The organism is Nocardia sp. NPDC088792, assembly GCF_044750615.1.
Taxonomy (GTDB): Bacteria; Actinomycetota; Actinomycetes; order Mycobacteriales; family Mycobacteriaceae; genus Nocardia.
The window spans coordinates 57,672-115,342 of the sequence record NZ_JBIVKC010000005.1; the positions used below are offsets into that span (position 1 = coordinate 57,672).

General features: G+C 67.3%; 49 protein-coding genes and 3 tRNA genes (2 of these 52 cut by a window edge). 24 read left to right on the plus strand and 28 right to left on the minus strand.

Annotation, left to right across the window (positions count from 1 at the left end):
* The 7 genes from ACIP5Y_RS32465 to ACIP5Y_RS32495 form a co-directional block, all read left to right on the plus strand.
* Positions 1-530: the 3' portion of a DUF721 family protein gene (locus ACIP5Y_RS32465; protein WP_400355977.1), read on the plus strand. It extends 37 nt beyond the left edge of the window; only the last 530 of its 567 coding nucleotides appear in the window; its start codon lies beyond the left edge, outside the window; the stop codon is at positions 528-530.
* A 374-nt stretch (positions 531-904) separates the two neighbouring features.
* Entirely contained in the window at positions 905-2,944 is a 2,040-nt protein-coding gene (gene gyrB / locus ACIP5Y_RS32470) for a DNA topoisomerase (ATP-hydrolyzing) subunit B (RefSeq protein WP_400355979.1), read from the plus strand.
* A 100-nt stretch (positions 2,945-3,044) separates the two neighbouring features.
* Entirely contained in the window at positions 3,045-5,558 is a 2,514-nt protein-coding gene (gene gyrA, locus ACIP5Y_RS32475; RefSeq protein ID WP_400355981.1) for a DNA gyrase subunit A, read from the plus strand.
* Positions 5,559-5,737: 179 nt separating this feature from the next.
* Positions 5,738-6,565, plus strand: a complete 828-nt coding sequence (locus ACIP5Y_RS32480) for a DUF3566 domain-containing protein (RefSeq protein ID WP_400355983.1) — start codon at positions 5,738-5,740, stop codon at positions 6,563-6,565.
* 129 nt (positions 6,566-6,694) lie between these two features.
* Positions 6,695-6,768 (plus strand) — tRNA-Ile (locus ACIP5Y_RS32485).
* A 29-nt stretch (positions 6,769-6,797) separates the two neighbouring features.
* Positions 6,798-6,905, plus strand: coding sequence for a DLW-39 family protein (locus tag ACIP5Y_RS32490; RefSeq protein ID WP_355125342.1), 108 nt, complete (start codon positions 6,798-6,800; stop codon positions 6,903-6,905).
* A 30-nt stretch (positions 6,906-6,935) separates the two neighbouring features.
* A tRNA-Ala gene (locus tag ACIP5Y_RS32495) sits at positions 6,936-7,008 on the plus strand.
* An 85-nt stretch (positions 7,009-7,093) separates the two neighbouring features.
* Here the strand turns inward: ACIP5Y_RS32495 and ACIP5Y_RS32500 are convergent.
* From ACIP5Y_RS32500 to ACIP5Y_RS32510, 3 genes are all read right to left on the minus strand, one after another.
* On the minus strand, positions 7,094-7,897 hold the full coding sequence (locus ACIP5Y_RS32500; protein ID WP_400355985.1) for a hypothetical protein: 804 nt from the start codon (positions 7,895-7,897) through the stop codon (positions 7,094-7,096).
* A 75-nt stretch (positions 7,898-7,972) separates the two neighbouring features.
* Entirely contained in the window at positions 7,973-8,263 is a 291-nt protein-coding gene (locus ACIP5Y_RS32505) for a helix-turn-helix domain-containing protein (RefSeq protein ID WP_400355987.1), read from the minus strand.
* 435 nt (positions 8,264-8,698) lie between these two features.
* Positions 8,699-8,959 carry a helix-turn-helix domain-containing protein gene (locus ACIP5Y_RS32510; protein ID WP_400355989.1) on the minus strand — a complete coding sequence of 87 codons (261 nt, stop codon included), beginning with the start codon at positions 8,957-8,959 and terminating at the stop codon, positions 8,699-8,701.
* Positions 8,960-9,108: 149 nt separating this feature from the next.
* Here ACIP5Y_RS32510 and ACIP5Y_RS32515 point away from each other — a divergent pair, with 149 nt between their 5' ends.
* The 4 genes from ACIP5Y_RS32515 (at position 9,109) to ACIP5Y_RS32530 (ending at position 13,116) form a co-directional block, all read left to right on the plus strand.
* The gene (locus tag ACIP5Y_RS32515; protein ID WP_400355991.1) at positions 9,109-9,822 is read left to right on the plus strand and encodes a hypothetical protein; all 714 of its coding nucleotides are present in this window, start codon (positions 9,109-9,111) and stop codon (positions 9,820-9,822) included.
* 133 nt (positions 9,823-9,955) lie between these two features.
* Positions 9,956-10,984, plus strand: a complete 1,029-nt coding sequence (locus ACIP5Y_RS32520; RefSeq protein WP_400356916.1) for an adenylate/guanylate cyclase domain-containing protein — start codon at positions 9,956-9,958, stop codon at positions 10,982-10,984.
* 297 nt (positions 10,985-11,281) lie between these two features.
* Positions 11,282-12,277: an ATP-binding cassette domain-containing protein gene (locus ACIP5Y_RS32525; protein ID WP_400355993.1), complete on the plus strand. Its 996-nt coding sequence runs from the start codon at positions 11,282-11,284 to the stop codon at positions 12,275-12,277.
* Entirely contained in the window at positions 12,274-13,116 is an 843-nt protein-coding gene (locus tag ACIP5Y_RS32530) for an ABC transporter permease (protein WP_400355995.1), read from the plus strand. The genes ACIP5Y_RS32525 and ACIP5Y_RS32530 overlap by 4 nt, the downstream gene beginning before the upstream one ends.
* Here ACIP5Y_RS32530 and ACIP5Y_RS32535 read toward each other — a convergent pair.
* The 3 genes from ACIP5Y_RS32535 to ACIP5Y_RS32545 are packed head-to-tail and all read right to left on the minus strand — an operon-like array spanning position 13,102 to position 15,464.
* Entirely contained in the window at positions 13,102-13,284 is a 183-nt protein-coding gene (locus ACIP5Y_RS32535; RefSeq protein ID WP_400355997.1) for a hypothetical protein, read from the minus strand. The two genes, ACIP5Y_RS32530 and ACIP5Y_RS32535, sit on opposite strands and share 15 nt — an antisense overlap.
* Positions 13,285-13,339: 55 nt before the next feature.
* The gene (gene glmS / locus ACIP5Y_RS32540; RefSeq protein WP_400355999.1) at positions 13,340-15,178 is read right to left on the minus strand and encodes a glutamine--fructose-6-phosphate transaminase (isomerizing); all 1,839 of its coding nucleotides are present in this window, start codon (positions 15,176-15,178) and stop codon (positions 13,340-13,342) included.
* Positions 15,179-15,194: 16 nt separating this feature from the next.
* The gene (locus ACIP5Y_RS32545; RefSeq protein ID WP_397007973.1) at positions 15,195-15,464 is read right to left on the minus strand and encodes a hypothetical protein; all 270 of its coding nucleotides are present in this window, start codon (positions 15,462-15,464) and stop codon (positions 15,195-15,197) included.
* 142 nt (positions 15,465-15,606) lie between these two features.
* Between ACIP5Y_RS32545 and ACIP5Y_RS32550 the strand changes: the two genes are divergently transcribed.
* Entirely contained in the window at positions 15,607-16,134 is a 528-nt protein-coding gene (locus ACIP5Y_RS32550; RefSeq protein WP_400356001.1) for a peptidylprolyl isomerase, read from the plus strand.
* Positions 16,135-16,269: 135 nt separating this feature from the next.
* On the plus strand, positions 16,270-17,046 hold the full coding sequence (locus ACIP5Y_RS32555) for a rhomboid family intramembrane serine protease (protein WP_400356002.1): 777 nt from the start codon (positions 16,270-16,272) through the stop codon (positions 17,044-17,046).
* Here the strand turns inward: ACIP5Y_RS32555 and ACIP5Y_RS32560 are convergent.
* A complete protein-coding gene (locus ACIP5Y_RS32560) occupies positions 17,043-17,486 on the minus strand; it encodes a PH domain-containing protein (RefSeq protein ID WP_400356004.1) in 444 nt (147 codons plus the stop codon). The genes ACIP5Y_RS32555 and ACIP5Y_RS32560 overlap by 4 nt on opposite strands.
* Before the next feature lie 73 nt (positions 17,487-17,559).
* Complete coding sequence (gene crgA / locus ACIP5Y_RS32565; protein ID WP_397007981.1) at positions 17,560-17,826, minus strand: cell division protein CrgA; 267 nt, start codon at positions 17,824-17,826, stop codon at positions 17,560-17,562.
* Positions 17,827-17,986: 160 nt separating this feature from the next.
* Here crgA and ACIP5Y_RS32570 point away from each other — a divergent pair, with 160 nt between their 5' ends.
* Genes ACIP5Y_RS32570 through ACIP5Y_RS32580 form a run of 3 tightly spaced genes read left to right on the plus strand, consistent with a single transcriptional unit; the run spans position 17,987 to position 19,785 of the window.
* Positions 17,987-18,625, plus strand: a complete 639-nt coding sequence (locus tag ACIP5Y_RS32570; protein WP_400356006.1) for an aminodeoxychorismate/anthranilate synthase component II — start codon at positions 17,987-17,989, stop codon at positions 18,623-18,625.
* Between the two features lie 19 nt (positions 18,626-18,644).
* Entirely contained in the window at positions 18,645-19,334 is a 690-nt protein-coding gene (locus ACIP5Y_RS32575; protein ID WP_400356008.1) for a RibD family protein, read from the plus strand.
* Positions 19,324-19,785, plus strand: a complete 462-nt coding sequence (locus ACIP5Y_RS32580; protein ID WP_400356010.1) for a deaminase — start codon at positions 19,324-19,326, stop codon at positions 19,783-19,785. The genes ACIP5Y_RS32575 and ACIP5Y_RS32580 overlap by 11 nt, the downstream gene beginning before the upstream one ends.
* A gap of 68 nt (positions 19,786-19,853) precedes the next feature.
* Here the strand turns inward: ACIP5Y_RS32580 and pknB are convergent, their stop codons facing one another.
* The 7 genes from pknB to ACIP5Y_RS32615 all read right to left on the minus strand — a co-directional run bounded on the left by pknB (position 19,854) and on the right by ACIP5Y_RS32615 (position 29,904).
* On the minus strand, positions 19,854-21,764 hold the full coding sequence (gene pknB / locus ACIP5Y_RS32585; RefSeq protein ID WP_400356012.1) for a Stk1 family PASTA domain-containing Ser/Thr kinase: 1,911 nt from the start codon (positions 21,762-21,764) through the stop codon (positions 19,854-19,856).
* Positions 21,761-23,329, minus strand: a complete 1,569-nt coding sequence (locus tag ACIP5Y_RS32590) for a protein kinase (protein ID WP_400356014.1) — start codon at positions 23,327-23,329, stop codon at positions 21,761-21,763. The genes pknB and ACIP5Y_RS32590 overlap by 4 nt, the downstream gene beginning before the upstream one ends.
* Before the next feature lie 34 nt (positions 23,330-23,363).
* Entirely contained in the window at positions 23,364-24,845 is a 1,482-nt protein-coding gene (locus ACIP5Y_RS32595; RefSeq protein WP_400356015.1) for a peptidoglycan D,D-transpeptidase FtsI family protein, read from the minus strand.
* Positions 24,842-26,371, minus strand: a complete 1,530-nt coding sequence (locus tag ACIP5Y_RS32600; protein ID WP_400356017.1) for an FtsW/RodA/SpoVE family cell cycle protein — start codon at positions 26,369-26,371, stop codon at positions 24,842-24,844. The genes ACIP5Y_RS32595 and ACIP5Y_RS32600 overlap by 4 nt, the downstream gene beginning before the upstream one ends.
* Positions 26,371-27,840, minus strand: a complete 1,470-nt coding sequence (locus ACIP5Y_RS32605; protein WP_400356019.1) for a protein phosphatase 2C domain-containing protein — start codon at positions 27,838-27,840, stop codon at positions 26,371-26,373. The genes ACIP5Y_RS32600 and ACIP5Y_RS32605 overlap by 1 nt, the downstream gene beginning before the upstream one ends.
* The gene (locus tag ACIP5Y_RS32610; protein WP_040862589.1) at positions 27,837-28,304 is read right to left on the minus strand and encodes an FHA domain-containing protein; all 468 of its coding nucleotides are present in this window, start codon (positions 28,302-28,304) and stop codon (positions 27,837-27,839) included. The genes ACIP5Y_RS32605 and ACIP5Y_RS32610 overlap by 4 nt, the downstream gene beginning before the upstream one ends.
* Before the next feature lie 190 nt (positions 28,305-28,494).
* The gene (locus ACIP5Y_RS32615; protein WP_400356021.1) at positions 28,495-29,904 is read right to left on the minus strand and encodes an FhaA domain-containing protein; all 1,410 of its coding nucleotides are present in this window, start codon (positions 29,902-29,904) and stop codon (positions 28,495-28,497) included.
* A 280-nt stretch (positions 29,905-30,184) separates the two neighbouring features.
* Here ACIP5Y_RS32615 and ACIP5Y_RS32620 point away from each other — a divergent pair.
* Positions 30,185-30,270, plus strand: a tRNA-Leu gene (locus ACIP5Y_RS32620).
* Between the two features lie 693 nt (positions 30,271-30,963).
* On the opposite strand, the gene ACIP5Y_RS32625 is transcribed toward ACIP5Y_RS32620, so the two are convergent.
* A complete protein-coding gene (locus ACIP5Y_RS32625; RefSeq protein WP_400356023.1) occupies positions 30,964-32,007 on the minus strand; it encodes a stage II sporulation protein M in 1,044 nt (347 codons plus the stop codon).
* 158 nt (positions 32,008-32,165) lie between these two features.
* Between ACIP5Y_RS32625 and ACIP5Y_RS32630 the strand changes: the two genes are divergently transcribed.
* Complete coding sequence (locus ACIP5Y_RS32630) at positions 32,166-32,972, plus strand: RDD family protein (RefSeq protein WP_400356025.1); 807 nt, start codon at positions 32,166-32,168, stop codon at positions 32,970-32,972.
* Here the strand turns inward: ACIP5Y_RS32630 and ACIP5Y_RS32635 are convergent.
* From ACIP5Y_RS32635 to ACIP5Y_RS32655, 5 genes are all read right to left on the minus strand, one after another.
* Positions 32,950-34,245: a DUF58 domain-containing protein gene (locus ACIP5Y_RS32635; protein ID WP_400356027.1), complete on the minus strand. Its 1,296-nt coding sequence runs from the start codon at positions 34,243-34,245 to the stop codon at positions 32,950-32,952. The genes ACIP5Y_RS32630 and ACIP5Y_RS32635 overlap by 23 nt on opposite strands.
* A 2-nt stretch (positions 34,246-34,247) precedes the next feature.
* Positions 34,248-35,267 carry an AAA family ATPase gene (locus ACIP5Y_RS32640; RefSeq protein WP_400356028.1) on the minus strand — a complete coding sequence of 340 codons (1,020 nt, stop codon included), beginning with the start codon at positions 35,265-35,267 and terminating at the stop codon, positions 34,248-34,250.
* Positions 35,243-36,412: a DUF4129 domain-containing protein gene (locus ACIP5Y_RS32645; RefSeq protein WP_400356030.1), complete on the minus strand. Its 1,170-nt coding sequence runs from the start codon at positions 36,410-36,412 to the stop codon at positions 35,243-35,245. The genes ACIP5Y_RS32640 and ACIP5Y_RS32645 overlap by 25 nt, the downstream gene beginning before the upstream one ends.
* A complete protein-coding gene (locus ACIP5Y_RS32650; protein ID WP_400356031.1) occupies positions 36,409-37,284 on the minus strand; it encodes a hypothetical protein in 876 nt (291 codons plus the stop codon). Before ACIP5Y_RS32650 ends, ACIP5Y_RS32645 begins: the two co-directional genes overlap by 4 nt.
* A 165-nt stretch (positions 37,285-37,449) precedes the next feature.
* Positions 37,450-38,022: a TetR/AcrR family transcriptional regulator gene (locus ACIP5Y_RS32655; protein WP_400356033.1), complete on the minus strand. Its 573-nt coding sequence runs from the start codon at positions 38,020-38,022 to the stop codon at positions 37,450-37,452.
* An 80-nt stretch (positions 38,023-38,102) separates the two neighbouring features.
* Between ACIP5Y_RS32655 and ACIP5Y_RS32660 the strand changes: the two genes are divergently transcribed.
* Positions 38,103-39,683 (plus strand): MFS transporter, encoded by a 1,581-nt coding sequence (locus ACIP5Y_RS32660; protein WP_400356035.1) that lies wholly within the window; start codon positions 38,103-38,105, stop codon positions 39,681-39,683.
* Between the two features lie 164 nt (positions 39,684-39,847).
* Here the strand turns inward: ACIP5Y_RS32660 and ACIP5Y_RS32665 are convergent, their stop codons facing one another.
* On the minus strand, positions 39,848-41,734 hold the full coding sequence (locus tag ACIP5Y_RS32665; protein ID WP_400356037.1) for a DUF4407 domain-containing protein: 1,887 nt from the start codon (positions 41,732-41,734) through the stop codon (positions 39,848-39,850).
* Positions 41,735-42,615: 881 nt separating this feature from the next.
* On the opposite strand from ACIP5Y_RS32665, the gene gltB reads away from it, so the two are divergent.
* The 3 genes from gltB to ACIP5Y_RS32680 all read left to right on the plus strand — a co-directional run bounded on the left by gltB (position 42,616) and on the right by ACIP5Y_RS32680 (position 50,259).
* On the plus strand, positions 42,616-47,289 hold the full coding sequence (gene gltB / locus ACIP5Y_RS32670) for a glutamate synthase large subunit (protein WP_400356039.1): 4,674 nt from the start codon (positions 42,616-42,618) through the stop codon (positions 47,287-47,289).
* A gap of 146 nt (positions 47,290-47,435) precedes the next feature.
* Complete coding sequence (locus tag ACIP5Y_RS32675; protein ID WP_400356041.1) at positions 47,436-48,905, plus strand: glutamate synthase subunit beta; 1,470 nt, start codon at positions 47,436-47,438, stop codon at positions 48,903-48,905.
* 451 nt (positions 48,906-49,356) lie between these two features.
* A complete protein-coding gene (locus tag ACIP5Y_RS32680; RefSeq protein ID WP_400356043.1) occupies positions 49,357-50,259 on the plus strand; it encodes a cutinase family protein in 903 nt (300 codons plus the stop codon).
* A 72-nt stretch (positions 50,260-50,331) separates the two neighbouring features.
* Here ACIP5Y_RS32680 and ACIP5Y_RS32685 read toward each other — a convergent pair whose 3' ends face one another.
* From ACIP5Y_RS32685 to lysX, 4 genes are all read right to left on the minus strand, one after another.
* The gene (locus ACIP5Y_RS32685; RefSeq protein ID WP_400356045.1) at positions 50,332-50,658 is read right to left on the minus strand and encodes a hypothetical protein; all 327 of its coding nucleotides are present in this window, start codon (positions 50,656-50,658) and stop codon (positions 50,332-50,334) included.
* A 102-nt stretch (positions 50,659-50,760) separates the two neighbouring features.
* Entirely contained in the window at positions 50,761-51,390 is a 630-nt protein-coding gene (locus ACIP5Y_RS32690; protein ID WP_400356047.1) for a histidine phosphatase family protein, read from the minus strand.
* Between the two features lie 15 nt (positions 51,391-51,405).
* On the minus strand, positions 51,406-51,618 hold the full coding sequence (locus ACIP5Y_RS32695; RefSeq protein WP_400356049.1) for a hypothetical protein: 213 nt from the start codon (positions 51,616-51,618) through the stop codon (positions 51,406-51,408).
* Positions 51,619-51,753: 135 nt separating this feature from the next.
* Entirely contained in the window at positions 51,754-55,089 is a 3,336-nt protein-coding gene (gene lysX, locus ACIP5Y_RS32700; protein ID WP_400356051.1) for a bifunctional lysylphosphatidylglycerol synthetase/lysine--tRNA ligase LysX, read from the minus strand.
* 130 nt (positions 55,090-55,219) lie between these two features.
* Here lysX and ACIP5Y_RS32705 point away from each other — a divergent pair, with 130 nt between their 5' ends.
* Positions 55,220-55,441: an RNA-binding S4 domain-containing protein gene (locus ACIP5Y_RS32705; protein ID WP_397008033.1), complete on the plus strand. Its 222-nt coding sequence runs from the start codon at positions 55,220-55,222 to the stop codon at positions 55,439-55,441.
* Positions 55,442-55,616: 175 nt separating this feature from the next.
* On the opposite strand, the gene rraA is transcribed toward ACIP5Y_RS32705, so the two are convergent.
* Both rraA and ACIP5Y_RS32715 read right to left on the minus strand, forming a co-directional pair.
* On the minus strand, positions 55,617-56,105 hold the full coding sequence (gene rraA, locus ACIP5Y_RS32710; protein WP_400356053.1) for a ribonuclease E activity regulator RraA: 489 nt from the start codon (positions 56,103-56,105) through the stop codon (positions 55,617-55,619).
* Between the two features lie 4 nt (positions 56,106-56,109).
* Positions 56,110-56,616, minus strand: a complete 507-nt coding sequence (locus ACIP5Y_RS32715) for a nitroreductase/quinone reductase family protein (RefSeq protein ID WP_400356054.1) — start codon at positions 56,614-56,616, stop codon at positions 56,110-56,112.
* Positions 56,617-56,731: 115 nt separating this feature from the next.
* Here ACIP5Y_RS32715 and ACIP5Y_RS32720 point away from each other — a divergent pair, with 115 nt between their 5' ends.
* Positions 56,732-57,671 carry the 5' portion of a serine/threonine-protein kinase gene (locus ACIP5Y_RS32720; RefSeq protein WP_400356056.1) on the plus strand. The gene runs 953 nt beyond the window's last position, so only the first 940 of its 1,893 coding nucleotides appear in the window; the start codon lies at positions 56,732-56,734; the stop codon falls past the right edge of the window.

The following is a 57,671-nucleotide window of genomic DNA, read 5'->3' on the forward strand; positions in this document are numbered from 1 at the left end:
CGGGCCCGGAGCCCGAACTGCGCGGGGTGGATCTCGCGCGGCGAGCTCTCGAGGAGGCGCGGGCCGCGGCCCGCGCGGCCGGGAAGTCCGTCGGCCAGGGCCGGGCCTCGCCGCGCAAGGGCGGAGTGCGGGCGCTGCGCCGGCGCAGTGGCTGGTCCGGTGCGGGTCCGGACGAACGTGATCCGCAGCTGTTGTCGTCGCTGGCCATGTCGCTGGCGAAGGGCCGCGGCTGGTCGGGGAAAGTAGCCGAGGGCACGGTGTTCGGCCGCTGGTCGGACGTGGTCGGTGAGGACATCGCCTCGCATGCGCAGCCGGTCTCGCTGGAGAACGGCGTGCTGAGCATTCAGGCCGAGTCGACGGCCTGGGCGACGCAGCTACGCATGTTCCAGTCGCAGATTCTGGCCAAGATCGCGGCGGCGGTGGGCAACAACGTGGTGACCCAGTTGCGCATCAATGGCCCGACGGCGCCCAGCTGGCGCAAGGGTGAGCGGCACATCAAGGGCAGAGGTCCGCGCGACACTTACGGGTAGCCCGTCGATGCTGGTCGGCCGACCTGTTTCACGTGGAACCACGATGATCGCCGCGAACCCTGTCGCTATCGGTTTCCGGCGACCCGCGTGAGTGCCCGCTGAAGCTACCGGGACCCCCCGCGCCTATGGCCGGACACGTTGATGGTCGATTTCACTCCCGTACGGGTCGCTCAGGGGTGTCATAGGTGCATTCTGTGCGGGTCGTACCAGTAGGATGGTGGAGTAACTAGCGGCGATACCTCCCGGCGCGTTCCGCAGCGCCCGCGCGTGGGGCCCCGTAACTCTCGAGCAGACATGCCAAGAGGGCCCGACGTGTGCCGTTCACTGTGCCGGGAGGATCAGCAAGTAAGGAGAGCTACCGACCAGTGGCTGCCATGGACTCCAATGCAGACGGCTCGACCCAGCCCACGCAAGGCAAGCAGACGTACGGTGCCGACTCCATCACCGTCCTCGAGGGTCTCGAAGCGGTGCGCAAGCGCCCCGGTATGTACATCGGTTCCACGGGTGAGCGCGGTCTGCACCACCTGATCTGGGAGGTCGTCGACAACTCGGTCGACGAGGCGATGGCCGGGTACGCCTCGCGCGTCGATGTCACCATGCTCGCCGACGGCGGTGTCGAGGTCGTCGACGACGGCCGCGGTATCCCGGTCGCCATGCACGCGCAGGGCGTGCCCACCATCGAGGTGGTCATGACCCAGCTGCACGCCGGCGGTAAGTTCGACGGCGAATCCTATGCCGTCTCCGGCGGTCTGCACGGCGTCGGCATCTCGGTGGTGAACGCGCTGTCCTCCCGCCTCGAGGCGGAGGTCGACACCGACGGCTCCCACTGGACCCAGGAGTACAAGGACTCCAAGCCCGGCAAGCTGATCCAGGGTCAGCCCACCAAGCGCACCGGCACCACCATCCGGTTCTGGCCGGATCCGGAGATCTTCGAGACCACCACCTTCAGCTTCGAGACGGTGGCGCGGCGCCTGCAGGAGATGGCGTTCCTGAACAAGGGACTCACCATCACGCTGACCGATCAGCGCATCAGCGATACCGACATCACCGACGAGGTGGTCAGCGAGACCGCCGAGGCGCCCAAGCACGCCGACGAGACCGCGCGGGCCGCCACGCCGAAGGTGAAGACCCGCACCTACCACTACCCGGGCGGGCTCGAGGACTTCGTCAAGCACATCAACCGCACCAAGCAGCCGATCCACAACTCGATCATGTCCTTCACCGGCAAGGGCACCGGTCACGAGGTCGAGGTCGCGATGCAGTGGAACTCGGGCTACTCCGAGTCGGTGCACACCTTCGCCAACACCATCAACACCCACGAGGGCGGCACGCACGAGGAAGGCTTCCGCGCGGCGCTCACCACCGTGGTGAACAAGTACGCGAAGGACAAGAAGCTTCTCAAGGAGAAGGACGCGAACCTCACCGGTGACGACATCCGCGAGGGCCTGGCCGCCATCGTGAGCGTGAAGATCGCCGATCCGCAGTTCGAGGGGCAGACCAAGACCAAGCTCGGCAATACCGAGGTGAAGTCGTTCGTCCAGCGCACCTGCAACGAGCACATCTCGCACTGGTTCGAGGCCAATCCGGCCGATGCGAAGACCATTGTGCAGAAGGCGGTTTCGTCGGCGCAGGCCCGTGTCGCGGCGCGTAAGGCGCGAGAGCTGGTGCGGCGCAAGTCCGCTACCGATATCGGTGGCCTGCCGGGCAAGCTCGCCGACTGCCGCTCCAAGGATCCGAGCAAGTCCGAGATCTACATCGTCGAGGGCGACTCCGCCGGTGGTTCGGCCAAGTCCGGCCGCGACTCGATGTACCAGGCGATCCTGCCGCTGCGCGGCAAGATCATCAATGTGGAGAAGTCGCGGATCGACCGCGTCCTCAAGAACAACGAGGTCCAGTCGATCATCACGGCCTTCGGCACCGGTATCCACGACGAGTTCGATATCGCCAAGCTGCGGTATCACAAGATCGTGCTGATGGCCGACGCCGACGTCGACGGCCAGCACATCTCGACGCTGCTGCTGACCCTGCTGTTCCGTTTCATGCGGCCGCTGGTCGAGCAGGGGCACGTGTATCTCGCGCAGCCGCCGCTGTACAAGCTGAAGTGGCAGCGCAGCGAGCCCGAGTTCGCCTACTCGGACCGCGAGCGCGACGGACTGATGGAGCGCGGCCTGGCCGCCGGCAAGAAGATCAACAAGGACGACGGCGTCCAGCGCTACAAGGGTCTCGGCGAGATGAATGCCAAGGAGCTGTGGGAGACCACCATGGACCCGGCCGTCCGGGTGCTGCGCCTGGTCACCCTCGACGACGCCGCGGCCGCCGACGAGCTCTTCTCCATCCTCATGGGTGAGGACGTGGAGGCGCGGCGCAGCTTCATCACTCGCAATGCCAAGGACGTGCGGTTCCTCGACGTGTAGCGGAGCCGAGTGGGGGCTAGGGGAATCGAACCCCTGACCCCCACCTCGCTGCCCAGCCGCGTCATCGGACCACCAAAAGACTTCCTACGGAGACCAATTCATGACTGAGACCGAACTTCCGCCGTCGGGCGGCGACCGCATCGAGCCGGTCGATATCCAGCAGGAGATGCAGAACTCCTACATCGACTACGCCATGAGCGTGATCGTGGGACGAGCGCTGCCCGAGGTGCGGGACGGCATGAAGCCGGTGCACCGCCGGATCCTGTACGCGATGTACGACAACGGTTATCGGCCCGACCGCGGTTACGTGAAGTCCGCGCGCCCGGTCGCCGACACCATGGGTAACTACCACCCGCACGGCGATACGGCCATCTACGACACCCTGGTGCGTATGGCGCAGCCGTGGTCGCTGCGGTATCCGCTGGTCGACGGCCAGGGCAACTTCGGTTCGCGCGGTAATGACGGTGCGGCCGCCATGCGTTACACCGAGTGCCGGCTGACGCCGCTGGCCATGGAGATGCTGCGCGAAATCGACCACGAGACGGTCGATTTCGTCCCGAACTACGACGGTAAGACGCAGGAACCGGTCGTGCTGCCGGCGCGGGTGCCCGCGCTGCTCATGAACGGCTCCAACGGTATTGCCGTCGGTATGGCGACGAACATTCCGCCGCACAACCTCACCGAGCTGGCCGAGGCCATCTACTGGGCCCTCGACAATTACGAGGCCGATGAGGAAGCCACCCTCGCGGCGTGCATGGAACGCGTGAAGGGCCCGGACTTCCCGACCTCCGGCCTGATCGTCGGCACCCAGGGCATCCACGACGCCTACACCACCGGCCGCGGTTCCATCCGCATGCGCGGTGTGGTGGAGATCGAGGAGGACAACCGGGGCCGGACGACGATCGTCATCACCGAGCTGCCGTACCAGGTCAACACCGACAACTTCATCAATGCGATCGCGGAGCAGGTGAAGGACGGCAAGATCGCCGGCATCTCCGATATCCACGACGAGTCCTCGGACCGTGCGGGCATGCGCATCGTGGTGACGGTGAAGCGGGACGCCATCGCGAAGGTGGTGCTGAACAACCTCTACAAGCACACCCAGCTGCAGACGTCGTTCGGCGCGAACATGCTGTCGATCGTCGACGGGGTGCCGCGGACGCTGCGCCTGGATCAGATGATCCGGCTGTACGTCACCCACCAGTTGGAAGTGATCGTCCGGCGGACCAGGTACCTGCTGCGTAAGGCCGAGGAGCGGGCCCACATCCTGCGCGGCTTGGTGAAGGCGCTCGATCAGCTGGACGCCGTGATCGCGTTGATCCGCCGTTCGGCCGATACCGAGACCGCGCGCACCGGCCTGATGCAGTTGCTGGAGATCGACGAGATCCAGGCGACCGCGATCCTCGATATGCAGCTGCGTCGCCTCTCCGCGCTGGAGCGGCAGAAGATCCTCGACGAGTTGGCGAAGATCGAGGCCGAGATCGCGGACCTGAAGGACATTCTCGCGAAGCCGGAGCGGCAGCGTTCGATCGTGCGGGACGAGCTGCAGGAGATCGTCGACAAGCACGGTGACGATCGCCGCACCCGGATCATCGCGGCGGACGGCGACGTCCAGGACGAGGATCTGATCGCCCGCGAGGACGTGGTCGTCACCATCACCGAGACCGGTTACGCCAAGCGCACCAAGACCGACCTCTACCGTTCGCAGAAGCGTGGCGGTAAGGGCGTGCAGGGCGCGGGTCTCAAGCAGGACGACATCGTCAGCCACTTCTTCATCACGTCCACGCACGATTGGCTGTTGTTCTTCACCAACCTGGGTCGCGTGTACCGGGCCAAGGCGTACGAGCTGCCGGAGGCGAACCGTACGGCGCGCGGTCAGCATGTGGCGAACCTGCTGGCCTTCCAGCCGGACGAGAAGATCGCCCAGGTCATTCAGCTGACGTCGTACGAGGATGCGCCGTATCTGGTGCTGGCGACCCGCAACGGCCTGGTGAAGAAGTCGAAGCTCACCGACTTCGATTCGAACCGGACGGGCGGCATCGTGGCGGTCAATCTGCGCGATGGTGACGAATTGGTCGGCGCGGCACTGTGTTCCGCGGAGGACGACCTGCTGCTCGTCTCGGCGCACGGCCAGTCCATCCGCTTCTCCGCCAATGACGAGGTGCTGCGCCCGATGGGCCGCGCCACCTCCGGCGTGCAGGGCATGCGTTTCAATGCCGACGATCAGCTGTTGTCGCTCAATGTCGTTCGCGATGAAGAGGGCATCTATCTGCTTGTCGCGACGGCGGGTGGGTACTCCAAGCGCACCGCGATCGGTGAGTACACGGCGCAGGGTCGCGGCGGCAAGGGTGTCCTGACGATTCAGTACGACGAGAAGCGTGGCAGTCTGGTCGGTGCGCTCATCGTCAACGACGAGGATGAGCTGTACGCGATCACGTCCGGCGGCGGGGTCATTCGCACCGCGGCCAACCAGGTTCGAAAAGCCGGGCGCCAAACCAAGGGTGTGCGGTTGATGAACCTGGGCGGGGACGATACGTTGCTCGCGATCGCTCGGAACGCGGATGAGCCCGACCAGGTTGCCGAAGATGACACCAGCGGTTCGGCGAAGCAGTAGTTTCACCACAGCAGCGGCGGCACAACGGATCGAAGGATTCACCATTGACCACGAATCAGCCGAATGACCAGCGCGGTCATGCCAATGGCGTGACCGAGAGAATTGCTCCGTCTCCGATCCCGCCGCGGCCGATTCCGCGCACGGGTTCGGGCGAGGGCAGTGCACCGCAATCGCCCGAAATGTCGGACCAGTCCGGCGATTTCGCCGACGCGCAGGCGCACGAGGTCACGGCAGCCGAGTCGGGTGACGAGCAGCAGAGTGGTTCGCCCTATCAGGAAGGGGGCTGGTCGCAGCTGCCGCAGCGGGAACCCCAGTCCAACCTGTACCGGCCCGGCCAAGCCCCGACCACCGGCCGCCCCGGCGGCGGTCTGAGCAGCGGAGGAGGCGGCGGCGGTCTGAACGCCGGCGTCTCCAATGCCCGGACGACCGCCGACCTGGCGGCCAAGGCCGCGCGCAAGGAAGCGGCCATGGTGAAGTCCGTCGGCATCGACGGACCCACCCGCAGCATCGCCCGCCCCGAATTGGTCAAGGATCTGCCGGATCTGTCCGAGATGCGGCATCCGCTGCCGCCGCCGGAGCCGATCCCGCCGGCCGGACCGGTCTCGCCGTCCGCCCCCTCGGCGGTCGCGCAGGCCGCCGCCACCGGTGAGCCGCTGCGGGCCACCGTGCAGCTGCGCCACATCGATCCGTGGTCCACGCTGAAGGTCTCGCTGGTGATCAGCGTGGCGCTGTTCTTCGTGTGGATGCTGGCCGTCGGCCTGCTGTACCTCGTGCTCGAGGGCATGGGTGTGTGGGAGCGACTGAACTCCACCTTCACCGACATGGTGTCGTCGGACAGTTCCTCGTCGTCACTCATCGACGCGGGCACGGTGTTCGGCTACGCCGGCATCATCGGCCTCATCAATGTCGTGTTGTTGACGGCCCTCTCCACAGTGGGCGTTTTCGTCTACAACCAGTGCACCGATCTGGTCGGCGGCATCCAGGTCACGCTGGCCGATCCCGACTAGAAAACAGCATCCGGAACGGCCGGTCGGAGACTGCGTTTGCAGGCCTCTGACCGGCCGTTTTGGTTATCTTCGGTGCGGTACGGTAATCTTCTGCCTCGGTTCGAGTGACACACTCGGAGCCGAAGATGAGGGCCTATAGCTCAGGCGGTTAGAGCGCTTCGCTGATAACGAAGAGGTCGGAGGTTCAAGTCCTCCTAGGCCCACTCCCGAACATCACAGTAGGGTGGGATTCATGAAATTTCTCCTCACGATCGGCATTGTCGCCGCGGTGATCTTCGGAATCAGCAAGTTGCGCCAGCGCAGCGACGCGGACCTCTGGCACGAGGTCACCACCCGCTGATCAAAGCTCAGGGATTCACGAATCCCGTTCGGGGCCTTAGCTCAATTGGCAGAGCACTGCCTTTGCAAGGCAGGGGTTAGGGGTTCGATTCCCCTAGGCTCCACTCTTTTACTCATCCTGTGCCCGAAACCGCCCTCCGGGGCGGTTTTTCGCATTTCTGCCCCTCGGTTCGCCGGCGGGCCGATGCCCTAGTCGGCGACCCTGGATGTCGCGGTGCCGCGTGCCTTGGCGACGATGGCGGCCGTTCCCCCTATCGACAGCAGGATCATGCCGGGGATGGCCCAGATCTCCATCACGGTCTCTCTGTGTGCCTGGAGGAGGGGTGTACCGCCCATCGCAGCGAGGCCCAGGGCTGTCGCGGCGTATCCGATGCCGCAGCAGCCTATTCCGAGCGTCACCCAGAGTGCGGGGCGTGGGGCACGGACGGATCGCAACCCGATGAGCGAGCCGGTCACGACGAGGATCCCTCCGACGAAAGCCCACGCGCTATAGAGCACAGCCACCGCGCGTGAACTCGGATCGTGCAGATCGAGCATGTCGTCCACCGGGATTCGCGATAGGTCGCTCGAAAACCACAGCACCAGAACCACCGCCGCGGTCACGGCGTTCGAGATGTTCCACCACCACATGACGGTGTTCGTGAAGGCCGATGCGCTGCGCCGGGTGCGGTCGAGGACGCCACGCAACCAATCCGGGATGTCTTGTTCGCGTTTGAAGACCTTCAACGCACTCCGCCCGAGTGCGCACCATGCTGCAAGCGTGAGCAGGATGTGCCCCAGGTGTGCCACGTTCACCAAATGGAGGGGAGCGTCCGCTAACTGCCGGTCGACGACGCGATTGACCCCCGGCAGGTAGAGCACGAATGCGACCGCCACCGCGCATAGGCCGCCAGTGAGGAGCGAGTAGTCCTGACGAAGGTACAGCACCCGAACCGCGCAAATCGTGAGCAGCAACCACACGAGGGCGGACAGCACGGACAGTGCGGAAAGCATAGCGGCATCGTACGATTCATCAGTGACAGATTGCGACTAATTCAGTGACCCACTGCGCCGAATTGGACAAATCGCTCACAATCCTAGGATTTCACGCCATTCATCGCCTGCGGACGGATTTGGATACGCACCAGTCTGCCATCGCTTCTTGGTGGCAGCGAAAATCGTTGTGGGGGAGATGTTCAGGATCTCGGCAACATCGAAGACATCGGCCAGCGTCACGTCCCGTTCGCCGGACTCGGTGCGCCGGTACGTGTTACGACGCCATCGCAGTCGTGTCCACATCTGCTCGGCCGTCATCCCAGCAAGTTTTCTGCGATCTCGTAGCTCCTGTCCGAACGCTCGGTTGAGGCTGCCCCGATCCATGGCGTGAGGTTATCCCGTCTCCTTATTGCAGTGCCCAAATATGGGTACTACTGTTTGCGGTGTTGACCTAGCTTCCGGGAGGTCGGCAGGTCAATTCGGCGTACCGGCCCAAGTCGGGGGGCTTGGCGCGTCGACATGGTTCTCGGGTGCGGAGGAGCGTTGAATCACGTGATTTCGGAAGGGAATTCGAACACGCCCCCTCGAAAGGAGTTGCCTCCGTTGGCCCGCGGTGTGTTTCGGGGCTCATCGAGTCGATTTCCGCCGGGGGCGACGAGGTGGATACAGGGCACGTCGGCGACTGCGGCACTGACCAGTGGGCTGGGTGGCCGTGATCGTGCTGAGGTCGAGCGATCACTCGGGCTGTCCGCCAAAGGACTACGGGCCCGTCTGGACCGCAGGGTCGCGTTCGATGCGTCCGAACTGCTGGTCGCTGCGTCACTCGCCGGCCTGCGCGCTGGTGACCTGCTCGATTTCAGCCTGGGCGGCATTGAGGAAGTCGCCGGCATTGACGCCCAGGGCCTTGCATAGCTCGAGGAGGACATCGACGGGGGCGGCTCGGAGGCCACCCTCGATTCGCCTGATTGTGATCACCGGTACTCCGGACAGGTCGTGCAACTTTTCGCGACTGTAGCCGCGCTTCCCGCGCAGGCCGCGCAGGTTCGCGCCGATGACGGCGTTCGCCTGTTTGTTGTCCATGTGGATCAGTATCTGTTCTATTCCGGCTAGCATGCAACCCCTTCAGATCAATTTGTGATCCAAATGGGACAGATCGATCGATTGTCAGTGATCCATTGGATGACTAATCTGATCTGTATGGATCAGATCCGAGCGATGTTCGGCGTCGCATGAGGCCCAAGACCGCCGAGTTCGAGACGTTCTCCCTCGATCAGGTCTGCGAGTACACCGGCGCGCCGTCGACTGCCTGGCTCTGCCGCCGCATTGTCGCTGGGGAAGTCACAGCCGTTCGTGCGGGCAAGCAATGGCGTATGACGCGCTCGGACATGTGCAACGTCGTCGCCTACATGCGCGGCGCCGGTGTCGAAGAGATGGCGGCGCGCGATGCCGTCCGAGAGACCGTGCCACGGCCTGCTCCCAGCATCGACGCACTACAGGCCAGGCAGTACCTGGATCACATCGAATCCGCCAAACGGCAAAGCGGAATCTACTTTTGGGCGTATCTGACATCCGGCGTACTCGGAATCGGTGTACTCCTTACCGCGGCCGCCCTTGCCATCTTCGGTAGCCGGGACACCGCGATCTTCACGGCAATCAGTGACGTTCTCCCTTCCGGGATCACCGCGCTGTTCTACAAACGAGCCGGTGATCTCGAAAGGGTTGTCCAGGACAACCTCGGTCGCCTGGATCGGGCCGTCGAGAACTCCAAGCGGACGGCGGCAGCGAAGGACGCGGCGTCGAAGTTGCCACCGGGGCAGGACCGCGAGCTCCTGTTGAGCTTGCTTGCGATACATCACCTGCTCCCCGACGCGTCACCGGAAGCGATCGCAGCTCTGCTGGCGGGGGCCCGGCCGAGGGCTCGGGTGCGCGGCCGGGCTGCGTGAGATTGCAGCGTGGTTTCACGTGAATCGTGCAGTGAAACCGGCGGTGGCTCGATCCTTTGTGACATGCGACAGCGCTGGCCTGTGACACGGGACAAGGGGCGGATTTCCGGTGCGGCGCGGACGTAAGGTGGCGATCATGGCTTCCGCTGAGATCTCCGAACTGGTGCAGTCCGTGGTGGAGCCGTACCTGCTCGACGGACCGCGCAAATACAACCGGCGTGAGGTGGAGAAGCTGAGCGGGCTGCCCAATTCGGCGACCCGCCGGCTGTGGGTGTCACTGGGTTTCCCGGCCGATCCCGATGATGCCGCGGTCGAGTACACCGACGCGGACATCCAGGCCGCCAAGGGATTCAGCCGCTTGAATGTGCTCGCCAGCGCGGACATTCACCGGCAGACCACGGCGGCGCGGACGCTGGGCCGGTCCATGGCGCGGCTGGCGGAGTGGCAGGTGGATCTGGTGACCGAGGAGATCCTGGCCCGGATCGCCGCCCGCACCCAGGAGGATCCGACCGCCGATCCGAAGGAGCTGGCCCGGGTCGCGACCGAAGAGGTCATCACCGAGTTCGAGGCCTTGCAGCGGTACGCCTTCCGCCGGCATCTGGACGCGGCGCTGGCCCGGTCACTGGACGAGGGCGCGGTCGCCGGGGACACCATGCGGGTGCTCGCCATCGGGTTCGCCGACATGGTCGGCTACACCCGGCTCACCCGCCACCTGGAGCCGGAGGAATTGTCATCGCTGCTGGAGGCGTTCGAGACGGCGACCAGCAATGCGATCGTGGCCCATGGCGGCTGGGTCATCAAGAACGTGGGTGACGAGGTCATGTTCGCCGCCACCACCGCCACCGAGGGCGCGCGGATCGCGCTGGCGGTGCAGGAGGCCGCGACGGCCTCGCACGGCGTGACGCAGGAACTGCGGGTGGGTCTGGCCTACGGCGAAGTGCTGCAGCGGTTCGGTGATCTCTACGGTTCGGTGGTGAATGTGGCGGCGCGGCTCACGGGTGTGGCGCGGCCGGGAACGGTCTTGATCGACGACGGTGCGGCCATGGCGATCGAGGACGATCCGGAATTCTCACTGCGTAATCTGGCGACCGTGCGCGTGAAGGGAATCAACCGCCTGCACGGGCATGTGCTGCGCCGCAATGTGATTCGCCCCTTGGTGTGAACCTACCCGGGACATGGGGGCGGGCCTCGGCGAAGGGGGGGAGTTAGCCGAGGCCCGCGTAAGGTCGGCCCGGGGGGGAGGGGCCGACTGAACCGATCCTACGCGACAACACGGTTTTGTGTGGCTATCGGGTCGCCGAGTTCGAAGATTTTTTGAGGAAAAAGTGTCGTACCCCGGTGCGAACATGTGTTCGTAGCACTGGAATTCGGATGACCAGGACCAATCGGTCGGTGAATACTGGTCAGCGAAGTCCGGTCTTGTCCGCCAGCTGCGCCTACACGAGACATCAGGAGAGTCATGCCCGACGCAATAGTCGCCGAGGGACTGGTCAAGCGGTACGGCAAAGTCGCCGCACTGGATGGACTCGACCTCTCGGTCCCCGAAGGAACGGTCACCGCCCTGCTCGGCCCCAACGGCGCCGGGAAGACGACCGCGGTCCGTGTTTTCACCACCTTGCTCGTTCCCGACGGCGGCCGCGCCACGGTCGCCGGCGTGGACGTCCTGAACGATCCGCAGTTACTGCGCTCCCGCATCGGCGCCTCCGGTCAGTACGCCGCCGTCGACGAATACCTCACCGGTTTCGAGAACCTGGAAATGGTCGGGCGGCTGTATCACATGGGGACGCAGCGGAGTAAGGATCGCGCCCGCGAACTATTGGACCGCTTCCGCCTCGCCGATGCCGCGGATCGGCCGGTGAAGGGTTATTCCGGCGGTATGCGCCGGCGGCTGGACCTGGCGGGCGCGCTGGTCGCGAATCCGCCGGTGCTGTTCCTGGACGAACCCACCACGGGCCTGGATCCCCGTGCGCGCCTCGATCTCTGGGATGTCATCGAAGAATTGGTGGCGGGCGGCACCACGCTGCTGCTGACCACCCAGTACATGGAGGAGGCCGACCGGCTGGCCGATTCCATCGCCGTCATCGACCACGGCAGGGTCATCGCCGAAGGCACCTCCGATGAGCTGAAGGCCCTGGTCGGCGGCGACCGCATCGAACTCGTCGTCGATCATGTGGACAGTCTCGCGCTCGCACAGCGGGCGCTGGAAGGCTTGGCGCAGGGGGAGATTCGGCTGGAGCCGGGGCTGCGCCGGATCATCGTCCCGGTCGCGGACGGCTCGCAGGCGCTGGTGGACGCGATCGGGCTGCTCGCCGAACATGAAGTGACGATTCATGATGTCGGGCTGCGCCGGCCATCACTGGACGATGTGTTCCTATCGCTCACCGGCCACGAGGCCGACGAGCTGGTCAACGGCGCCAAGGCCGCCGAGCAGCCGGTGGGCGGTGCGACCCGATGAGCGCCACCCTCGCGGTCGCCGAAAAGCCTTCGCCCGCACAGCGCTTCGCCATGCTGGTGAGTGACAGCCTGACCATCACCAAGCGGAATGTCATCAAGATCCGGCGCGTACCGGATGTGCTGGTCTTCTCGACGCTCTCGCCGATCATGTTCGTGCTGCTGTTCGCCTATGTCTTCGGATCGGCGATCAAGCTGCAGGGCACCTCGTACCGCGAATTCCTGATCGCCGGAATCTTCGCCCAGACCGTGGTTTTCGGCGCCACCTATACGGGCCTGAGCCTGGCCGAGGATATGCAGAAGGGCATCATCGACCGCTTCCGCTCACTGCCCATGGCGCCGGCGGCGGTGCTCATCGGGCGCACCGTGGCCGACATGGTGATGAATGTGGTGAGCCTGGTGGTCATGTCGCTGACCGGACTGGCGGTGGGCTGGCGCATTCGCGGATCGTTCTTCGACGCCGTGCTCGCCTACATCCTGCTGCTGTTGTTCGCCTATGCGGTGTCGTGGATCCTGGCGGTGATCGGGCTGCTGGTGCGGACGCCCGAGCTCTACAACAATGCCAACTTCATGGTGATCTTCCCGCTCACCTTCATCGCCAATACCTTCGTGCCGGCCTCGGAACTGCCGACGGTGCTACGGGTTATCGCGGAATGGAATCCGGTATCGGCGGTCACGCAGGCCACCCGGAATCTGTTCGGCAACACCAGTCCGCTCGGGCCGAGCGCGGATGTCTGGTCCATGCAGCATCCGGTGGCGACGACGTTCATCTGGATCGCGGTGATCCTGGTGATCTTCGTGCCGTTGGCGGTGCGGCAGTACCAGCGGTCAGTGAGCCGCTGACAGATCCCGCTCCGGTGCGGAGCCGTTGCGCGAGTAACCCAGGCGCGGCGGCTCCGGGGCCGGTGCGGGCAGCTGTGGGCGCTTGCTCACCAGCACGGTGATGATGCCGCCGACAACCGCGAGCAAGGCGGCGATGATGACCTTGTTTCGAATGCTCCCCAGCTCCATTCGACCACTGTGGCACAGCAACCGGTTTCGTGCACCAAAGGGTGCGTGAATCCTGTTACTCGACGGTCACGCTCTTGGCGAGGTTGCGGGGCTTGTCCACATCCCGGTCCAGTGCGACGGCCGTGTGATAGGCCAGCAATTGCAGGGGAATCGTGAGAATGATGGGGTCCAGTTCCGGCGCGACCTCCGGGACCCGAATCACGGCGTCCGCCAAGCCGTCCGGAAGGTCCGTATTCGTGACGGCGATGACCGGGCCGCCACGGGCCTTGATCTGCTCGATGGTGGTGATGTTCTTGGCCAGGAGTTCGTCCTTGGGAACCAGCACCACGCTCGGCATTTCCGGGTCGATCAGGGCCAGCGGGCCGTGCTTGAGTTCGGAGCCCTGGTACGCCTCGGCGTGGATGTAGCTGATCTCCTTCAGCTTCTGCGCGCCTTCCCGGGCCACCGGCCAGGCGCGGACCCGGCCGACGAAGAACATGCTGCGCGCCTTGGCATATCGGGCGGCGACATCGGCGATCTGGTCGTCGGCTTCGAGGACCGATTCGATGGCCTCCGGCAGCGCGCGCAGTCCGGACACGATGCGCTCGCCCGCCGCGGCGGACAGGTCCCGCACCCGGCCCAGCACCAGCCCGAGCATGGCGAAGGACACGGTCATATTGGTGAGCGCCTTCGTCGACGCCACCGATACCTCCGGCCCGGCGTGCAGGAAGACGCCGGCGCCGCATTCGCGGGCGATGGCGCTGCCCACCACGTTCACCGCGCCGATGACCCGGCCGCCCTTGCGCTGCAATTCCTGAACGGCCGCAAGGGTATCCAGGGTTTCGCCGGACTGACTGATGGCGATGTACAGGGCATCCGGATCGACGACCGGATTGCGGTAGCGGAATTCCGAGGCGGGTTCCGCGGTGGCGGGAATGCGCGCGAGTTCCTCGACCAGCTGGGCGCCGATCTGGCCCGCGTAATAGGCGGAGCCGCAACCCAGGAACACGACCTTGCGGATGCCGCGCAGTTCCCGCGCGTCCATATTGAGGCCGCCGAGGACCGCGGTGGAGAAGCGTTCGTCGAGCCGGCCGCGCAGGGCGCGGCGCACCGCGTCGGGCTGTTCGGCCATTTCCTTGCGCATGAAGTCGGGATAGCCGCCGAGGGCGTAGTCCTCGGCCGCCATATCGATGGTGGTCGGCGTCTTGTCGGTGTGCTGTGCGTCGAGTCCGAGTGTGCTGGTGCGGAATTCGCCGGCGCGCACGGTGGCCAGTTCGCCGTCGTCGAGGAACACCACGCGCTGGGTGTGGTGCACGAGGGCGGCCACATCGGAGGCGACGAACATTTCGCCGTCGCCGACGCCGAGCACGATGGGGCTGCCGTTGCGGGCCACCACCAGTTCGTCGGGCCGCCGCGCGTCCAGGACGAGCAGCCCGTAGGTGCCCTCGACCCGGTGCAGGGCGGCGCGGACCGCGTCCTCCAGGGTGCCGGCGTCGTCGAGGGCGGCGGCGATGAGGTGGGCGATGGCTTCGGTATCGGTGTCGGACACGAACCGCACGCCGTCCGCGGTGAGTGCGGCGCGCAGTTGCTCGGCGTTCTCGACGATGCCGTTGTGCACCACGGCGATCCGGCCGGAGCCGTCGGTGTGCGGGTGCGCGTTCACATCGCTGGGTTCACCGTGGGTGGCCCAGCGGGTGTGGGCGATGCCGACGGTGCCGCGCAGTCGCGCGCCCTCGGCGTCGACCCGGTTGCGCAGGTCTTGTACCCGGCCCTGGGTCTTGGTGATGCGCAGCCGGCCGCGGTGCGGTACGGCCAGGCCGGCGGAGTCGTAGCCCCGGTATTCCAGCCGGTGCAGACCTTCCACCAGAACCGGCACGGCATCCCGATGCCCGATATATCCGACGATTCCACACATTGCGCGGCGGACTCCTCTACCCGTAGACGATGCGGCGCAGTTGCCGTTCGGTGAAGTCGGGGGCCGCGACCGGCCGGGCCGCCAGTTCGGCGGCGAGCTGCTGCCAGATATCGGCATTGCGCAGCTGCCGGCGTTGCAGTTCGGCATGCCTGCGGCGCACGAACTGTTCGGCGGTCTCGTCGAAGTAGCCCACGACGTCGGCGACCACGCGGGCCGCGACGGCGGGTGGCAGGCCCGTGGAGGCTGCCACGTGCCGCACCAGCTCGACCGGGACCCCGTCATTCACTCGTCCGAACCTGCCATGCCGGGAGCCTTTACGCCAACATTTGTGCCCGAATTCGGGCAGAATCTCACAGATATCCGGTCGCTGTGTAGTCACGGAGGCGTCGCTGAACAGTAACGGGGTGGTCAGCACATATCCTGGGCGCGTGACCTCACCGAATCAGACCGCCGTCGCCACTCTGCACACCAACCAGGGCGACATCAAGATCTCGCTTTTCGGTAACCACGCCCCGGCCACGGTGCGCAACTTCATCGGCCTGGCCGACGGTTCCGCGCCCTACACCACGAAGAACGCCCAGGGCACCGACTCCGGCCCGTTCTACGACGGCGCCGTCTTCCACCGCGTGATCGACGGCTTCATGATTCAGGGCGGCGACCCGACCGGCACCGGGCGTGGCGGCCCCGGCTACGAGTTCAAGGACGAATTCCACCCGGACCTGCGCTTCGACCGCGGCTACCTGCTGGCCATGGCGAATGCCGGGCCGGCCACCAACGGCTCCCAGTTCTTCATCACCGTCGGCGCGCAGTCGCATCTGAACCGCCGCCACACCATCTTCGGTGAAGTGGTGGATCCGGATTCGCGCAAGGTGGTCGACGCCATCGCCACCACCGCGACCGACCGCAACGACCGTCCCAAGGACGAGGTCGTGATCGACAGCATCACCATCTCCTGACCGGCACTCCCGAAAACCGGCATCTCCGAAAAGAATTCGCATGAACCCGCAACCGCCCGCACCGACCTGCTTCCGTCACCCCGACCGGGCCACCGGTCTGGGCTGCACCCGGTGCGGGCGGCCCGCCTGCCCGGAATGCCTCACCCCGCCGCCGTCGGCCAGCACTGTGTGGAGTGTGTCCAGCAGGGCCGCAAGGACACTCGCGCCGCCCGCACGGTGGCCGGCGCCACCCAGACTTCGCAGGTGCCGCGGCCGCTGGTGACCTATGCGCTCATCGGGATCAATGTGCTGGTGTTCGCGGCGACCGCGTTCCAGGCGCACAGCGTCATGAACAACAAGTACTCCAGCCTGTTCCTGGATTGGGTGCTGGTGCCGGCCGCGGTCGGTAATGGCGACTGGGTGCGGGTGATCGGTTCCGGTTTCCTGCACATCGGGCCGATTCACCTGCTGGCCAATATGTTCGCGCTGTACGTGATCGGCCCCTACTGTGAGGCGGCCTTCGGGCGCGCCCGCTATCTGAGCCTGTACCTGGCCGCCCTGCTGGGTGGTTCGGCGGCGGTGACCGCCCTGTCGGCGCCGATGACGGCGTCGGCGGGTGCGTCGGGTGCGATCTTCGGATTGTTCGGTGCGGTCGCGATCGTCATGCTGCGGACGCGGCAGAACCTGACGCAGATCCTGGTGCTGCTGGTGATCAACCTGATCATCACGTTCTCGGTGCCGGGCATCTCGGTGTGGGCGCATCTGGGCGGTCTGCTGGCCGGCACGGTCGCGGCGGTCGGGTTCATCTACCTGCCGCGCTGGTTGGGTGCGCGCAGCCAGAAGACGGCCTACGGGATCGGCTGGGGTGCGGTGGCCGCCGTAGCGATCGCGGCGGTGCTGGTCACGGCGCTGGCCGCGCCGACCTACTACTAGCGCGCGAGGTGGATGCGCAGCACTTCGAGGACATCCTCGGGGTGCGCGCCGAGATCCCAGCGGCCGAAGATGATGAGCTTCTCGTCGCCGTGGTGATCCACATCCATCTCCAGCATGGGCATGCGGCGACCCAGTCGCCGATAGCCGACCACGCGGACGCGCAGGATCTGCGCGGGGGAGTAGCGCTGCGGCCCGGCCAGCCCGCGCACCACGACGTGCACCGGATCACCGGGTTCGATCTCCAGGCGGGGACGCTGCCGCACTCCCATGAAACACAGGAACAGCAGGCCCAGCGCGGCGAGCCCGATGAGCAGGCGCGCGGCATTGTCGTTCGACAGGAACGCGGCCCCGGCCAGCACGACGCCGCCGAGCCCGCAGACGGCGAGCGCGGCGGGCGGGGTGGACCAGGCGAGTCGGGAGGAGGGATCGGCGGTCGTCACTGTCCCCACTCCCTCCTCGAGTTGTCCACAAGGTCATCCACAGATGTGTATGAATAACACCTGTGTAAGGAGCTCATCGCCAGCGCATGGTCATGATCAGGCCGACGACCATGAGGCCGAACCCGATCAGGAAGTTCCAGGCTCCGAGATCGCTCATCCAGCCGATCTGCTCGTTGGCCAGGTAGTAGACCAGCAGCCAGGCCAGGCCGGCGAGCATGAAGCCCAGCATGATGGCGACGTACCAGACCGGTGACGGGCCCGCGCTCTTGACGCGCACAGGCGTGCGGCTGGCAGGGTTGATCGTGTAATCGGTCTTCTTACGGACCTTCGACTTGGGCATGACGTCCTCGGTTTCGGGGTGCTGTCTGCTAGAGATTATCCCAGGGAATATCCGGGCCGTCCGCTGGCAACAGCCGTTGCACAGCCTGTGGATAGATCCGGGTGGATAGGCGGCGGTATTGCGTGCGACGTGAGCGCTCGCGCCCACTACGCTCGGTGTCATGCGTGTTCTGGTCGTCGACAACTACGACAGCTTCGTGTTCAACCTGGTCCAGTATCTGGGTCAGCTGGGTGCGGAGGCCGTCGTCCGGCGCAATGACGATCCACAGCTGGAAGATGTGGACCCGGTTGTGCAGAACTTCGACGGAGTGTTGATCAGCCCCGGTCCCGGCACCCCCGAACGGGCCGGGAAGAGCATAGAGCTCGTGCACGCCGCCGCGCGGCACGCCACCCCGCTGCTCGGCGTATGCCTCGGGCATCAGGCCATCGGTTCGGCCTTCGGCGCGACCGTGACCCGCGCCCCGGAACTGCTGCACGGCAAGACGTCGGACGTGTTCCATATCGGCGCGGGTGTGCTGGCCGGGCTGCCGGATCCGTTCACCGCCACCCGCTACCACTCGCTGACCGTGGTGGAGGACACCATGCCGCCGGAGCTGGAGGTGCTTGGCCGCACCGAATCCGGCATCGTCATGGCCTTGCGGCATCGCGAACTGCCCATTCACGGGGTGCAGTTCCATCCCGAATCGGTGCTCACCCAGGGCGGGCACCGCATGCTCGCCAACTGGCTCGGCGTGTGCGGTGAGCGGCCCGCCGAGGGCCTGGTGAAAACCCTCGAGGCAGAGGTCGCGGCACTCGTATGAGCAGCCCGGCGAGCGCGGCATGACCGGCCGGCCGCACGTCCTGCTGTCGGTGGCGGTGAGCATCGACGGCTATATCGACGATGCGCGCCCTGACCGGCTGCTGCTGTCCAATGCGGCCGACTTCGACCGCGTCGACGCCCTGCGCGCCGAATCGGATGCCATTCTCATCGGCGCGGAAACCCTGCGCCGGGACAATCCGCGGCTGCTGGTGAACAACACCGATCGGCGGCTGCACCGGGTGGCGGCGGGTAAGCCCGAATATCCGCTGCGCGTGATCGTCACGGCCACGGGCGATCTCGACCCGGCCGGGAAGTTCTGGCGGTCGGGTGGTGAAAGAGTCGTCTACACCACCGAATCCGGCGCCGATCGCATAGCGGATCGGTTGCACGGGCGCGCCGAGGTGGTATCCCTCGGTGCCACGGTCGATTTCACGGACCTGCTCGACGACCTCGGTAAACGCGGTGTCGAACGGCTCATGGTGGAAGGCGGCGGCTCGATCCACACCGCGTTCCTGGCGGCCGGTCTGGTCGACGAGATCCATATGGCCGTGGCCCCGATCGTGGTCGGTGATCCGGCCGCGCCGCGTTTCCTCGGGCCCGCCGATTTTCCCGGCGGCCCGCACCACCGCATGCAGCTGGCCGATGTCGCCCGGCTCGGCGATATCGCCCTGCTGCGTTATCTGCCGAAGGAGGACTCCGGTGTCCGATGAAGCACGCTCGGACCGCGGCTGGATGCGGCATGCCATCGGCCTGGCGCGCCTGTGCCCGCAGAGTGGGACCGCGTTCTCGGTGGGCGCGGTCATCGTCGGGGCGGACGGCGTGGAGATCACGCACGGCTGGTCGCGGGAGACCGACGAGAAGGTGCATGCCGAGGAATCCGCCTTGAACAAGCTGGAATCCGGCGATCCGCGGCTGCCGCACGCGACCATCTACAGCACCCTCGAGCCCTGTTCGGTGCGCGCGAGCCAGGACCGGCTGCCCTGTACCGACCGGATTCTGGCCGCGGGCATCCGCCGCGTGGTCATCGCCTGGCGCGAACCCGGCACCTTTGTGGATAACTGTGTGGGAGTGGAGAAACTGCGCGAACACGGCGTCGAGGTAGTCGAATTGCCTGATCTCGCAGACGAAGCCATGTCGATGAACCGGCACCTGCGACTCTGAACACCACAGCAACAAAATGCGCCCCCGGCCGGTTGGCCTGGGGCGCATCGTCATTCACGGGTTCTACCTCACGGCGGGCCGAGCGACAGCACGCCGGTCGTGATGGTCACCGTCTGTGTCTTGCCCAGGGAGGATCCCGCGCTCGGCTGCTGGGCGAGTACCCGTCCGACCTCGCCCGGGTTCACCGTGTTCATGGTGTTCTGTGCGATCTGCCCGTTCCAGCCCTGCTGCTGCAGGGCGCCCACGGCCTGGGCGGGGGTGAGGCCGCGCAGGTCGGGCATGGTGAGCTGATCGCCGGTGGACACCTGCACGGTCACCGTGGAGCCCTTGTCGGCCTGGGTGCCCGCGGACGGGGTGGTGGCGATGACCGTGCCCTTGGGCTGGTTGTTCGGCACCTGCTGGATCGTCACCTTGAAGCCGGCGGTGTCGGACAGCGTGGACTGCGCCACGTCGATGGACTGCCCGACGACATCGGGCACCTGCACCTTGTCCGGGCCCTTGCCGAGGGTGATGGTGACCTGCCCGCCCGAGTCGGTCCGCTGACCGGCGTCGGGGCTCTGGCCGATCACCTTGTCCTTGTCGTCGATGCTCGAAAAGTCCTTCTTCACATCCGGATTCAGCTGCAGCCCCTGCGAATTCAGCGACTGCTCGGCCTGCGATTGGCTGAGTCCGGCCAGTTTCGGCACGGTGACCTGGGCAGGACCGGTCGACACCTGCAGCGTGACGGTGCTGCCCTTGCCGACTCGCGAACCACCCAGCGGCTGGGTGGAGATCACATTGCCCTGCGCCACCTTCGGATCCGACTTCTGCTGGATGGCGACCGTGAATCCGAGCCGCTCCAGATCTCGTTGCGCCAGTGCGGAGTTCTGGTTCGCATAGTCCGGTACCGAGACCTGATCGGCGTGCGAGCCGGGACCGATGAGCACCCATGCGAGCGCCGCCACCACCGCCACGATGGCGACACTTAGCCCCGCGATGAGCGCGGTGCGGCGGCGCGGGGAGGCCTCGACGATCTCCTGTTCGGTGGTGTCGTCGCCGTCGCGGCGTTCGATGGTGCGGTAGCTGCGCGGCGGCGGCAGGTCGTCGTCGAGGAAGCCGGTGCGGTCCTCGTCGGTCATGACCATGGGCGCCGTGGGCTTCTGCCCGCCGAGCACCCGGATCAGGTCGGCGCGCATCTCGGCGGCGGTCTGGTACCGGTTGGCCGGGTTCTTGCTCATGGCCTTGAGCACGACCGAGTCGAGTTCGCGTGGCACGCCCGGATGCACCTGCGACGGCAGCCGCGGATCCTCCCGCACATGCTGGTAGGCGACCGCGACCGGGGAGTCGCCGGTGAAAGGCGGTTCGCCGGTGAGGATTTCGTACAGCACACAGCCGACCGAGTACACGTCGGAGCGAGCGTCCACCTGCTCACCACGCGCCTGCTCGGGCGAAAGATACTGGGCGGTGCCGATGACTGCCGCGGTCTGCGTCATGGGGTTGGAGCTGTCCGCGATGGCGCGCGCGATGCCGAAGTCCATCACCTTCACCGCGCCCGCGCGGTTGATCATGATGTTGGCCGGCTTCATATCCCGGTGCACGATGCCGTTGCGGTGCGAGAAGTCCAGCGCCGCACACACATCCGCGATGACCTCCATGGCCCGCCGCGGCGGCAGCGGACCCTTGCCGCGCACGAGGTCGCGCAGCGTGTCACCGTCCACGTACTCCATGACGATGTAGGGCAGTGGGCCGCCGTCGATCTCGGCCTCACCGGTGTCGTACACCGCGACGATGGCGGGATGGTTCAGCGCGGCGGCGTTCTGCGCCTCCCGCTTGAACCGCAGATAGAAGGTGGGGTCGCGGGCCAGGTCGGCGCGCAGCACCTTGATGGCGACGTCCCGGCCGAGACGCAGATCCCGGGCCTTGTGTACCTCGGACATGCCGCCGAACCCGATGATCTCGCCCAGCTCGTAGCGAGAGGACAGGTTCTTCGGGGTCGTCATGGCAGTCCTTGTGGGATGGCAGGGGGCGAGCTGTCCGGGTCCGTGGTGCCCATGTATCCGTCGTATCCCCGCGCTCCGGGAACTCCTGGCCATGGTAATTCGCCGAAAGTCGGACGCGGGAAGCGCGTGGGGGTCTGCCACGGGTTGGGCGTGGTGGTCGTCGTGGTGGTGGGCGGCACCGTGGTGGTCGTGGTGGGCGGCACCGTCGTCGTGGTGGTGGGCGGCACCGTGGTGGTCGTGGTGGGCGCGTCCGTGGTCTGGTCGTAGGTGGGCGGCGGCTGCGGCCGGCGCGTCCGGGTGGTGGTGGGCGGGTCGTCGGTGGTGGTCGTGGTGGGCGGCGCCACCGGCGGCGCGACCACGGCACTGGTCTTGGTCGCCGGGGTGGTGTCGTTCGAGGTGTCGCCGAGCAGCACCCAGGCGGCCAGGCCGCCGAGAATCAGTGCGCCGACGCCGAATCCGGCGACCGCCTTCTGATTGTTGCTGAAGCGCCCGCCGCCGCCGTTGCCGCCGCCGGGACCGGTGGGCGGGCCGCCGGGCCGGTTGGGCCCGGCCAGCAGGGTGGTCGCGGTGGCCGCGCCGGTGGGCGGCTGCGGCCGGGCGGGCTGCGGCGGCGTGGGGTACCGGGTGGTCGGCTGATCGGCGCGCGGCGCCCCCGGAATGATCATGGTCGGGCCGGGCGGCATTACCCGCGTCGCACCCGTCGGAATCGCGATCCCGCCGGTCGGCGGCGGCCGTCTACCGGACCGCACCGCGGCCACCGCGTCGGCGAACTCGCCGCCGCTGGTGTACCGCTGATGCGGATCCTTGGCCATGGTGATCTCGATCAGCTCGCGCACGTTCGGCGGCAGATCGGCGGGCAGCGGCGGCGGGGTCTCCCGCACATGCTTCATGGCGACCGTCAGGGCGCCGTCACCGGCGAAAGGCCTTGCGCCCGCGAGCGCTTCGTAACCGACCACGCCCAGCGAATACACGTCGGAGGCGGAGGTGGCGTCCTCACCGGTGGCCTGCTCCGGCGCGATGTACTGCGCGGTGCCCATGACCATGCCGGTCTTGGTGACCGGTGACGCGTCCACGACCTTGGCGATACCGAAGTCGGTGATCTTCACCTGACCGGTCGGCGTCACCAGGATGTTGCCCGGCTTCACATCCCGGTGCACCACGCTCGCCGCATGGGCCACCTGCAATGCGCGGCCGGTCTGCTCCAGCATGTCCAGGGCCTGCGCGACGGACAGCCGGCCCAACCGGCTCAGCACCGCGTTCAACGGTTCGCCCTGCACGTATTCCATGACCAGATAGGCGATTTCACCGCCCGACGGGTCCGCCGTCTCGCCGTAGTCGTAGATGCCCGCGATACCGGGATGATTCAACCGGGCCGTGGTCTGCGCCTCGGTGCGGAACCGGTGCCGGAAGGTGGGGTCGGTGGAGAATTCCGCCTTGAGCACCTTCACCGCCACCCGGCGATCCAGCCGGGTGTCGAGGGCCTCCCAGACCTGGCCCATGCCGCCGGTGGCGATCAGCCGCTGCAGCCGGTACCGGTCCGCGATCAGAGCACCGTTGTTCAGCATTCGATACCCCGTCTACCTTGCACCTTCATATCGTTCAGCTCCCCTGCAACCCGGCGTCGAGCACCGCGCGGGCGATGGGTGCGGCGACGGAACCACCGGTCGCGGCCAGCGCCCGGTCACCACCGTTCTCCACGATCACCGCGATGGCGATCTTCGGGTTCTGCGCCGGCGCGAACGCGATGTACCAGGCGTGCGGCGGGGTGTTGCGCGGATCGTTGCCGTGTTCGGCGGTGCCGGTCTTGGACGCGATCTGATACGGCCGCGGGTCCGTTCCGCCCGTCGTGGCCTTCTCCGATTCGATCATCATGTTGGTGATCGTGCTGGCCACCGGCGCGGACACCGCCTGCCCGACCGAGGTCGGCTTGAAGGTGTCCAGGGTGGTCAGATCCGGCGCCTGCAGGGTGTCCACCAGATGCGGCTGCATCCGCACGCCGCCGTTGGCGATGGTCGCCGCGACCACCGCATTGTCCAGCGGGGTGAGGGCCACATCGCGCTGCCCGATGCTGCTCTGGGCGAGCGCGGCCTGATCGGGGATGGTCCCGACGGTGCTGTCCGCCCACGGAATCGGGATGTTCGGATGCTGGCCGCCGCCGATGCCGAACGCGTTGGCCTCATCCTTGAGCTTCGCCGCGCCGACCTTCATGCCGATCTGCGCGTAGGCCGTATTACACGAGTACCGGAACGCGTCCATCATGGACGCGGTCGGCGCATTGCCCGGACCGCAGTGCTCGCCGTCGTAGTTCTCCAGCGTGGTCGTGGTGTCGGGCAAGGTGATTCGCGGGTCGGCGGTGAACAGGTCGCTCGGCTGCGCCACATTGTTGGACAGCGCGGCCGCCGACACCACCACCTTGAACGTGGAACCCGGCGGATAGGTCTGGGAGACAGCGCGATTCAGCATCGGCTGCTTCGGATCCTGCTGCAGCTGCTGCCAGGTCTGCTGGGTGCGGGCGCCATCGTGACCGGACAGCAGGTTCGGATCGTAGGACGGTGTGGACACCATGGTGAGGATGCGGCCGGTGCTCGGCTCGATCGCCACCACCGAACCGGTGTAGCCCTTGGCGGTCAGCTGGTCGTAGGCGACCTTCTGCATGACCGGGTTGATCGTGGTGATCACATTGCCGCCGCGCGGATCCCGGCCGGAGATCATGTCGATGAGCCGCCGCCCGAACAACTGATTGTCCGAACCGTTCAGCACCGAATCCTCGGCGTGCTCCAGGCCGGTGCTGCCGTACTGCATCGAGTAGAAGCCGGTGACGGGCGCGTACGCCTGCGGATCCGTCGGATAGGTGCGCAGGTACTTGTACCGGTCGTCGGTGGCCACCGACGACGCCAGCACGGTGCCCGACGCGGAGATCTGGCCGCGCTGCCGGGCGTACTCGTCCAGCAGGACACGCACATTCCGCGGATCGTTGCGCAGGCTGTCGGCCTTGATCACCTGGACGTAGGTGGCATTCGCGAGCAGCGCCACGATCATGACCATGACCGCCAGCGCCACCCGGCGCAGAGGTGTGTTCACGCGGCGCCCCCCTTGGTCTTGCGCAATGTCTTACGCAGCAGATCGGTCGGCTCGAGTTTGCGCGTCACCTCGGTCGCCTTGCTCAGCAACTCGGTGGGGGCGTCCACGATCGGCTCCGGCGCCCGCTTGCGCACCGGAGCGGGCGCGCGGGCGGCATCGGACACCCGGATCAGCAACGCCACCAACGCATAATTGGCCAGCAGCGAGGAACCGCCGTACGACATGAACGGCGTGGTCAGGCCCGTCAGCGGAATCAGCTTGGTGACACCGCCCACCACCACGAACACCTGGATCGCGATGGTGAACGCCAGCCCCGCCGCCAGCAGCTTGCCGAAACTGTCCCGCACCGCCAGCGCGGTACGGATACCGCGGATCACGAACACGCAGAACAGCATCAGCAGCGCGGTCAGCCCGATCAGGCCCAGCTCCTCGCCGATGGCGGACACGATGAAGTCGGTCTTGGCGAACGGCACCTGCGAGGGCCGCCCACTGCCCAGCCCCGTTCCGGCCAGGCCACCGGTGGCCAGCCCGAACAGCGACTGCGAAATCTGGTAGCCGGTATTGCTGTAATCGGCGAACGGATGCAGCCACGTCGAGGTCCGCACCCGCACCACCGCGAAGAAGTTGTACGCGAACACGAATCCGATGCCGAGCAGCACCACACCCACCGCCACCCAGCCCACCCGCTCGGTCGCGATGTAGAGCATGCACAGCACGGTGCAGTAGATGAGCAGCGAGGTGCCGAGATCCTTCTCCACCACCAGCACGCCCACCGACACGGCCCACACCACCAGGATCGGGCCCATATCCCGCATACGCGGCAACTCCATGCCGAACACATGCTTGCCCGCACCGGTGAACATGTCCCGCTTCGCCACCAGCACGCCCGCGAAGAAGATGATCAGCAGGATCTTCGCGAACTCACCCGGCTGAATACTGAAGCCGGTCAGGCGAATCCAGATCTTGGCGCCGTTCACCTGCGAGTACCGATCCGGCAGGAACGCCGGAACCGCCAGCGCGACCAACCCGATCAGCCCCAGCGTGTACGCGTAGCGCGCCAGCGACCGGTAGTCACGCAGCACGATCAACAGCCCCATGAAAACCACCATCCCCAACCCCGTCCACAGCACCTGCTGGTTGGCGTCGGGGGAGGGGATGGGCAGGGAGGCGAATGCGGCGTCCTGCGCCTCGGCTAGGTCCAGGCGGTGAATCAGCACCAGCCCCAAACCGTTCAACAGGGCCACGATCGGTAGTAGGAGCGGATCCGCGAAGGGTGCGAACCGCCGCACCGCCAGATGCGCCACCCCGAACAAGGCCAGATACGCGGCACCCAGTTTCGCGATCTCCCAGGTGATCTCCTGCTCCTGGCTGGCTTCCACCAGGATCAGCGACACCGTGGTGATGACCGCCGCACACCCGAGCAACAACAGCTCGACATTCCGCCGAGTCGACGGTGGCGGCGCAGGCGCGAATCCGCCGGGTGGACTGGGGAAGGCCCCAGTGGACGGCGGTGCCGGTGCGGACATCAGTCCGCCACTCTGCAGTTCTGCCCCGGAGTCTGCGGTGCCGTCGTGGTGGTGGGAGCGGTCGGGGTGACCGGCGCGTGCTGCTCACCGGACGGACCGGCGGGCGGTGTGGCCGGCGGCGCCGGAGTCGTGGTGGCGGCCGGTTGATTCGCCTGATTCGGATCGGGCGCGGGCGGCGTCACCGGGGGTGCCGCCGGCTGCTGCTTCTCGCACGGCGGCAGCAGTTCCCCGGCCACCAGCGTCTGGATCTGCTTGACCGCGTCCTCACGCGACCCCGGCGGCAGACCCTTGTCCACCGAATCCCGGCCACTGGGGCGCAGATCCGAGCGGGTCAGGGCCCGGCAGCCGTCCGGAAAGTTGTCGCCGGGCGCGGCCAGCTTCAGCTCACCCGTCCGCGTGACGCACGCGATCTGATCCACATCGCGAATCGAATAGCCCAGCACGGAACCGGGCAGGCCGCGCAGCACGACCACCTTCTCACCGTCCGTGCCGATGTAGTAATTGCTGCGAATCATGTTGTAGCCCACCGTGAGACCGGCGCCGATGGCCACCAGCAGCGCGATCGACAAGGCGATCCAGCGCAGCTTGTGACTCTTCTTCGGCGGCTCCGGCTCGGGCAGCTGCACCGCGCGCCGCGGCACCGCGCGCGGCGGCCGCATGGCAGCGGCCCGCCCGGCGGCGGTGTTCGGCGGTGGCGTGTCCTCGTCCTCACCCGACGCGGCGCCCGCCACGATCGGATGCGACTGGCCGTAATCCAGATCGATGACATCCGCGACCACCACGGTCACGTTGTCCGGACCGCCACTGCGCAAAGCCAATTCGATGAGCCGGTCGGCGGCCTCGTCGGTGCCGCCCTCCCGCATGGTGTTCGCGATGGTCTCGTCGCTCACCACATCGGACAAACCGTCCGAGCACAACAGATAGCGATCCCCGGCCCGCGCCTCGCGCATCACCAGGGTCGGCTCGATCTCGTTGCCGGTGAGCGCGCGCATGATCAGCGAACGCTGCGGATGGGTGTGTGCCTGCTCCGGCGTGATCCGGCCCTCGTCCACCAGCGACTGCACGAAGGTGTCGTCCCGGGTGATCTGTGCCAGCTCACCGTTTCTGAGCATGTAGGCGCGCGAGTCACCGATATGCGCCAGCCCGAGTTTGCGGCCCGCGAACAGGATGGCGGTGAGCGTGGTGCCCATGCCGTCGAGTTCCGGTTCCTCCTCGACCTGATCGGCGATCGCCGCATTGCCTTCGTGCACAGCACGATCCAGCTTGCCGAGCAGATCGTCGCCGGGCTCGTCGTCGTCGAGGTGCGCCAGCGCGGCGATCATCAGCTGCGAGGCGACCTCACCGGCCGCATGACCACCCATACCGTCCGCGAGCGCGAGCAGGCGCGCCCCGGCGTACACGGAATCCTCGTTGTTGGCCCGTACGAGACCACGGTCGCTGCGCGCTGCGTAGCGGAGAACAAGTGTCACGATCGCAGCTCGATCACTGTCTTACCGACACGGACAGGGGTACCGAGTGGAACTCGGACCGGAGTGGTGACCTTCGACCGATCGAGGTAGGTGCCGTTGGTGGAACCGAGATCCTCGACGTACCAATCCTCGCCGCGCGGTGACAGTCGCGCATGACGGGTGGAGGCATAGTCGTCGGTGAGAACCAGCGTGGAGTCGTCCGCGCGCCCGATCAACACCGGCTGTGTGCCGAGTGAGATCCGAGTGCCGGCGAGTGAACCCTGAGTCACCACGAGATATTTGGCGCCCTTCTGGCCCCGGCGGAACGATGGGAGCACCGCGGAACCGCCTGCGGCCCGAGGCGCGACCCGGAGGCCGGATGCCGCGTAGATATCGCTGCGCAGGGTCCTCAGCACCGCCCACACGAACAACCACAACAGCAGCAGGAACCCCGCCCGGGTCAATTGCAGGATCAATCCCTGCACGGGTCTCCACCTCCTGTTCGGACCGTGTCGTAGGTACGGTTCGTCGACCCCCAACCGGTGTGTTGCTGGTCAGCACGACCTACTACCACCGTGAGTGTTGGCAGCATCATAGGGCCGTAGACCGGTTGCGATCACGATACGACCGAGGAAAATCGCGCCATATCGTGACCTGCATCGCGAGCTTACGGGATCAGACGATCCGGATCAGGATCTCGGAATGTCCGGCGCGGATCACATCGCCGTCGGCGAGCTGCCAGTCCTGGACAGGCGACCCGTTGACCAGCGTGCCATTGGTCGAACCGAGGTCCGACAGCATCGCGGTCTGACCGTCCCAGCGAACTTCGATGTGCCGCCGGGAAACTCCCGTATCCGGCAGGCGGAAGTGCGCGTCCTGGCCGCGTCCGATGATGTTGCTGCCCTCGCGCAACTGGTAGGTACGGCCGGAGCCGTCATCCAGCTGCAGCGTGGCCGAGTAGCCCGAACCGCCGCGCGCCGCCGGCGCCGCCGCGCCGTAACCGCCACCCTGCTGGCCATAACCCTGCTCGGCATAGCCCGGCTGCTGCCCGTACGCCTGGTCCGCGTAACCCGGCTCGGCGTAACCGCCCTGCTCGGCGTAACCCGGCTGCTGCGCATAACCCTGCTCGGCATACCCCGGCTGCTGCCCGTAGCCCTGCTCGGCGTAACCCGGCTGCTGCTGCCCGTAACCGTGCTGCTGCTGCCCGTAGCCCTGCTCGGCATAGCCCGGCTGCTGGCCGTACCCCGGCTCGGCGTACCCGGGCTCGGCGTAACCACCCTGCTGGCCATAGCCCTGCTCGTAGCCCTGCTGGCCGTACGCCTGATCGGCCTGACCATAGCCCTGCTGCTGGCTGTAGCCCTGCTCGGCGTACCCGCCCTGCTGCTGGCCGTAGCCGGCGCCCTGCTGGTAGTCGTAGCCGTTCTGGTATTCGCTGTACCCCTGTTGTTCGGGCTGGCCGCTGTAGCCACCCTGTTGTTCCGGGTACTGCTGCTGCGCACCTCCCCGACCGTATTCGCCGTAGCCCTGCGGGTTACGGCCCGCGGGCGGGGGCGCGTACCCGCGGCCTCGTGGATCGGACTCCGCGGGCTCACGGCTCGGGTCGTAGCCTGAGTTCTGCGTCATGGGGCCAGCTCCTGGTTGCGGGTCGGTTCGTTGTGGGCGTTCAGCACCCGGTGACGGGCCTGCCCGCCGCCCCACGTCCGGATCCACCCGGCCGTGCGTCCTGAACTGTCCGGTGTGCAGCGTAGGGGATGCCTCGAACTCCACGTGCACTTCACCGTAGGTCTGCCACCCTTGTTCGCGGATGTAGTCCTGTAGATGTTTTGCGAAGGCCCGCAGTGTGAGGCCTTGATCCGCCTGTCCCTCACCCGTGACGAGCTTCCCCAGATCGGATTCGTTGACGGTGATGACATAGCTGTTCGGTGCGAGCAGATGTCCACCGCCGACATCCTGGATATGGTCGGCGGCCTCACGCTGCAGCGCCGTTTCGACCTCCTGGGGGACCACGCTACCGCCGAAGGCCCGCGCGAAGACATCCCCGACCGCGTCCTGGAGGCGGCGTTCGAAGCGGGAAACGATCCCCATGGCCCCTCCTCTCGGGTCAGGACGCTCCCTCGAGTGAAGCGTTCTTCGTGTCGTGGTCCGTTGACGCCGTGGCGCGTCGCGGTGCGTCCGACATCAGCGACACGCAGGCATGGCGTGTCGCCGCAGGGACACGGTGATTGCATGATATCCACGATCGTCCACACCTGTAACTCTTGGAAACGCGCCAAGGTTCCCGGGGTGCTATGAGAGGTCGGTACCGCCGGTAACCAGGCGATTTCGTTTTAGCGCATACCCCGTGATAGTTTTTCTCTCGTCGCTCGGGCGAGTGGCGGAATGGCAGACGCGCTGGCTTCAGGTGCCAGTGTCCGTAAGGACGTGGGGGTTCAAGTCCCCCCTCGCCCACCAGTAGAGAAGGCCCGCTTCGGATTCGAAGCGGGCCTTTTTCGTTGTCCGGAAGGGCCCGCTCGGCGGTTGCTCGATTCTTCATGAAATCCCCAGGTCGAAGGCTTGTGTGACGAAGATCGCAGGGGTGGTGGGGGAGGGCCCGTGCAGCGGGTTGCCGGGGGCTCCGGAAGGGGTTCCGGAGGGCTGTAATTCGTTTGCCGGAAGGTTTCTTGTGGGGTATGCGCCCGATTTCACTCGAGTTATGCCTGACGTCGATTTGGACTTAACCGGGGTAAACAAACTTTGAGTATGTTTATCTGCTGGCGATCGATGGGCAAAGGGTCTGAGCTGCGGAGAAACACCAGGTTAACGCAGGTATAACCGATGGTTATTGGTAAACGGGAGAGATTTCAGCAAACCGTTGGACGAGGGTAGCTGGAAGTTGCGCACCGGGGGTTGAAACCGGACTGGAAAGTCGACCGGGAGGCCGGTTCCGGGGTCCTCCGCAGACCGTCCGCAAAGCGTATGCCGGGAATTAGCGATCTTGCCGGGTTCCCCACGGGGACGGCGTGTTTCGCCTGGTCGTATATACGCTTTCGGTCCGCGTCGGAGGTTGCGTAGCCATAACGATTGTGTAGAGTCATCGGCAACGCTGGCCGCAGCTGAGCCGGACTCGCTGCGGCCAGTGGAAATCAATTCCCGATGGTTGCGCGACTACGAAGTCGCCACTCCCGCAACCACTTCCGGGGACCTCCCCGCCGGGTAACCCGGCATGTGCTCCGCCTCTTCCACCCCCGCGTCAAGGGCCCGCTGCGCCGAGACAACGGTTCGGCCACGAGCGAAAACGTAGAAGAGGAAACCGAGTTCCGCCGCCGCGCCGATGGCGATGCGCAAGGCGGTCGGCAAGCCGCTGGGCGTCACGAAACCCTCGATGAAACCGGAAACCAGCAGCACACCGGTCAATCCGAGCGCGATCACCGCGGTCGCCCGGCCCTGCCGGGCCAGCGCCCGGGCGCGGCTCTCCCGGCCCGGATCGATCAGCGTCCAGCCCAGCTTCAAGCCCGCACCGCCCGCCACGAAGATGGCCGTGAGCTCGAGCATGCCGTGCGGGAGGATATAGCCGAAGAAGGAATCCATCCGGCCGGCCTCGGCCATCAGACCGGCGCTGATCCCGAGATTCACCGCATTCATCAGGATCAGCCACACCGCGGGCAGCATGAGAATCCCGGTGAACAGGGCCATCGCCGCCACCCACGCATTGTTCGTCCACACCTTGGCGGCGAACGCGTCGTGCGGATGCTCGTAGTAGTACGTCTCGAACTCGCCACCCGGCCGGGTCAGACTGTCGGTATTCGTATCCAGGCCCAGATGCCGGCGCGCCGCTTCCGAATTCGCCACCCACGCCGCCAGCGCCGTCGACCCGAGCAGGAAGATCGCCGCCACCGACACCCACCAGGGCGCCGCGCGATACACCGCCTCCGGAAAACGATGCGTGAAGAACCGCCCGATCTCCCGGACCGTATCGATCCGCGCCCCCAGAATCCGCCCCCGCGCCCGGGTCAGCACCGCCGAAAGCCCCGCCAGCAACTCCGGATCCGCCGACCGCGTCTGCAACCGCGCCAACTGCTGCGACGCCAGCCGATACAGACGGACCAGCTCATCCGCCTCCGCCCCATCCAGGCGCTGCCGCTGCGAGGCCAGCCGATCCAGCCGATCCCACGTCGGCCGGTGCACGAACGTGTACGCGTCCAGATCCATCGGTTCCCCTCCTACCGGGCTCGCTCGAATGCTATTCGAGCAGGCCGACAATCAGTGGCCCACGCCGGGAAACGGACGGTGGCCAGGGAGATCCGAGCCGCCGCCGCGCCCGGTAGCGGTTGCCATTCGCCGGAGCGGCTGGGAAGAATGGCGGTGACATGGCGCTTTTCACCACGGGCGAGGCTGTCGCCGTCGAACTGCCGATCGCGCGGATCCCTACGCGGGCCGCGGCGTTCCTGCTCGATCTGATCGTGCAGGTCGTGATCGGGTTGGCGCTGTTACTCCTGCTGATCGCGCTGCTGGCTTGGCTGGATGCGGATTCGGCCTGGCAGGATGCGGCGATGCTGGTGTCGCTGGTGAGCGCGCTGATCGGCTATCCGGTGCTGTTCGAGACGTTCACGCGCGGGCGGTCGGCCGGGAAGATGGCGATGGGGCTGCGGGTGGTCCGGGTGGACGGCGGGCCGATCGACTTCCGGCACGCGGTCACTCGCGGGCTGTCGGGCATCGTCGACTTCTGGATGCTGGGCACGGGATTGATCGCCGTGGTGGTGTCGATGTGCTCGCCGCAGGGCCGCCGCATCGGGGACGCATTGGCGGGGACGGTCGTCGTGCACGATCGCAGCCGCCTGCCGTATGCGGCCCTGGCCGCCCCGCCACCGTGGCTGACGGGCTGGGCGCGGCAACTCGACCTGTCCGGGCTCTCCGACGAGCTCGCGTTGTCCATCCGCCGGTACCTGCTGCGCTGGCGCACCCTCACCCCCGAGGTGCAGGACCGGCTGGGCCGCGCCCTGGTCATCACCACCTGCGCCCGGCTCGGTGTGGCCCCGCTCAATGGCTATCCGCCGCTGCACATTCTGGGCGCGGTGCTTTCCGAGCGGCAGCGGCGTGCGCTCCCGCCGCCGCCCGCGATGCTCCCACAGTCGCCGACCGACGTCTTCCTGGCTACAGCGCGCCTGTCTGCTTGAGTTCCAGGTACTCGTCGGCCAGGGCCTCGGGCAGGCGATCAGGGGCTTCGGTGATGACGCGAACACCCATGCGGCGCAGGGTTTCCCGCGCTACCGCGTGTTCGGCGAGGACGTTCTCGGCGGCCGCCGCCGTGTAGAGGTCGTCGAGGTTGGACCGGCGGATCGCGGCCGCCGCGACATCGGGATCGGTGACCGAAACGACCAGTACGCGATGCCGTTCGGTGAGGACCGGCAGCACCGGCAGCAGCCCTTCCTGCATGGTGGCGGCATCGAGGTGAGTGAACCAGACGACCAGACTGCGCCGCCGTGCCCGTTGCAGCGTCGTGCGCAGCAAGCCCGGATAGTCGGTGTCGACCAGTGCGGGCGTGACCCCGGCCAGAGCGTGCATGAGCTCGAGCTGCAACCGTTTCCCGCCGACCCCGCGCACCTCGGTCCGCACGCTGCGGTCGAAGGCGAGCAGATCCACCGAGTCGCCACCCGCGGCGGCCAGCCCGCCCAGCAGCAGCGCCGCCTCGATGCCCGCGTCGAGGCGAGTGCCGTCCCCGATGCGGGCCGCGCTGACCCGACCGGTGTCGAGCAGCATGACCACGTGCCGATTCCGTTCCGGCCGCCAGGTCCGCACCAGCACATCCTGCGCGCGGGCGGTGGCCCGCCAGTCGATGGTGCGCACATCATCGCCGGCCACGTACTCACGGAAGGAATCGAATTCGGTGCCCTGCCCGCGAATCGTGGTGGTGTTGCGGCCTTCCAGATGCTGCAACTGCCGCACCTTCGCGGCGAGGATCTTCTCGCTGCGGAACGGCGGCAGCGCCCGCAGCCGGGCGGGCACCTCGCGCCGCACCTGCCGTCCGGCCAGGCCGAGCGGGCCCAACAGGCGCAATGTCACCGGTCCGGCCTCGCGGTCGCCGCGATAGGACGGGGTGAGTTCGGTGTGCAGCCGCAACCGGGTATTGGGCGGCAGCGCCAGGGCGTGGGTGCGATGCCGGGCGCGGGCGCTGGGCGGCCAGTCGTCCCACAGGGTGCCGCGCACCGTGCGGCCGCCGGTATTGAGCACGCCGAGTTCGATGTCGACGCTGCGCCCGGTGCGGACCGTGGTCATCGGCGCCCGCGAGAACTCCAGTGCCGCAGGCGATCCGAGCAAGGACAGATCGACCCCGACCAGCGCGGCGAGCAGCAGCGTGGCCAGCGCCACGCCCAGCCAGGACGGCAGCACCAGCGTGACGAACAGGGCCGCGACCGCGGCCACGACGGCGAGCCGCCCGGTGACGACCACCGCTACACCGGGACGGGGACGGACATCAGCAGCGAGGCCAGCACGCCCTCGGCGGTGACGCCCTCCACCTCGTGTTCGGGCCGCAGGTGCAGCCGATGCCGGAGCACCACCGTCGCAACGGCTTTCACATCGTCGGGCGTCACATAGGCGCGGCCGTTGAGCCACGCGAAGGCGCGCGCGGCGGCCATCAGCGCGGTGGCGCCACGGGTGGACGCACCGTGCGCCACCGCGGGGGAGGTACGGGTGGCCCGGCACAGGTCGACCGTGTACGCCAGCACCTCGGGACTGATCGCCACCTGCGCGACCGCCGCGCGGGCGGCCGCGATGTGCGCGGCCCCGGCGACCGGCCGCAGCCCGGCGGCGGCCAGGTCACGCGGGTCGAAGCCGGCGGCATGCCGTTGCAGGATCCGGAATTCGTCGTCGCGGCCCGGCAATTGAACATCGACCTTGAACAGGAACCGGTCCAGCTGCGCCTCCGGCAGCGGATAGGTGCCCTCCTGCTCGATCGGGTTCTGGGTCGCGATCACCACGAACGGGTCGGGCAGCGGCTGCGGCACGCCGTCCACCGAAACCTGCCGTTCCTCCATGGATTCCAGCAGCGCCGACTGTGTTTTCGGTGGGGTGCGGTTGATTTCGTCGGCGAGCAGCAGATTGGTGAACACGGGCCCGCGCCGGAAGGTGAATTCGGTGGTGTGCGGGTCGTAGATCTGCGAGCCGGTGACATCGCCGGGCATCAGGTCGGGCGTGAACTGGATCCGCGAATGCTCCAGATCCAGGGCGGTGGCCAGGGCCCGCACCAGCAGCGTCTTGGCCACGCCCGGAACGCCTTCCAGCAGCACATGCCCGCGGCACAGCAGGGCCAGCACCAGGAACATGACGGCATGATCGTTGCCGATGACCGCCTTCCCGATCTCCGCCCGCAGGGCGAGCAGCGCCTGCTGCGCGTCCTGCGCGGTCGGGGCGTGGTTGCTGTCCACGACGTTCTGGGAAAGTTCGGTCACAAGACCTCCGCTTCGATCCATTCGAGTTGTGCGGCCACGAGTTCCAGGCTGCCCCGATCGTCGACCGGGTCGTAGAGGGCGGCCCGGACGGTACCCGGGTCCGCGCCGGTGCGGGCGGCGATTACCGCGGTGACCGCATCGGCCGGGGTGTCGGCGGTGGTGCCGAGGGCGGGCCGCAGCCGCCGCAGGGTGGCGGCCCGCAGGGTGCCCGCGACATGGTTGTGATCGCGGGACTTCCGGTACAGCCCGGCCTGCCCGGTGAGCAGTTCACCGGCGGGGGCCTCGACGGGCAGGGGTTCACCGACCACCGCGCCGCGCCGCCGGCCCCGCCACCACAGCACGAGCACCCAGGCGATGAGGAACTGCAGCCCACCGAAGGCCAGCCAGCCGGGCAACTGCTGGAACAAGGAGTCCTGGCCCGCACCGAAATTCGGGGGCGGCGTGTTCGGTGGCGGCACGGCGGGCGGCGGCGTGGTGACCGGTGCGTGCGGTGGCGTGGTCGGCGCCGGCGGGGTCGGTGGCGTCGGCGACCCGAGATGGGTCAGCACGTACGCGATCACCAGGATCGCGAGGACGCCCGCGATGGCGGCCCACAGCCGCCGATCCCCGAGCCAGGCCGGGAGTTCGTGGTTGCCGCGCTCCCGGGCGGGCTTGCGGGACTTGCGCGGTTTGCGTTGTTCGGTGATCTCGGCCGGTGCGTCGACCGGCGGCGGCGCGACGGAGAACCGGTCGGCCTGCTCCAGCAGCCGGTACTCGGCCTCCGCGGCGGCCCGGCCGCCGTACACCACCTCGTCGAAACTGTGTGCCGCCGAGGGCAGTCCGCCCGCCTCGGGCGATACCGCGGTGGCGGCCTGCGCGGTCTCCCGCGCGGTCCGCGCCCGCTGCTCCTCGAGCATTCCGCGTTGCTCCAGCCCGCGCGTGACGGCCCGATACCGTTCCCGCAGCGCGGTCCGGTAATCCGCGTGCAGCGCGGCCTGTTCCGCGGCCGCCAGGTGCACGGCGGCGGGCCCGAGCGCGGGCTCGGGCGGAATCGACTGGTAGCCGGTGAGATTCGGGCCGGGGATCCGTTGCGTGGTGTCGGCTGCGCCGGGTGTCGGCTGCTGGTCCCCGGGCGGTGGCTGGTCGCCGGGATGTGGTTGGTCGCCGTGATTCGGTGGCTGGTTCATCGCGTCACCTCGCCGGGCACGGTGATGTCCCAAGCCTCGCGGCGGCAGCGCTTGTCGACGTAGACCACGACCTGGGTGGCGGACTCCACCATTTCGCCGAGCGCGATGACGAACAACGCGAACACGATGACCAGGACGGTCACCGTCCAGCGGTGTGTGCCGGAGACCCCGGACACGGTCTGCCACAGCGCCAGCAGCGGCACGATCAGCACCACCATCAGTCCGCGCAGGTAGAGCAGCAGCCCGACCAGCTGCCATTCCGATCCGGCGGCAAGGATTTTCGCACGCAACGCCGCCGGCCGGTAGGTGGCGGATTCGTCGAACACCACCGGCAGCAGCGTGAACTTCCGCGCCCGCAGCCACAACAGCCAGATCGCGGCCAGCGGCAGCGTGATGATCAGTGGCGTGCCCAGCAGCAGCACGCCGACACCGACCAGGGTGTACATGACCTGATAGCCCAGCAGCGCACCGGCTTCCGCGGCCAGCTGCTGCAACGCCCCACGCCAGCTCGCGGGCTTCCCGTGCACCACGGCCAGGCCGAGCGGAACGGTGGTGCCGCGCACGAACATTCGCAGCGTCCACGCACAGATAAGGGTGACCACCAGTGCGCCCCAGAAGGTGCCGCTGTCGGAGCCGCCGGTGGCGATCGAGACCACCACCGTCATGCCGACGGCCACCCCGGCGGCCACCGCGACCGCGACGGCGTACAGCGCGGCGAGGGTCCGGATCCGGGTCTGGATCAGCGCGAACGGCAGGTCCAGCAGTTCGCGGAACTGCAGCGGGCGGATGGGCACAGCGACCGGCCCGGTGGCCGTACCTTCCCCCACCGCGCCGGCCGACGGTCCGACGTGGTCGGCGGCGGCTGGCAACACGCGCCCGAGTCTAGCTGCACGAACGCCTCCGGTCGTCCTGTGTTTCGCACGGCGGTGTCCGATTTCTGCGGCCTTGCCGCCCGATGCTGCCGCGGCAGGAGTGCTCGATGTCCTGCGAGCGGGTTGCCCGATATTCCGTAGTGGGCTGTCCGCAGGTCGGGGGCGTCAGGCGGGCGGTGTGGCGGGGGCGAGCAGGCGGGTGACGAGCTGCTTGTAGAGCTCGGGATCGGTGGGCGGCAGGCCGAGCAGGGCGCGCAGGTAGACGCCGTCGCCGACCAGCCGCACGATCTCGGCCTGCACCGGATCGGGGATCTCGTTGTCCAGGGCCGTTTTCCAGCCGTCGAGGACTTCGCCGAGGGCGCGGTCGGTTTCGTCCTGGGTGTCGGCGGGTCCGTCGACGGTGCGCATGGCGGCCAGCATGGACCGATAGAGCGCGAGTTCGACGGCGTCGGCGTCGTTTTCGGGGTGCGGGGCCTGCAGATACCACTCGGCGACGGAGCGGCCTTCGTCGATGGCGACGCGGACCTGGGTGTCGGTGCGTTCGCCGACGCGGCGCAGCAGTCCGGCGATCAGCGCGTCCTTGCTTCTGAAGTGGTAGAGCAGCCCGCCCTTGGAGACGCCCGCGGCATTGGCGACGTTCTCCAGGGTGACCTGTGACAGGCCCTTGTCGAGGAGCAGGTTTTCGAGGGCGTCGAGGATCCGGTCGCGGGTGCCGGACCTGTCTCGGGTGGTGGTCACAAACTTTAACTGTACCGTCTGGACGGTTAATTGTGCTACTGTACCGGCTGGACGGTTGATAACTCCGAAAGAGAAGGCTGATGACCACCCACTCCGCAACCCGCCGGTCCGGGACCGGATCCACCGCGGAAACCCGGAACCCGACCACCCCACCCAAGGCCCGCGCGCGCGACTGGGCCGGCCTCGGCGTCCTCGCCCTCGCGCTGCTGCTCATCGCCGTCGACGCCACCGTGCTGGACCTGGCCGTCCCGGCCATCACCGCCGACCTCGCACCGACCACACCGGAACTGCTGTGGATCATCGACGTCTACTCGTTCGTGCTGGCCGGACTCCTGGTCACCATGGGCACCCTCGGCGACCGCATCGGCCGCCGGCGACTACTGCTGATCGGCGCCGCCGGCTTCGCCGCCGCCTCCGCCCTGGCCGCCTTCGCGGTGAACCCCGAAATGCTGATCGCCGCCCGCGTCCTGCAGGGCGTCGCCGGCGCGACCCTCATGCCCGCGACCCTCGGCCTGATCCGAACCATGTTCGCCGACGCCCGCCAGCGCACCCTCGCCATCTCGGTCTGGGGTGCGATGGCGGCCTCCGGTGCGGCCTTCGGCCCGCTACTGGGCGGGTGGATGCTCGAGCACTTCTGGTGGGGTTCGGTATTCCTGGTGAACCTGCCGGTCATGGCACTGCTACTGGTACTGGCCCCGATCCTGGTGCCGGAGTCGAAGGACCCGAACCCGGGCCGCTTCGACCTGCTGAGCGCCGGACTGTCGATGCTGGCGCTGATCCCGATCGTGTACGCGGTCAAGGAGTTCGCGGCCCACGGCCCGAGCCTCGAGCTGGTGATCGCGGCCCTGATCGGCGTGGCCTCGGGCGTGATGTTCGTGCGCCGTCAGCGCGGCCTGAAAACCCCGCTGATCGACCTGGACCTGTTCCGGATCCCCGCCTTCCGCGCGGCCGTGTTCACCAACCTGCTGTCGGTGTTCGCGCTGGCCGGAATGCTGTTCTTCGGCTCGCAATACCTGCAGCTGGTGCTGAACCGCTCCCCGCTGGAGGCGGGCCTGCTGCTGATCCCGGGCACCATCGGCTCGATGCTGGGTGCGCTCGCGGCGGCCTGGCTGGTGCGCTGGTGGCGGCAGGCCACGGTGCTGGCCGGTTCACTGATCGCGGTCGCGATCGGCGCCGGACTGTACTGGCTGCTGCCGACCGATCCCTCGGGTTCGGTGACGCCGTTCATCGTGGGCTTCCTGCTCATCGGCCTGGGTGAGGGTGTGGCCCTGACGGTTTCGTCCGACATGATCGTCAGCACCGCCCCCGAGGCGCGCGCCGGCAATGCCGCCGCCATCTCGGAGACCGCGATGGAAATGGGTATCGCCCTGGGTGTGGCGGTGCTGGGCAGCGCCGTCATGGCGGCCTTCCGGCACGGGCTGGACCTCGGCACGGTCCCCTCCGACAAGGTGGACGCGGCCCGCGAATCCCTGGGCGGCGCGGTCGAGACCGCCCGCGAGCTACCGGGATCCGCCGGTACCGCCCTGCTGGATTCGGCGCACTCGGCGTTCGTGAGCGGAATCCACCTGGCGGCGACCTCGACCGCGGTGATCCTGGTGATCACCGCCGCCATCGCCTACCGGGCCGCGACCAAGAGCCGCACGATCCGGGCGGCCGAATAACATTCGGCGGGTCCGCGAAACCATGCGCTGAGAACCCGCGTGAAAAAGACTGTGGCCCGGAAGTTTCCACGTTCTACGTGAAACATTCCGGGCCACAGCTCTCTTATGTACCGGGGTCGTGGTCCGAATCAGGCCGGGCCCGCGGTCTTTCCACGGCTGTTTTGCTAGCGGTCGCCCTTGGCGGGCGGAAGCTGGTGCGGGCCGCGGTATTCCAGCTCCGGATTCCGGCGGCCCGGCAACGCATCCTGTTGCGGGGGAGCGGGCAGCGGGTAACCGGGCTCGACGACCTGGCCCGGCGGCAACGCACCGTAACCCTGGTATTGCGCATACGGCTGATCCACCACGGCCGACGCCACCCGCTGCGCGTGCACATGCTGCGGCGCACCGGGCAGCTGATAGTTGTACTGCTGCTGCGGCGCGTACACCTGCTGCTGTTGCGGCTGACCGGAATCCGACGAATCGACGGTTACCTTGCGGGTGCGGCGCAGCGTGAAGGTGATCTCCTCCGCCTCCTCGAACGCCTGCCGCACGGTACGCAGCGGATGCGTCGCGGTATCGATGGCATTGGCCACGAACGACGGCACCAGCGGCCGGATCCAGCGCGCCGCCGTATCGGTGAAGGGCACGGTACCGATGATCGGGAGCTCCAGACCGCCACCCTTCGGCGCCGACGCGGGCAGGGGCACCTGCCCGGCCGGTACCAGTGCGCCTCCGGCACCCACCGGCGCCACCACCCCCGGCGTCAGCCGGTCAGGCAGATGCTGCGGCTTCGGCGACTGTGTCAAATTCCCCTCCTGAGACTCTCGGTCCCCGGCCGACGCGGCGGCCGGTAGTTCATGCTGTGCGGCCCGGTCGAATTCGTTCAACGCCCGCTGCGCGGGTTCGGTGATACCGATCTCGAAATTCCCGATGGCCGCGATGATCCGGGTGCGCTGCCGCTCCCGGTCGATGGCGGTGTCCGCGTGCGCGGCCAGCCGCGCCGCGGTGAGTTGTTGTTCGGCCTGCAGTTTCGCGGTCTCGACCCGCACCTGCGCCTGGGTGACGGCAATCGCCGTACCGGCCGCCTGGTCCACCCGATCATTTTCGGTGCGGGCGGCAACTTCCCGATCGAAGGAGGTCTCACCGCGCCACAGCCGCAGCAACAACGGCAGCAGGGCGAGCGCGATCATGAGCACCGCCACCGCCAGCCGCAGCACGAGGGGACCGGCATGCCCGGTGGTGTAGTCGTTCATGGCGACCCAGCGGGCGCCGAGCCCGCGGTCGCCGTCGGTGTAGGCGGCGCCGCGCGCGGCGGTGAGCGCCTTGTCCTTGTCGGTGATCGCGGCGTCCAGCGCGGGCGCCTTGTCCTGCAAGGTTTTCAGCTGCGCGCGGGCATCGTCGACCATCTGGTTGGCGGTGCGTTCCTCGGGACCGCGCCCCGGGATGCGCGTGATCATGGTTTGCGGGCACTCCGGCGCCGGGTTCAATTCGCAGCGCGCGATCTGTACCGCGTCGGTGACATCGGTCTGCGCCTTGGTGATCTGCTGATCCAGTGCCGTCCGGTCGGTGCGGGCCTGCTCCAGCTGGGCGCGCGCGGTGACCACGGACGGGGTGGATTCGACTCCGCGCTGGGCGTTTTCGTCGAGGATCCGGTTCACGCTGCCGCCGAACAGCACCGTCATGGCCAGTTCGGCGACCACCAGGCCCGCCACCACGGCTACCGCGATGCGGCCCGCGAATTCGGCTCGGGCGCGGCTGTTTTCACCGCGGGCGGGAGCCGAGGTCGTGGCGAGTGCGCGGGAGATGGCTCCCACCAGCAGTGTTGCGATGAGCGCCACGATGATCACCGCGTACAGCGGCCATTTCGCGGCGCCGGTGGCGAGGGCGGTGATGATGCCCGCGGTGACGGCGAACAGGGCGACGACGGCGCCGGTGAGGGAGTAACCGCCGCGATCGTGGGATCCCGTGAGCCGGGACTGTCCTCCACCGAGCCAGAGCAGTGCGCCGCCCAGCCGGATCAGCAGCCCCGGAGCAGCGGAAATGTTCTTCTCAGGGACATGGTGAACGGTCATGGGAGCTCACATCCTCAAAGTCCCAGGCTGTTTCGGTGCGCGAAACCGTCGCTGATTCGTTGTCTCAGCGTGACAGGCGTACGGCTGTTCGGCCGAGCGTGGCGGCTGGGATGTGGCCAGCCTCACATCGGCTTGTTTCCGGCGCGTGACGTGGTGATGATCACGGCTGGACGGGCGTCATCCCACTCGGAAAAGTGACTCGAGTCCTGCTCACTGTTTGCTGACCATGTGCTCGAGGACACATCAACTAAAGATTCCGTACGGTCGGAACGTTGCCGGGGCACGTCGCCCCGACCGGCGACACGCCCGCCGGATATGTCCGGAAAGTTAGCCGCCGAAATAGCGGTTTGCCGGATCCCCTTGTGGGGAAATCTGTTCCATTGCAGGTGAGGGACGCGCCGGAGCTGCGCCGGCGAGATTCGGAGCCGGTTCTCGCGCGCGCGTATTCAGTGGGGAATCCAACTGAAAACGCACTGCTCCCCTGCTTTACACTGGAGAACGCGCATGTAGTGGAGGATCGATGAAGAAGCCCAGCTAGACACTGTAATTAGTGAAACCTAAGTTGGTTGGGCTCCAGTCCTGACTTATCGTTTGCTCTTACGCCGAACTACACAAGCTCGGCATATCTCCCCATATCGGTCAGAGGCCCACCGGCGCTCAGCCTAGTGGGCGAGCACGGCGCGGAAGGTAGCCAGCACGTAAGGACTGAGTTACCGCCGAGCACCCGACTACGTCATCGAAGCGGGTGGACAACTGGAGAGTTGACTGCACGGGATGGCCATCAGCGCCGCTGGTCTCCGAAACGTCCGGGCGCAGTCTAGACGGAGGCATTCGACGAAGGCCGCATTCTTCGAAGGCCTGTTTTTTGTGAAGGCAGAGGCATGACGCAACTTCCTGGCCACAGGTCCCCCGCCGGCGGTGCCGGTTATGGGCACGGACCCCGCGGGCTCTATGACCCGGCGAACGAACACGACTCCTGTGGTGTCGCATTCGTCGTCGACATGCACGGCCGCCGCAGCCGCGACATCGTCGACAAGGCTATTACGGCATTGCTGAACCTGGAGCACCGAGGCGCAGCCGGAGCCGAGCCCAACTCGGGCGACGGCGCAGGCATCCTCATCCAGCTCCCGGACAAGTTCTTCCGTGCTGTCGTCGACTTCGAGCTCCCCGCCGAAGGTTCGTACGCCACCGGTATCGCCTTCCTGCCGCAGGCCCGCCGTGAGGCAGCCCGCGCCGGCTACGGAGTCGAGAAGATCGTTCGTGAAGAGGGCCTCGAGGTCCTCGGCTGGCGCGAGGTTCCCATCGACGAATCGTCGCTGGGCGCCCTCTCTCGCGACGCGATGCCGACCTTCCGGCAGATCTTCATCGCCTCCCCGAAGACTGCCGCCGAGCAGCTCTCCGGCATGGATCTGGAACGCCGCGCCTACGTCATCCGCAAGCGCGTCGAGCACGAGCTCGGCAAGGCGGGTGCCGGCGAGGGCAACCTGGGCAAGGAATCGGTCTACTTCCCGAGCCTGTCCGGCCAGACCTTCGTCTACAAGGGCATGTTCACCACGCCGCAGCTGCGCGCGTTCTACCTGGACCTGCAGGACGAGCGCGTGGAATCCGCGCTCGGCATCGTGCACTCCCGCTTCTCCACCAACACCTTCCCGTCCTGGCCGCTCGCGCACCCGTTCCGCCGCGTCGCCCACAACGGTGAGATCAACACCGTCACCGGCAACGAGAACTGGATGCGGGCCCGCGAGGCGCTGCTGAAGTCCGATGCCTTCGGTGTCGACCACGAGGGCAACAACCGCCTGGACAAGATTTTCCCGGTCTGCACCCCCGGCGCCTCCGACACCGCGCGCTTCGACGAGGTGCTGGAACTGCTGCATCTCGGCGGCCGCAGCCTGCCGCACGCCGTGCTCATGATGATCCCGGAGGCCTGGGAGCGCGCCGAGTCCATGGACCCGGCCCGCCGCGCCTTCTACCGCTACCACTCCTTCCTCATGGAAGCGTGGGACGGCCCGGCCTCGGTGTGCTTCACCGACGGCACCGTGGTCGGCGCGGTGCTGGACCGCAACGGTCTGCGCCCGAGCCGCATCTGGGTCACCGACGACGGTCTCGTCGTCATGGCGTCCGAGGTCGGCGTGCTCGATATCGACCCGGCCAAGATCGTCAAGAAGGCCCGCCTGCAGCCCGGCCGCATGTTCCTGGTCGACACCTCGCAGGGCCGCATCATCGGCGACGACGAGGTCAAGACCCAGCTCGCCAACGAGCACCCGTACCAGGAATGGCTGGACAACGGGCCGATCAAGCTGAACGATCTGCCGGACCGCCCGCACGTGCACATGTCGCACGACCGCGTGCTCATCCGCCAGCAGATCTTCGGATACAGCATCGAGGAACTGAACCTGCTGATCTCGCCCATGGCGCGGACCGGCGGCGAGGCCCTCGGCTCGATGGGCACCGACACCCCGATCGCGGTGCTGTCATCGCGTCCGCGGCTGCTGTTCGACTACTTCTCGCAGCTGTTCGCGCAGGTCACCAACCCGCCGCTGGATGCCATCCGCGAAGAGGTCGTGACCTCGCTGCGCAGCATGGTGGGCCCGGAGGCCGACCTGCTGCACCCCAACCAGGACTCCTGTCATCAGATCACGCTGACCCAGCCGATCCTGGACAACGACGAGCTCAACAAGCTCATCCACATCAACGACGACGGTTCGCGGCCCGAGCTTCGCTCGGTGGTCGTGCACGGCCTGTACCCGGTCAAGAAGGGCGGCAAGGGCCTGCGCAAGGCCATCGAGGCCGTGCAGCTGCAGGTTTCGGCGGCCATCGACGGCGGCGCGCGGATCATCGTGCTGTCCGACCGCGAGTCCAACGAGAAGCTCGCCCCGATCCCGTCGCTGCTGCTGACCGCCGCGGTGCACCACCATCTGGTCCGGGAACGCACCCGCACCAAGGTGGGCCTGGTCATCGAGGCCGGTGACGCCCGCGAGGTGCACCACATGGCCATGCTGGTCGGTTTCGGCGCGGCGGCCATCAACCCGTACATGGCCTTCGAGTCCATCGAGGACATGCTGGAGCGCGGCGCGCTGAAGATGCCGGGCAGCACCGGCGACCTGGTGGCCGACTACGACAAGGCCGTCTACAACTACAACAAGGCCGCCGGCAAGGGCGTGCTGAAGGTGATGTCCAAGATGGGCATCTCCACCATCGCCTCCTACCGGGGCGCGCAGCTGTTCCAGGTCGTCGGCCTGTCGCAGGAACTGGTGGACGAGTACTTCACCGGCCTGAACTCGCCGTTGAACGGTATCGGCCTGGACGACATCGCGGGCGAGGTCGCGCAGCGGCACCGGGTCGCGTACCTGGAGAACCGCAACGAGCGCGCGCACCGCGAGCTGGAGATCGGCGGTGAGTACCAGTGGCGTCGTGAGGGCGAGTACCACCTGTTCAACCCGGACACGGTGTTCAAGCTGCAGCACGCCACCCGCACGGGGCAGTACTCGATCTTCAAGGAGTACACCAAGCTGGTCGACGATCAGTCGGAGCGGCTGGCCTCGCTGCGTGGCCTGTTCAAGTTCAAGTCCGAAGCGCGGAACCCGATTTCGATCGACGAGGTCGAGCCGGCCTCGGAGATCGTGAAGCGGTTCTCGACCGGTGCGATGAGCTACGGCTCGATTTCGGCCGAGGCGCACGAGACGCTCGCCATTGCCATGAACCGGCTGGGCGGCCGCTCGAATTCCGGTGAGGGCGGCGAACATCCGGCCCGCTTCGAGCCGGAGGAGAACGGCGACTGGCGCCGGTCCGCCATCAAGCAGGTGGCCTCCGGCCGCTTCGGCGTGACCTCGCACTACCTCACCAACTGCACCGACATCCAGATCAAGATGGCGCAGGGCGCGAAGCCCGGTGAGGGCGGCCAGCTGCCGGCGCACAAGGTGTACTCGTGGGTCGCCGAGGTGCGGCACTCGACGCCGGGCGTCGGCCTCATCTCGCCGCCGCCGCACCACGACATCTACTCGATCGAGGATCTGGCGCAGCTGATCCACGACCTGAAGAACGCGAACCCGCAGGCGCGGATTCACGTGAAACTGGTCGCGGAGCCGGGCGTCGGCACCGTCGCCGCGGGCGTCTCCAAGGCGCACGCGGACGTGGTGCTCATCTCCGGTCACGACGGTGGCACCGGTGCGTCCCCGCTCACCTCGCTGAAGCACGCGGGCGGTCCCTGGGAGCTCGGCCTCGCCGAGACCCAGCAGACGCTGCTGCTCAACGGCCTGCGCGACCGCATCGTGGTGCAGGTGGACGGTCAGATGAAGACCGGTCGCGACGTCATGATCGCCGCCCTGCTGGGCGCCGAGGAATACGGCTTCGCGACTGCGCCGCTGGTGGTTTCGGGCTGCATCATGATGCGGGTCTGCCACCTCGACACCTGCCCGGTCGGCGTCGCCACCCAGAACCCCGTGTTGCGTGAGCGTTTCACCGGTAAGCCCGAATTCGTCGAGAACTTCATGCTGTTCATCGCCGAAGAGGTGCGGGAGCTGCTGGCCGCGCTGGGCCTGCGCACCCTGGACGAGGCCATCGGCCGGGTCGACCTGCTCGACACCACCGCCGCCAAGTCGCACTGGAAGGCCGCCAAGCTCGACCTGTCGCCGATCCTCGACGACGTCGAGACGGCGTTCATGCTGCAGGACCGCCGCAACACCAAGGGCCAGGACCATGGTCTGGACAAGGCCCTGGACAACGAGCTGATCGCGCAGGCCGCGGACGCGCTCGAGCGCGGCAAGCCGGTCAAGATCGAAACCAAGATCAGCAACGTGAACCGCACCGTCGGCACCATGCTCGGCCACGAAGTGACCAAGCTGTACGGCGGCGTCGGCCTGCCCGACGACACCATCGACATCACGTTCACCGGTTCCGCCGGTAACTCGTTCGGTGCGTTCGTCCCGGCCGGTATCACGCTGCGCGTGTTCGGCGACGCCAACGACTATGTCGGCAAGGGTCTTTCGGGTGGACGCCTGATCGTGCGCCCGTCCGCCGACGCCTCCGAGCAGTTCGTGGCGGAGCAGAACATCATCGCGGGCAACGTGATCCTGTTCGGCGCCACCTCGGGCCAGGCCTTCATCCGCGGTGTGGCCGGCGAGCGCTTCGCCGTCCGCAACTCGGGCGCCACCGCCGTGGTCGAGGGCGTGGGCGACCACGCCTGCGAGTACATGACCGGTGGCCGCGTGGTCATCCTCGGTGAGACCGGCCGCAACTTCGGCGCCGGTATGTCGGGCGGTATCGCGTTCGTCTACAACCCGAACGGCACCTTCGAGGCCCACCTCAACACCGAGATGGTCGATCCGGAGCAGCTGTCCTCGGAGGACGCGCAGTGGCTGCACGACACCATCGCCGCGCACCGCGACACCACCGGTTCGGCTGTCGCGGAACGCATCCTGGGCGAATGGTCGCAGCAGGTGACCAAGTTCGTGAAGATCATGCCGCGCGACTACAAGAAGGTCCTGCTCGCCATTTCCGAGGCCGAGAAGTCGGGCCGGAACGTCGACGACGCGATCATGGAGGCCGCACGTGGCTGACCATGCGGAGCACACGGACATGTCGATGACGCGCTGTGACCATTCAAGGCCGCACGTGGCTGACCTGACACGCACCGGATTTGTTGAGTGCGCCGCAACTTCTCGCTGTGAGAAGAACTCGGCGCGGATTTTCATCGGAGTCGAAAATGGGTGACGCACAGGGCTTCCTGAAGCACACGAGCCGGGAACTGCCGAAGCGCCGTCCCGTTCCGCTGCGCCTCATGGACTGGAAAGAGGTCTACGAGGCGAAGTTCTCGCACGAGACCCTGCAGACCCAGGCCAGCCGCTGCATGGACTGCGGTATCCCGTTCTGCCACAACGGTTGTCCGCTCGGGAACCTGATTCCCGAGTGGAACGACCTGGTGTACAAGGGTCAGTGGCGCGAGGGCATCGATCGCCTGCACGCCACCAACAACTTCCCGGAGTTCACCGGCCGCCTGTGCCCGGCTCCGTGCGAGGCGTCCTGCGTGCTCGGCATCAACCAGGATCCGGTCACCATCAAGCAGGTCGAGGTCGAGCTCATCGAGAACGCCTTCGACGAGGGCTGGGTCACCCCGGTGTACCCGACCCGCCTCACCGGCAAGCGCGTCGCCGTGGTCGGTTCCGGTCCCGCCGGACTGGCCGCCGCCCAGCAGCTGACCCGGGCCGGTCACACCGTGACCGTGTTCGAGCGTGACGACCGCATCGGCGGCCTGATGCGCTACGGCATCCCGGAATTCAAGATGGAGAAGCGGTTCATCGACCGCCGGCTCGCGCAGATGGAGGCCGAAGGCACCATCTTCAAGGCCGGCGTGAACGTGGGCGTCGACATCACCGCGGCCGAACTGCGGGAGCGGTTCGACGCGGTCGTGCTCGCCGGTGGCGCCACCATCGCGCGTGACCTGCCGATCCCGGGCCGCGACCTGGACGGCATCCACCAGGCCATGGAGTTCCTGCCGCTCGCCAACCGCGTGCAGCTCGGCGATCGGATCGCGGATGAGGACGGGTTGCCGCGCATCAACGCGCGCGGCAAGAAGGTCGTCATCATCGGTGGCGGTGACACCGGCGCCGACTGCCTCGGCACCTCGCACCGTCAGGGCGCCGAATCGGTGCACCAGTTCGAGATCATGCCGCGGCCGCCGGAGGAGCGTGCCACGTCCACGCCGTGGCCGACCTACCCGCTCATGTACCGGGTGTCCTCGGCGCACGAGGAGGGCGGCGAGCGCGTGTTCTCCGTCAACACCGAGCGTTTCGTGGGTGCGGACGGCAAGGTCACCGGCCTGCAGGCGCACGAGGTGAAGATGGTGAACGGCCGCTTCGAGAAGGTCGAGGGCACCGACTTCACCCTGGAGGCCGATCTGGTGCTGCTGGCCATGGGCTTCGTCGGGCCGCAGAAGAACGGTCTGCTCGAGGATCTGGGTGTCGGCTACGACCAGCGCGGCAATGTCAAGCGCGACAACGGCTGGGCCACCACGGTGCCGGGCGTCTTCGCGGCGGGCGATATGGGCCGCGGTCAGTCGCTGATCGTGTGGGCCATCGCCGAGGGCCGGGCCGCCGCCTCCGCGGTGGACCGGTATCTGGAGGGGGAGACCGCGCTGCCGGCGCCGATCACCCCGACCATGGTCGCGCAGCGCTGAGCGAGGTCGTACCGATCTTCGCGCCGATCTTCGCGTCGAACTGAAAAGGGAAGGCCCCGATGGACTCTCGTCCGCCGGGGCCTTCTCCTTTTTTCGTATTCGATCGGGGTGCCGGGTTGGCGGGTAATTGCGTCACGTGGTTGACTGGGGCCGCCATCGGGGCGAATTGCGGTCCGGCCCGGATGGATCGGGGACGACGAGGTCTGCGATCGGATACGCGAAACGCGATAAATCGGGCGGATTGGTGATCTCGTCTGGCGGGGGCGGAAAGCCCCCTTTATGCTGGGCGACGGTGTGTTGCGAATCTGGTCACGCGGTCTGTTTTGCGTATATCACACAGGTCGGTTACCTGGGTTAACCGTGAGTGCACCGGATCGTCATGCGGCGAAGACACCATGATCGGGAATCGAGACGGGCAAGATGTCTCGACAAAGGCGTGAACTGGAGCAGTATGCGGTTGAAGAATATTGTCGCGGCTGCGGGGGCAGCGGCGAGTGTGCTCATGTCGGGTATCGTCCTCGGCACCGGTCCCGCTACCGCGGATCCCGGATCCGGTTGCCCCGTCCTCTACACGGTCGCCATTCCCGGCACCTGGGAAACCGGTAAAGACGAAACCGATCCCAAGCCCGGCATGCTGGCCGGAGTCACCGACGGCCTGCCCGGCGAGGTCGACTACGTGTCCTACGCGGCGACCGCATTCCCTTGGGAGGGTGACGCTTACGCCCAGTCCCGCAAGGAAGCCACCGACAATGCGCGCGGCCTGATCCAGCAATTCGCGGGCCGCTGCCCCGGCACCAAGATCGCCATCACCGGCTACAGTCAGGGCGCCGACGCCGCCGGCGATCTCGCCTCCGAGATCGGCACCGGCATGGGAGTCGTTCCGCCGGACCGCATTTCCGCCGTCGCGCTCATCTCCGATCCAGAACGGTCGCCCAGCGACGCCCAGGTCGGTCCTCCCGCGCCCGGCGCGGGTGCGGGTGGCGCCCGGGCGGCCGGCTTCGGCTGGGTCAGCGACCGGGTGCGCACCGTGTGCGCCATCGGCGACCTGTACTGCTCCACCGAGGAAACCGACTTCGTCACCCGTTTCGCGGGTTTCCTCACCCGGGTGGAACCCACCCCGGTCGGCGTCTGGCAGGGCATGCTGCAGGTGGGCCCGCTGGTCAGTCAGCTGATGGCGCAGGGCGGCCTGCCCATGCTGCAGGCGCAGCTGGCCGACGGCCCGGACAGCGAATACGCGCACCAGCTGGAGGAGTTCTACGGCACCGGCAAGCACACCAGCTACGGCACCTACCCGGTGGGCGGCGGCCAGACCGCCATCACCTGGATGCACAACTACATCGCCGGCAGCGTCTAGCACGCCCCGGAAATGTGGAAGGCCGCTCCCCGATGAGGGGGAGCGGCCTTCGCCGTATCCGAGCCGATGGATCTAGAGGCCGGCGGAGCCGGTGTCCGGCAGCAGACCCTGCAGCGGGCCGCCAGGGTTGTTCCAGCCACCGCCGTTGTCCCCGCCGTTGTTGTTCCATCCGCCGTCGTGGTCGTGGTGGTGCCAATCGTGGTGATCGTTCCAGTCCACCAGCGTGGCCTGCGCCGGCGCGGCCGCCGGCTGCACGGCGACCGGAGCCGGGGTGCCCGCGGTGTCCGGGGTGGCGGCAGTGGCCGGAATGGCAACGAAAGCCAGCGGGACGGCAGCCAGGGCGCCGGCGGCGGCGATCCGGAGAGCCAGACGGCGGCGGGGCTTCGGAGAAGCGTTCATCGCAGAGCCTTCTTTCTGTGGTAATTCGGAGCCACTTTCAGTGCCTCACGAATACCTATCTCACGGCCCGGCGCTGGGAGCGCCGTTGGATCGAGCTGCGAGTCAGCTGTCAGAGTCAGGCCGAGCGGTCCGATTTCGCGGCAGCAAGTCCCATACATGCCCGTTTTCATTCACCGTGGCAGCTGTTCGCCGGCCACTGCGCGAATACAGGACACGGGTGATCGAGCAGTAATCGATGGGAAAAGTGAGCGGTCGTGCCAGCCCTAAAACGTCCTGCAACAGCACATTCACGACGCCACCGTGCGCGAACACCAGCACGGTCTCGTCATGGCCCGCCGCGGCGACGATCGCGTCGATACTGTCGAAAACTCGCCGCTGGAATGCCGGGCCGTCGATCTGCTCGGGCAGATATCCGGCCTTGATCCGTTCGTACACTTCGGCGAAATCGCGTTGTGCGTCCTCGATCGGAATATAGGCGGGCAGTTCCCGATCGTATTCGGCCAGCCCGTCCACAATTTCGATCTCCAGGCCGAGCTTTTCGGCTGTGGGCCGGGCGGTTTCGCGCGCCCGCAACTGCGGGCTGCTCACCACCCGCGAAATCCGGTGTGGCGCCAGCGCGTCCGGCACCCGCGCGGCCTGCTCACGCCCGATCTCGGTGAGATCCGGGTCGGCTGCCCCGGCAACCTCGGTGACACGTTGCGGCTGGGCATGCCGGACAAGGATCAACTGCACCCCACCACTGTGCCATTACCGGCGGCGACGGCCCGTCATCAGGTACACCAGCCCGAGAATCAGCACGATCACCCCGATGCAGCACACCGCGGAGAACATCCAGAAGCTGCCGCCGCGCCGGCTGCTGCGCCGGGACGCGACATTCTCCAGCGCGGCATTCCAGGTATCGGGATGCGCCCAGGTCGAATGATCGAGCAGCGCGGCCTGATGCAGCACATCTAGGTACATGGGAACCCCAATCGTCGGTAGGTGGCCTCCTCCCGGGGCCGAATCCCACACTAGCCAGCGAATACGCCCGGCGAATCAGGGTTTTCCCTGGGTGTGCACGGACACTTCCCGGTCCACACCCAGGTTGGCGGCGACTCAGGCCGAGGTGCGCGGCTTCACCAGCGGGAACGGGAGGGTTTCGCGGATGCTGCGGCCGGTGATGAGCATGATCACGCGGTCCACACCCACGCCGAGACCACCGGTCGGCGGCATGGCGTGTTCGAGGGCCTGCAGGAAGTCCTCGTCCAATTCCATGGCCTCCGGGTCGCCGCCCGCGGCGAGCATCGACTGATCGGTGAGGCGGCGGCGCTGCTCGACCGGGTCGGTCAATTCGCTGTAGGCCGTACCGAGTTCGACGCCCCAGGCCACCAGGTCCCAGCGTTCGGTGACGCCCGCGATGCTGCGGTGCGCCCGGGTCAGCGGGGAGACGGAGGTCGGGAAGTCGATGTAGAAGGTGGGTTCCTGGGTTTCGGATTCCACCAGGTGCTCGTACATCTCCAGGACGATCTGCCCGGCGTCCCAGCCCAGCTGGTAGGGGACCTCGGCCTGGTCGCAGAGCAGGCGGAGTTTCTCCTCGTCGGTGTCGGGCGTGATGACTTCGCCGATCTTCTCGGAGACGGCGCCGTGCACGGTCTTGACCGGCCAGTCGCCGGAGATGTCGACCTCGGCGAGGGTGCCGTCGGCCTGCGGGCGCAGCGCCACCATCTTGCCGTTGGCGGCCAGCGCGGCCTCCTGGATGAGCTGGCGGCAGGCGTGCATCATGCGTTCGTAATCACTGTGCGCCTCATAGGCTTCCAGGATCGTGAACTCGGGGTTGTGGCTGTAGTCGACGCCCTCGTTGCGGAAGACGCGGCCGAGTTCGAACACCTTCTCCATACCGCCCACGCACAGTTTCTTCAGGTACAGCTCGGGGGCGATGCGCAAATACAGGTCGAGGTCGTAGGCGTTGATGTGGGTGGTGAACGGGGTGGCGTTGGCGCCGCCGTGCACCTGCTGCAGGACGGGGGTCTCGACTTCGAGGAAACCCCAGCCGTGCAACGTGTCTCGCAGTGAGCGCACCACGGCGCTGCGCTTGGCCATCACTTCGCGGATATCGGTGTTGATGGCCATGTCCACGTACCGCTGCCGGACGCGGGCCTCCGGATCGGACAGGCCGCGCCACTTGTCGGGCAGTGGGTGCAGGCATTTGCCGATCATCCGCCAGTCCTGGGCGAGCAGGGAGAGCTCGCCGTTGCGGCTGTGGCCGATCTGGCCGCTCACCTCGACCAGGTCGCCGAGGTCGAAGTATTCGCCGAATTCGTCGCTGCGGTCCGCGCCGACCCGGCCGCGGTCGATGACCAGCTGGATATCGCCGGACCAGTCGCGCAGCAGCGCGAAGAGGACGCCGCCGTAATCACGAATCCGCAAGAGCCGCCCGGCGACTCGCACCGTGGTGCCCAGCGGCGACTGCCGGGCGGCGGTCACCGTGTGGGTGGGCGGGTAGGCGATCGGGTAGGCGTCGATGCCGCGCTCGTTGAGCCGGTCGAGTTTGTCCATGCGCACCCGCACCTGTTCGGGGCGGCGCGGACCGGCTTCGGCGAGCTCCTCCGGCGGCAGGTCCGGCGGGCTGCCGTCGGCGTGCAGGCCGGTCATGGTGGGCGGCACCGACGGTCGCAGACCGGTGTGCGTGGAGGCGTCGTGTTCGCGGCCGATGCGCGGCAGGAAGCCTTCGGCCAGGGCGCTGGCGAGCGCGACGCGCACCAGCTGGCGGCGTTCCTCGAACATGGAGAAGCGCGGCACCCAGACCGGCTGATATTTCACGTTGGAGCGGTACAGCGCCTCCAGCTGATACCAGCGGGAGAAGAACATGAGCACCGAACGCCACAGGCGCAGAACAGGTCCCGCGCCGATGCGGCCGCCCTCTTCGAAGACGGCCCGGAAGACGGCGAAGTTGAGCGAGATCTTGGTGATGCCGTACTGCTCGGAGCTGAGCGCGAGCCGCGAGATCATGAGTTCCATGAGCCCGTTGGGGCCGCTGCGGTCACGCCGCATGAGGTCGAGGGAGACGCCGGTGCGTCCCCACGGCACCAGGGACAGCATGCCGAGTACCCGATCGTCCGGGTCGACGGCCTCGACGAGCAGGCAGTCGCCGTCGAGCGGGTCGCCGAGCCGGTCGAGGGCCATGGAGAAGCCGCGTTCGGTCTCGGAGTCGCGCCAGGCGTCGGCGCGCTTCATGACCTCCCGCATCTCCTCCGGCGAGACCTCCTTGTGCCGACGCACGCGGACCGTGATGCCTTGCTTCGCAAGACGATTCGCGGCCTGCCGGACCTGTTTCATGTCCGGGCCGGCGAGGGAGAAGGTGCGGGTTTCGAGGATGGCTTCGTCGCCGAGCCGCAGGGCGGTGAGGCCCGCGCGGCGGTAGGCGGTGGCGCCGAGTTCGCTGGCGCCCATGACGGCCGGGGCCCAGCCGTATTGGTCGGCGAGCCGCAGCCAGGCGTCGATGGCATGCCCCCACGACTCCTTCATGCCGATGGGGTCGCCGGAGGCGAGGCAGACGCCCATCTCCACGCGGTAGGTGACGGCGGCCTTACCGCTGGGCGCGAAGACGACCGCCTTGTCGCGGCGGGTGGCGAAGTAGCCGAGCGAGTCCTCGACGTCGGAGCGTTCGATCAGGCCGCGGAGGGCGGATTCGTCGAGGCCGGTGAGCGCGTTGGAGGCGCGCTGCGACCGGAACAGCACCATGATGGCGGCCAGCAGCGCGATCGCGCCGAACAGGCCGAGCAGCAGGTTGACCGGGTGCGGCGGGTGGCCGTCGAAGTTGTCGTTGCTGACCAGGATGGTGGCGGTGACGCGGGAGACCGCCCACAGGGCGCGTTCGGCGTGGTCGGGCAGGCTGCCGGGGAACAGTTCGACGAGTCCCCAGCCGACCAGGCAGCCGAGGGCGATCCCGCCGGCGAGTACGCCGCCGGCCCGCCAGACCGCGGCGCGCTGCACGTGCGTATAGAACTCGCCCCAGGCGGCGATCAGCACGCCGATGACGGCGAGGTGCACGAACATGGCGACGAGCGCGTTGATGCCGCCGTCACCGCCGGCGAAGTCGAGGGCGTTGGCGAGCGCGAAGGCCGCCATGTATCCGACGAGCAGCCACCAGGCGATGCGTTTCCGGCTGGCGGTCGCGCCGGCGAGCAGGCCGACGACCAGGGCCCACACCAGGGAGGTGTCGGGGGCGTCGAAGTAATAGGAGTCGATGTAGTGCCGCAGGTCGGCGGTGATGTAGCGGACGCCGGGGGAGATGCTCCACCAGAAGCACAGCACGGAGAAGATGCCGAGGACGAGTCCGGCGATATGCGGTACTTCGCGGAAGCGGCCGTGCCCGCGGTGCGGTACCTCGACCGACCTGGTGTCGGGTCTGTGGTCGCTGTCCTGGTGTTTCCGGTCCTGCGTCGAAGTCACCGCACCAGTGTGTATGTTGCCGTTGCCCATGTGCACTCAGAACCCGGTTCGTGTCTCGGAGCCGCCCGGTACGTGAGGGTCGCGGGGGCTGGGTTTGGAGTCCCGGATGCCGCGGGTGAGGATGTACCCCATGTCGGATCCAGTCGATGTCCCGATCGAGGACGATGTCATTCGGCTCGGCCAGTTCCTGAAACTGGCGAACCTCATCGATTCCGGTGCGGAAGCCAAGACCGTCATTGCGGAGGGTCTGGTCCGGGTGAACGACGAGGTCGAGTTCAGGCGCGGCCGGCAGTTACATGCCGGTGATGTCGTCGTCCTCGCCGGCCACAAGGTTCGGGTCACCAGCGCCTGATCACCACTCCACGCGGGCACACAGCCTCCAATCGCTCTCGGAAAACCTCTGGGGACTTCGCCCGCCGGAGTCCATCTTGGCGGTTGCGGCCGGGGAAACCCCCTGTGAGTTTCCGTAGAGTTGGCTCCCTGAAAGCTGCGCGAGTGTGCCTGACCTGCGGTACCGGGAGTCGGTGCTAACCCTCGGCGCGCACGACGACGCCGTCGGGGTCGCTGTAGAGCATGTCGCCGGGAACGAAAGTGACACCGCCGAATTCGACCGGTACGTCCTTGTCGCCGGATCCGGTCTGGGTGCTCTTGCGCGGGTTGGTGCCGAGGGCCTTGAGGCCGATGGGCAGGGTGCGCAGGATCGCCGAGTCGCGGACGGCGCCGTTGACGATGACCCCGGCCCAGCCGTTGTCGACGCCGCGGCCGGCGATGATGTCGCCGACGAGGGCGGTGTGCACGCTGGCCCCGCCGTCGACGACCAGCACGCGGCCGGCGCCGGGTTCGCCGAGCGTCTGCTTGACCAGGAGATTGTCCTGGAAGCAGCGAATGGTCACGATGCGGCCCGCGAACGTGTCGTTGCCGCCGAACTGGATGAACTGGGTGTCGCAGCTGCGGATCTCGGGGCCGATCTCGTCGGCCAGGTCCGCGGTGGCCACCGCGTTAGCTGATTCGGTCACGTGCCTATCTTGTCAGGGCGAAAATCCGCAAGTCGCGTGTGGTGCGGTTGCGGTAGGCGGTGTACGCCTCGGTGGTCTCGGCGAAGCGTTCGAAGATGCCCTGCTTGCGGTCCTCGTCGGTGACGAGGGTGGCGGTGACCGGAATGTGCTGTCCGGCGATGGCGACCTCGGCGGCCGGATTGGCGAGCAGGTTGCCGGTCCACGCGGGGTGGTGTTCCTGGCCGAAGTTGGAGCCGATGACGTAGAGCGTGTCGCCGTCGTGCACGTACAGCAGTGGCGTGGTGCGCGGTTCGCCGGATTTGCGGCCGATGGTGGTGAGCAGGATGACGGGTGCGCCGATGGGCCCGAGGATCGTGTACTTGCCGGCGGTGCGTTCCAGCACCTTCCGGTCGAGCGGGGTCAGCTTCCGGATCACCAGTGACCCGAGCTTGGTGGCGGCGAACGGACTGGCGATGCGCGACAGCAGATTCGTGCGCGAGCCCCAGATGCTTTCGGGGAACTGATCGGTCATGGCTCGGACCTTAGTCGTAAAAGCGCGCCGTCACCGCACGGTAATCGGCCGGTGCCGGGCGCCGCGCGGGCGCATACTTGCGGCACCCGCTGGGCATTTCGGGGAGGGCAGGACTGTGGAACCGGCGATCGATCGGGATCCCGCAGAGGATGCCGACTACCGCAGCACGCTGATCGCGAGCCAGGGGACGCGGGAATCCTTGGAGGACATCGATGTCGGTGATCGGGTGGACGATTTCGATCTGCTGGTGGAATTGGGCAGCGGCGCTTTCGCCCGCGTCTTCCTGGCCCGGCAGCGGTCCATGCAGCGCCTGGTGGCGGTGAAGATCTCGCAGGATCACGGCACCGAGTCGGAGACGCTGGCGCAGCTGGATCATGAGCACATCGTGCGCGTGTTCGATCAGCGGCTGCTGGCGGACAGCGAACTGAAACTCCTGTACATGCAATACCTTCCGGGCGGCACGCTGTCGAAGGTGCTGAGCCTGGTGCGGGCGCGGCCGCCGGTGCAGCGGGACGGCGGGCTGCTGCTGGAGGCGGTGGACGCGTCCATGCGCGATCGCGGTGGACTGGTGCCGAGCGAATCCGCGACGCGCAGCGAGCTGGCGGCGAGGAGCTGGCCGGAAACCGTTGCGTGGCTGGGCAGTCGGTTGGCGCGGGCGCTGGATTACGCGTCCGCGAACGGTGTGCTGCATCGCGATATCAAACCGGCGAATGTGCTGCTCACCGCGGACGGCGTACCGAAACTGGCCGATTTCAATATCAGTTTCAGTCAGCAGGTGGCGGGTACGAGTCCGCTCGCGTATTTCGGCGGTTCCCTGGCGTACATGTCGCCGGAGCAACTGGCCGCCTGTCATCCGCAATTGCCGGACACCGCAGCCGATCTCGACGGCCGCAGCGATACGTACGCGCTGGGTGTGGTGCTGTGGGAACTGCTCACCGGCCACCGCCCGTTCGACGACGAGGCGCGGGCCGGTGATTCCGAATCCTCCCTGGAGCGCATGCTGCGCTTGCGGCAGCATGCCGTCGATCCCGCTGAACTGCCGCCGGATTGCCCGC

Coding starts and splice junctions, on each gene's coding strand:
- ACIP5Y_RS32510 (WP_400355989.1), bottom strand. CDS start 8,959: ATGGACAACAAACAGGCGAACGCCGTCATCGGCGCGAACCTGCGCGGC.
- ACIP5Y_RS32695 (WP_400356049.1), bottom strand. CDS start 51,618: ATGTACCTAGATGTGCTGCATCAGGCCGCGCTGCTCGATCATTCGACC.
- crgA (WP_397007981.1), bottom strand. CDS start 17,826: ATGCCCAAGTCGAAGGTCCGTAAGAAGACCGATTACACGATCAACCCT.
- ACIP5Y_RS32685 (WP_400356045.1), bottom strand. CDS start 50,658: ATGAACGCTTCTCCGAAGCCCCGCCGCCGTCTGGCTCTCCGGATCGCC.
- ACIP5Y_RS32570 (WP_400356006.1), top strand. CDS start 17,987: ATGCGTGTTCTGGTCGTCGACAACTACGACAGCTTCGTGTTCAACCTG.
- ACIP5Y_RS32625 (WP_400356023.1), bottom strand. CDS start 32,007: ATGGATCTGGACGCGTACACGTTCGTGCACCGGCCGACGTGGGATCGG.
- ACIP5Y_RS32500 (WP_400355985.1), bottom strand. CDS start 7,897: ATGCTTTCCGCACTGTCCGTGCTGTCCGCCCTCGTGTGGTTGCTGCTC.
- glmS (WP_400355999.1), bottom strand. CDS start 15,178: ATGTGTGGAATCGTCGGATATATCGGGCATCGGGATGCCGTGCCGGTT.
- ACIP5Y_RS32530 (WP_400355995.1), top strand. CDS start 12,274: ATGAGCGCCACCCTCGCGGTCGCCGAAAAGCCTTCGCCCGCACAGCGC.
- ACIP5Y_RS32615 (WP_400356021.1), bottom strand. CDS start 29,904: ATGGGGATCGTTTCCCGCTTCGAACGCCGCCTCCAGGACGCGGTCGGG.
- ACIP5Y_RS32480 (WP_400355983.1), top strand. CDS start 5,738: ATGTCGGACCAGTCCGGCGATTTCGCCGACGCGCAGGCGCACGAGGTC.
- ACIP5Y_RS32715 (WP_400356054.1), bottom strand. CDS start 56,616: ATGACCGATCAGTTCCCCGAAAGCATCTGGGGCTCGCGCACGAATCTG.
- ACIP5Y_RS32665 (WP_400356037.1), bottom strand. CDS start 41,734: ATGACCGTTCACCATGTCCCTGAGAAGAACATTTCCGCTGCTCCGGGG.
- ACIP5Y_RS32555 (WP_400356002.1), top strand. CDS start 16,270: ATGCCTCACCCCGCCGCCGTCGGCCAGCACTGTGTGGAGTGTGTCCAG.
- ACIP5Y_RS32660 (WP_400356035.1), top strand. CDS start 38,103: ATGACCACCCACTCCGCAACCCGCCGGTCCGGGACCGGATCCACCGCG.
- ACIP5Y_RS32590 (WP_400356014.1), bottom strand. CDS start 23,329: ATGCTGAACAACGGTGCTCTGATCGCGGACCGGTACCGGCTGCAGCGG.
- ACIP5Y_RS32525 (WP_400355993.1), top strand. CDS start 11,282: ATGCCCGACGCAATAGTCGCCGAGGGACTGGTCAAGCGGTACGGCAAA.
- gltB (WP_400356039.1), top strand. CDS start 42,616: ATGACGCAACTTCCTGGCCACAGGTCCCCCGCCGGCGGTGCCGGTTAT.
- ACIP5Y_RS32675 (WP_400356041.1), top strand. CDS start 47,436: ATGGGTGACGCACAGGGCTTCCTGAAGCACACGAGCCGGGAACTGCCG.
- ACIP5Y_RS32680 (WP_400356043.1), top strand. CDS start 49,357: ATGCGGTTGAAGAATATTGTCGCGGCTGCGGGGGCAGCGGCGAGTGTG.
- ACIP5Y_RS32705 (WP_397008033.1), top strand. CDS start 55,220: ATGTCGGATCCAGTCGATGTCCCGATCGAGGACGATGTCATTCGGCTC.
- ACIP5Y_RS32515 (WP_400355991.1), top strand. CDS start 9,109: ATGAGGCCCAAGACCGCCGAGTTCGAGACGTTCTCCCTCGATCAGGTC.
- ACIP5Y_RS32490 (WP_355125342.1), top strand. CDS start 6,798: ATGAAATTTCTCCTCACGATCGGCATTGTCGCCGCGGTGATCTTCGGA.
- ACIP5Y_RS32600 (WP_400356017.1), bottom strand. CDS start 26,371: ATGTCCGCACCGGCACCGCCGTCCACTGGGGCCTTCCCCAGTCCACCC.
- gyrA (WP_400355981.1), top strand. CDS start 3,045: ATGACTGAGACCGAACTTCCGCCGTCGGGCGGCGACCGCATCGAGCCG.
- ACIP5Y_RS32645 (WP_400356030.1), bottom strand. CDS start 36,412: ATGAACCAGCCACCGAATCACGGCGACCAACCACATCCCGGCGACCAG.
- ACIP5Y_RS32630 (WP_400356025.1), top strand. CDS start 32,166: ATGGCGCTTTTCACCACGGGCGAGGCTGTCGCCGTCGAACTGCCGATC.
- pknB (WP_400356012.1), bottom strand. CDS start 21,764: ATGACGACCCCGAAGAACCTGTCCTCTCGCTACGAGCTGGGCGAGATC.
- ACIP5Y_RS32575 (WP_400356008.1), top strand. CDS start 18,645: ATGACCGGCCGGCCGCACGTCCTGCTGTCGGTGGCGGTGAGCATCGAC.
- ACIP5Y_RS32535 (WP_400355997.1), bottom strand. CDS start 13,284: ATGGAGCTGGGGAGCATTCGAAACAAGGTCATCATCGCCGCCTTGCTC.
- ACIP5Y_RS32640 (WP_400356028.1), bottom strand. CDS start 35,267: ATGGATCGAAGCGGAGGTCTTGTGACCGAACTTTCCCAGAACGTCGTG.
- ACIP5Y_RS32505 (WP_400355987.1), bottom strand. CDS start 8,263: ATGGATCGGGGCAGCCTCAACCGAGCGTTCGGACAGGAGCTACGAGAT.
- gyrB (WP_400355979.1), top strand. CDS start 905: ATGGACTCCAATGCAGACGGCTCGACCCAGCCCACGCAAGGCAAGCAG.